This window comes from Spirulina subsalsa FACHB-351 (assembly GCF_026130165.1).
Taxonomy (GTDB): domain Bacteria; phylum Cyanobacteriota; class Cyanobacteriia; order Cyanobacteriales; family Spirulinaceae; genus Spirulina_A; species Spirulina_A subsalsa_A.
On sequence record NZ_JAIHOM010000002.1, the window covers coordinates 1 to 56,097 of the forward strand.

Below are 56,097 nucleotides of genomic sequence, written 5' to 3' on the forward strand. Positions count from 1 at the left end.
CTCCAGTCGTTTCCCGTTGGATAGGAATATCCCCAGAAGGTGTCTCTACTCTCTGAATTGTAGGTGTTTCCGATGGGGATGGAGTTGTAGAAGTATCCCCAGTCGTTTCCCGTTGGATAGGAGTTTCTCCTGAAGATGTCTCAACTTGTCTTTGAATTGTAGAAGTATCCCCAGTCGTTTCCCGTTGGATAGGAGTTTCTCCTGAAGATGTCTCAACTTGTCTTTGAATTGTCGGAGTATCCCCAGTTGTTTCCCGTTGAATAGGAGTTTCTCCCGAAGATGTATCGACTTGTCTCTGAATTGTCGGAGTCTCTCCAGTCGTTTCCCGTTGGATAGGAATATCCCCAGAAGGTGTCTCTACTCTCTGAATCGTAGGTGTTTCCGATGGGGATGGAGTTGTAGAAGTATCCCCAGTCGTTTCCCGTTGAATAGGAGTTTCTCCTGAAGATGTCTCAACTTGTCTTTGAATTGTCGGAGTATCCCCAGTTGTTTCCCGTTGAATAGGAGTTTCTCCTGAAGATGTATCGACTTGTCTCTGAATTGTCGGAGTCTCCCCAACTGTTTCCCGTTGAATAGGAGTTTCTCCTGAAGATGTATCGACTTGTCTCTGAATTGTCGGAGTCTCTCCAGTCGTTTCCCGTTGGATAGGAATATCCCCAGAAGGTGTCTCTACTCTCTGAATTGTAGGTGTTTCCGATGGGGATGGAGTTGTAGAAGTATCCCCAGTCGTTTCCCGTTGGATAGGAGTTTCCCCTGAAGGTGTCTCGACTTGTCTCTGCACAAAACCAGTATCAGAAGCAACTGATGAGGGAGTATCAACTATTGCAGGTTCAACTCCTAGAGGAGGGTCTCCTGCAATTTTTAGTTGAATGGGAGTTGTTGGAGGCAGAATTGAAGAGGGAGGATGTGCTTCTGAAGTGGTCATGGCTAAAGATGATTAAATCAGTGATATTTTCAGCTTAAAATCATGGTCATATAACAGGAGTCTATAAAGGATGTAATTGGTGGTTTTGATTTGCGGTTTATGGGGAATACAGATGACGTAATATTCTGTCGGATTTTGTAAAAACGATTTAAACAAAATCTCCCAACTCATTGCGAGTCTTGAGGAAAACGGCACTACTTACACCAGTGTTAGAAATTTCTAAGGTTTCATAAGATAGGGTGATTTCTTCTAAGGCAACTCCCTTGCCTTTTGCCTTTAAGGATGGTGCTTTCCAACCAATGGGAAACGCGGCCATTAATGTCCAGTTTTGCATAATCTCGCCCGCTTGGTTAAAGATTAAAATATTGACATTTCGGCGCATTCCGGCTGAACTGTTGGGAGTTGGTTTAACTAAGGTTTGGGAGCGCTGAGTTTGCGCCAGCCATTGTAAAAATAGTAAGTTATCGGTAACGCCTCGTTTTAGTTTAATTGGTTTGAATTTGGCGGGGGAAATCAGGGAACGCTCCCGATCATTGACTCCTCCTTCTAAAAAGTTCTTGGGTTTTGCGTCCATACTCAACCCCGAACACTCGCTAAAATAAGCGGTGATTTGTGACTCCATGACTACATAAAATCGATTCTCCTGTACATAATTTTCAACAATTCTGGTTGCATTAACCATGATTTTGTGTTATCCTTTTTTATATAATGGGGTGCTTGTGACTAAAATTGGCTACGCTCCCGTCGGGAACGGAGATCCTCCTCCATGAGTTCGTAAACGCGATCGCCCACTTTGCGAATGACACTAGGTTCATTCAAGACTTGATGGGCAATCCGTCCCAAACGGGGCAGGTTTTCAAAGTGCTTGGTTTGTAGGACGATTGGGGCAGTGTACCCGGCCGGAGTTGTGGCATCTCCAAGGGGTTCTAAGGAGGGTTGGGTTAGTCCTTCGGCAGTTTTCCAGTTGCTGTTCTGTTTAAAGGGAAATTTGGCCATAGTTCCCCCTAAGAGTAAATTGGCTTTCTTCAGTGTAAGGGAGGGGATCGGTGAAAGCCTACTAGCCAAAAGTCGAGACGTTGCTCTCTGGGATGCCAATGGGGTTCTTTTGATAACGGATTATAAATTTTGTGAGAATCTCTGCCTTACGGTGTATTCCCCAAGCTGTGCTATGGGCGACAAACAGCCATGATATACTGAGTCCTAGCATCATTGAGGGTGACACCTCTTGTAGGATGTCGTTAGAGAACACAGAAATACAATCATGGCTTATCAATTACCCCCTTTACCCTACGATTACACGGCTTTAGAACCGTACATTTCTAAAAGTACCCTTGAGTTCCACCATGACAAGCATCATGCCGCCTATGTGAACAATTACAACGCGGCTGTTCAAGGGACTGACTATGATAGCCAAAGCATTGAAGAGGTTATCAAAGCCGTTGCAGGGGATCCGGAGAAAGCGGGTCTTTTCAACAATGCCGCCCAAGCTTGGAATCATAGCTTTTACTGGAACTGCATAAAACCCAATGGAGGAGGGACTCCCACCGGGGCTTTAGCGGATAAAATCGCGGCAGATTTTGGCAGTTTTGATGCCTTTAAAGAAGCATTTGCCAAAGCGGGGGCCACTCAATTCGGGAGTGGTTGGGCTTGGTTGGTGCTGGATGGCGGTACCCTGAAGGTGACAAAAACCCTAAATGCAGAAAATCCCATGACGGCAGGTCAAACCCCTCTGTTAACGATGGATGTGTGGGAACACGCTTATTATTTGGATTACCAAAATGCCCGTCCTAAGTATATTGAGACATTCTTAAGCAGTTTGGTGAATTGGGATTTTGTGGCTCAAAACTTGGCGGCTGCCTAGGGTGTTGAGTCGGGATCTAATCGTCAAATTTAGATCAGAGTTAGATCAGAGTAGGTGAGTTGGAATAGTTCAGGTAAACTGTTCCATTGTGCCTAAAGAAACCCGGTTTCTGGCGTTTATGTTTTGGCCAAAAACCGGGTTTTTTTGTGGTGATTTTTACACTTATAGCGCTGCGCGCTGTTGTAGTTACAGTACTGAAAAACCGCAGTCTTCACTGTACGCGATCGCCATAAGTCGTTTCCTGGGATTTTTGTCAACTCACCTCATTCTAACCTGTAATCACAGTAGCGCGCAGCGCTATATCTCTCTTCTGTCACTCTAGGCAGAGGAACAAGAAAAGTCATTCCAAAGATAGACCAGAGTTTTTCCTTTTTTAGGGTCTCCCCTTTATTTTACCTCTCCCACAGTGACAGAACAAAGTTACACTCGATTCCCAAATCCCCTGCTCCCCGACTCCGGATTCCCGACTGCCGGACTTATTCAACAAGCCCTAGCTATGACTGACAATCCACTCTTGGAGGATGGGATTGACTAATTCTGGGGCTTCATCTTGGGGACAATGACCTACTCCGGGTAAGGGGATGAATTTTTCCACGGTGGGGAGGTCAGCAAATTTTTGACCCCACTCGAATTTTTCCCAAGGGTCTTCAGTTCCCCATAAGATCAGGGTAGGACAGGGCATGATGGGGTATAAGTCCTCGGGAAGTGGGCCTTGAGAGTAGGTTGTGAAGGCAATAAAGACATCGGCCGCGCCTTCATCGGCGGCGGGTTTCATTAACAGGGTGAGAAGCTCATCAGTGACGGCTTCGGGGCGGTGGTAGGCTTGCAGGAGGGCTTGACGAACGAATTGAGGACGGGCCATAAAGTGAAAAAACCGATAGCCAAACCAAGGCTGACGGAGGAGGTTCTGTAAGATGGGGGTACTCAGTTGTTGATGCCAAGGGATTTCGTGGCGTTTCCGTTCGTGTAGCATTCGTAGGGAACAGTTCAAGGTGGCGACTCCTCGCACCCAGTCGGGATAGGTGACGGCGGTTTGCATGGCGACGATACAACCGATGGAGTTCCCAATGAGAAAGACGGGGGTTTGTACGATTTCTTGGCAAAAGTCGGCGATTTGTTGCGCCCAAGTTTCAAAGGTATAGTTGAGTTGGCTGGGGTGGGGTTTGGCGGATGCTCCAAAACCGATGAGGTCGATGGCATAGACGCGCATTGTTTGACCTAAGACGGGGAGGGTTTTGCGCCAGTGGCCCCAAGATGCACCAAAGCCGTGAATGAGGATAACGGCGGGTTCTCCGGTGCCACACTGTTGATAACAGATGTTATAGCCTTGCCATTGCCAAGTTTGAGGGAGGGTGTTCATTCAGTCATCAGTAAAGCGTCATTATTAATTATTATCTAGGGCTTGCTGAATAACTCTACTCGTGGGGCTAGGGAACAGGGAACAGGGAATGGGGAATAGGTAATAGGGAATAGGGAATAATTATCAATTATCAATTGTCAATTATCAATTATCAATTCCCCTCTCCCCTGCTCCCCTGCTCCCCCGCTCTCGCTCTCCCCTGCTCCCTTATTCCCGGGATTAGAGCCTTATTCGGCAGACCCTAACTATACTGTTCTTCTTGGTCTAGATTAAACAGCATTTGTAAGGACTGAATGGCGCGGCGACGGGCTTCTATGTCCTGTTGGGCGCGCAGTTGTACCATTGGATCATGTAGGATTTTATTCACAATTCCTCGGGTGAGTGCCTCGATGACTTCTTGATGCTTCTCGGCGAACTCACTGCCTAAACGAGAGAGGGCTTTTTCCAGTTCTTGTTCCCGAATCCCTTCAATTTTGTTGCGTAAACTGCTAATGGTGGGAACGGTTTCGAGGGATTGCCACCACACCTCAAAGGCGGCTACTTCTTCTTCTATTAATCCTTCTGCTTCCTGTGCCATTTGACGGCGCTGGATGGTGTTTTGAGCGACTACGGCTTTTAAATCATCCACATTGTAGGATTGAATGTTGTTTAGGTCTTTAACGTTGCTATGGACGTTTAAGGGTACGGAGATGTCAATTAACATCAGGGGCTGGTTTTGGGTTAAACAGGTGCTGAGGTTTTGAGCATCTAAAATGGGTTCGGTGGCGGAGGTGCTGGTAAAGGTGATGTCAGATTGTGCGATCGCCTCGAACATCTCCTCTAGGGGACGCAGGGTTAAACTGGCCTCGGGGAACTGTTGGGCTAAATCCTTGGAACGCTTGAGGGAACGGTTCACAATGGTGATCTCGGCGGCCCCTTTGGCTAACAGATGTTTGACCAATAACTGGGACATTTTCCCCGCTCCGATAATCACTACCCGCGCTGTGGCGAGATCCTCGCTCTTAATTTGGGCTAACTCCACAGCTGCCGAAGAAATGGACACCGCCCCAGTCCCAATACTGGTTTCACTGCGTACCCGTTTCCCAGCCGTCATGGCTTGCTTGAACAAACGATCTAATAAGCGACCTAAACCGTTATATTTTTGGGCGTTTTTGTGGGTGGTTTTCACTTGGGCTAAAATTTGCCCCTCTCCTAACACCAAACTATCTAAACCCGCCGCTACCCGCATCAGATGGCGTAAAGCGTCTTGGTGGAGCAGGGTAAACAGGTGTCGGCGCAGTTGATAGAGGGGAATGTTGCTAATTTCCGACAAGAATTGAATAATTTCCCGCACTCCCGGCTCACTTTCACTTGTCACCACATAAATCTCTAAACGGTTACAAGTGCTGAGGATGGCTACCTCTTCAATATGGGGATAGGATTTGATATGGGCGATCGCCTCTTCTAACTTCGCTTCAGGGATGCTCAATTTTTCCCGGACAGCAACAGGTGCTGTTTTATGACTCAGCCCAACTACTGCAATATTCATAAATGATGTTTTAAAGGGTTTTATCTGTCTGTGCTAGATAATATTTTGAAGGTTTGTCTGTTTCTGTAACCTCTTCTTAAACAATCTTGACAAATCGACAAGATGTTCAAGAGCCAATACAGCCTATTTGACACTCCCATCGCTAAAAGCGAGGGATTCTTGGTTCAACGAGTTTCCTTAACTTGGCAGGACGTATCCAACCAAGCCAGAGGGAATCTCTCCCCAAGCGTGAGTTCCGGTATGCCCTACCGTACTTAGTCCCCTTTTCAAAATGTTAATAGCGGCGTTGGTATCTCTATCTTCTACATAACCACAATGGGGACAAACATGGGTTCTTGTCCATAGAGATTTAAATATCTTTTCTCCACAATTAGAACAATTCTGACTGGTATTATGGGGCGGTACTGCTACCGTAGCCTTACCATATTTAAAGCCAAAATACTCTAGCCATTGTCGAAAAGATAAAAGGTTTGTCATAGGATCTTTTATCCCCCCTAGCCCCCCTTTGAAAGGGGGGGAAACCTGTCCTAGCCCCCCTTTCAAAGGGGGGAAACCCGTTTAAGTCCCCCTTGGAAAGGGGGATTTAGGGGGATTTAGGGGGATTGGGATGAATCTCCCTAACGGAGTTGGATATGTTTGGGATTGTCGAACATATGCACGGTATCGACAAAGCGAACGGTTTTGGACTGGCTGGAGATCACCAAGCTTTGAGTCCGTGCGCCACCGTGGAAGAAGCGCACCCCATCCATTAGGGTGCCAGGAGTAATCCCAGAAGCGGCAAACAGCACCGTTTGACCACAGGCCAACTCTTCGGCGTTGTACACTTTATCGGGATCGGTGATGCCCATTTCGTTCAAGCGGGCAAGGTTCCCTTCTTTGCTTTCCCCGATTAAGCCAGTTTTCACCACTTCAGGATCATAGATTAACTGACCTTGGAAGTGACCCCCTAAACAACGCATCGCGGCGGCAGAAATTACCCCTTCCGGTGCTGCACCGATCCCCATGAGGGCGTGGATATTGCTGCCAGAGAAGGCACAACACAAGGCCGCAGAAACGTCACCATCACTAATTAAGCGCACCCGCGCTCCGGCTTGGCGAATTTCGTTGATTAACTCTTTGTGACGAGGACGATCCATTACCACGACTACTAATTCCTCAACGGAACGATTCATGCAGTCGGAGAGGATTTTTAAGTTTTCGGTGGCGGATTTGTTGATGTCCACATGACCTTTAGCAACGGGGGGAGCGGCTAATTTCTTCATGTAGAAGTCTGGCGCGGCAAACAAACCGCCTTTTTCGGAAATGGCTAACACGGCCATAGAACCATTTTGACCATAGGCCACTAAGTTTGTACCTTCACAGGGGTCTACAGCGATGTCAATTTCTACTAATTCGTCGGGGTTACAGTAAGTGTGAGCATCTTCGCGAGTACAAATGCCCACTTCTTCCCCAATGTAAAGCATGGGGGCTTCATCCCGTTCCCCTTCCCCGATCACAATGCGACCGCGCATATGGATCTGGTTCATGCGTTCGCGCATCGCTTCTACAGCCACATGGTCGGCGGTGTTTTTCTCGCCTTTCCCCATCCATTTGGCGGATGCGATCGCAGCCTTCTCAACAACTTCTATAATTTCTAATCCCAGTGTACTATCCACAGAATTTATCCTCTTTTAACAGCTTTTTTGACGGGTGTATGGTTGATCCACTCAAAAAAGCAGTCTATCAGAAGGGGGGATCAAGTACCAATTATCTGAAATGGGGTCAAGTTGTCCTGGTGCGATAGGGAACGTTAGCGACGGGATGAATGGCGATGAGTCATCAAAATGGGTTAATCTAAGTGCTACTGAGAGTCTACAAGCCGAAGCAGGGATTCTGACTGTGGACGCGCTAGTAAGACCTTGCTGGGTTAAACCTAGAGGCATCGGCGGTTGAATCGGAAAGCCTACAGGATACTAACTATCTACTGATGTCTGCGATTCTAGAAGTGGTTGATTTGTGTTTTGCTTATCCCCAACGTCCGACTACCTTGGCGGGGGTAAATTTGAGGATTCAAGCGGGGGAACGGGTGGGGGTGGTGGGGCCGAATGGGGCGGGGAAAACGACGCTTTTTTTGTGTATTTGTGGGGTGTTGGGGGCAACATCGGGGGGGATTCGGTTGCTGGAAAAACCGATTCAAAAGGGGCAGTTTCGCCCAGAAATTGGGTTTGTTTTCCAGAATCCCGATGATCAGTTATTTTGTCCTTCGGTGTGGGATGATGTGGCGTTTGGGGTGGAAAATATGGGGGTGCGGGGGGAGGAGTTAGCGCAACGGGTGACGAGGGCTTTGGCGACAACGGGGGTGTCTCATTTAGCGGATAGGGTGCCGCACCAACTGTCGGGGGGGGAAAAGTGTATGGTGGCGATCGCATCTATTTTAGCCATGCAGCCTCAACTCGTTCTCTACGATGAACCTAGTGCTAATTTAGACCTCTCAGCGCGTCGTCGTTTGATTGAGTTTTTACAATGTTCTCAGGAAACGATTCTCCTCTCGTCTCATGATTTGGAGTTGCTGCTGGAAGTGTGCGATCGCGTTATCCTCCTCAATCAAGGTCAAGTTTTGGCTGATGGAGATCCTAGGGTGATTTTAGGCGATCGCACTCTCATGACCCAAAACAGCCTAGAAGTCCCTGCTTCCCTGGCCTCTATCCAGTGATGCTCCCCTCCTCCGGCTAAAATCCTGTCCCCTTGGTTAAAATTGGGACGGGATACCCAAAGCATTGCTACCCTGTGGGAGGATTAATTCATTGATGGAGATTAGGATTCAGACGCTAACACCTCTCTGGACTGGTGGGGTAGATGTGGGCAAGTGCGATCGCCTTCACGAAACCGGAATTCTCGGTAGTCTACGCTGGTGGATGGAAGCATTGGTGCGGGGTGTAGGGGGGGAGGTGTGTGATCCGACGGCAGAAGGCGATCGCAATGGCCTAGATCCCAAAAAATATCGTGACTCTCAAGCAACCAATCAACGTGAAAAATTGCGTGATGGTGGATTGACTTGTGATGTTTCCCAAATCTTCGGAGCAACGGGCTGGAAACGGCAATTTCGACTCAGTATTACAGATATTCAGGAAACCCTGAAATGGGACAAGCCTTTACAAATAACCCCCCAAGATCGTACCCGTGGCTGGTTTCTCAATCCGGGTTGGTTAGGAGAATTCACCCTTAATTTTCATGGGGATTCAAAAACTCTAGCAAAACTCTATACTCTATTAAAAGTTTTAGAAGCCTATGGTAGTCTCGGCGCAAAACCCCAGCTAGGTTATGGAGCTTTTCGTATAGTCAATATTGACAATGCACCAACCCTTGAATCATTTTGTTTCAACTATCCAAGTGGCGATCAAACAAAAATCACAGAATTTCCTGATCTAAGAACATTTACCTTCTTTAAACTTCGCTTCACACCTAAGAATATTAATTGGTGGCATACTGTTCCCGGAATTAAGGAACTGCGAAAGAATCGTCAAAGTTGGGAAGAATTGCAGAAGTTAGCAAAAAATGGAATGATTCCTACAAGTCCCGCCCTAAAAAATCACCTCCGTTATGGGTGTAACTGGTCTAAACCCGCTTTACTTCATTGGCTTTTTGGTACAATTCGAGGTGATGGATCGGTACGCGGTAAAGTCGCTTTTAGCTGGGCTTATCATTTAAAAAATACAGATGAGTGGGAAATTAGAGGGTGGATGTATTTACCCCAAGACAAAGAGGGAAAAGTTTTTCGCCGTGATATCGTGGAAACATTTCAAAATAATTTAAGTCAACCGCAAAGTTACTTACAAGCCCTAGGTTTAAATGCTCAAGACTATAAAACTACCCAGCTTAATCTATTTCCGTTTAAAAATCCTTGGCAAATCCATTCACACGAAGAAATACAATCTTTTATATCCAGCTTAGTTTAAATCGGGAGACATTATGATTAATAATATTACGATTAAAGATTTTCGAGGTATTCAGTCTGGCTCAATTCAAAAATTCAGGAAATTTAATATTTTTGTGGGTGCAAATAATTCCGGCAAGTCTGCTGTCATGGAAGCTATTTATTTAGCAAGTACGGTTAATCAAGAAGTCGGCTTACTCCGGGAAACAGATCAGGATGTATCATCTAACACTGTTATGCTTGTTAATCAAGATTTATTAGGTAACAACCCTTTAAATTTAATAGCAGGAAAACATAGCGATTCAGCAGACTTACTCAACTTTAGCAGAGATCAGGATGCTTTTGTAATTGTAAAAGTCAAAGATTTAAAAGCGGTATTACAAGAATTTGAGCTAGACTTAGGTAAATCAAAACCATCACCTGATAGTTTATTCCTATTCGGATTTGATACAGAACAAAATCAAGAACTTACTCAATTGCTTTGGCAAAATTCAGAAAACATCAAAAGTAAAAATCGAACTATATTTTGCTGGTATCCAGATTTAACTTACTATTATAAAGGGAGTGCAGTTTGGTCAATCGCAGGTCAACCTCCGGCGGCAAAATATACCTTTTTCTGTGACACCTCAATGGTCAAAAGTTATATTCCCATTGCCTTTTATCGCTACTTCCTCAATGAAGTGCCTGGCTGGACGCAACGCATTGCCAAACACTTTGGCAATATTTTTGAAATTAAAGACCCGTTTACTGTCCAATTTGTCCCCATTACAGGTCATCCTGATCGTCTACAAGGTTGGATTGCCCGTGAAGATAAACCCGCCCTTTCTATTGACGCTTTTGGCGATGGTGCAAGGGCAGCATTTAAACTTTTAGTTCCCCTCGTTGTCATGGCAGAAATGGCAACAGAAGCAGAACCGGGACTTTTATTATGGGAAGAACCCGAAGCCTTCCAAAATCCTCAAACCTTGGGCAACCTTTTAAACGAAGTCGTCAAAATTATTCAAGATAAACCCATTCAGGTTTTTATCTCAACTCACAATCTAGAATTAGTTGCTTACATTGCTCAAATGCTACAAACTAAAGACCTTAATTCTGAACAAACAATGGTATTTCAAATGAATTTATCTCAGGGAAAATTACAAACCATTTGGATTGATCCAAAGGATTTAAAAACTTCTTTAGAATTTGGATCTGACCTGAGAAATTGGAAAGACTTTAAGCCACCTTTCCAGTTTGCATTGCAGGAGAAGTGAGTATGAAAATAGAAATCATTTCTGAAGGGCAAACCGAGGAAAAAGTTTGTTCAAAAATTGTAAAAATCCTTAATATTGAAAATTTAGTACCACTTGACCCGGATTTCAAAAAGAAACCTAATGCAGAGAGCGGAGGCAAAGATAAACTAAACGAGTTAATTCGGACTAAGCTCCGGGAAATCTTAAAAGAGCAAACTGTCAATTTTTTGATTTTGCGAGATTTGGATAGCCACGATGGAGAAACCGAGGCTAGCATTCTCCAAAGTTTAACCGGAGTGCTGCAATCTTTCTTCGCTGAACGTGAAATACAGACAACAGTCAACCTTTTACCTCACTCTATTTACCCTAATATTTATATGTTAGAAATCATTGATCTTGATTTTCGTTTGTCCTTGCATATTGCTACAAAAAAATGGAAAAAAGATTTTATAAAATCCACAATTGATGATTATGTACTCGAATTAGCACTCCGCCAAGCAACAATTAATAAGTTAGCAACAAAAATTAGTATCCCACCAAAACGAATTTCCGCTAAAATTACTCAAGAAATTCCTGATTTACTGAAAGCTAATGCTGACGGACAAAATGATTTAGTTGAAGCGAAAGATTATGTTCGACTGTATGCTGCAATTTTAAAGTTGCATACTTCTCCTGCTGTATTTGCTCAAAAAGTGATGGCTAATGCCAATGAGGAGGATATTCGGGATGTATTTGCTGCTTTAATCTCGGCTTTTGAATTTGTCAGTTCTTCTCCCCAAGCCTAGTTGAAATAAACAGAAAAAAATTGATCCAACGCTATCAAGTCCATCTGATTGTATATGAACCTGAAGAGGAGGTAATTGTACGATGGCAAAAGTAGAACAATATCGGAAAATAGTTCAGGAACTCTTGCAGGCTTATAGTAACATCAAAGCGAGTAATGAAGAAGTTGAAGCAGAAACAATTTTTGACTTAGTAAATGACCGCTACCAAGTGGTTCATGTGGGCTGGTCAAACAAACGGCGTATTTATGGCTGCATTTTACATCTCGATATTAAAAACGAAAAAATCTGGATTCAACATGATGGCACAGAGGGCGGAATTGCTACAGAATTGATAGAAAAGGGCATCCCAAAACAGGATATTGTCCTTGCTTTTCACTCGCCTTTTAAACGTCAATTTACTGAATTTGAGGTGGGATAGTTTCACTTTCAGCTTATAAAATAAGTGAGGGATAAATGATGGTTGAAGTCCAGTCAAAACGTTATACACCAGACGAATATTTAGAGTTAGAAACAAGGGCAGACTCTAAAAATGAGTATCGTAATGGGGAAATTTTACCTATGACAGTAGGTAGTGTTGATCATAATAAAATCGCTGGTAATCTTTATGTTTACTTAAAGTTGGCTTTGCGTCAGCAGCCCTATAATTTATTTATTGGTGATGTTCGGTTGTGGATTCCAGCCCCTCAAGTATTTACTTATCCTGATGTGATGCTGATTGAAGGAGAGCCTATTTTTTATGGGGAACGAACAGATACCGTTACAAATCCTCAGATGATTATAGAGGTGCTGTCGAAAAGTACCCGCAATTATGATCAAGGCGATAAATTTGATGCGTATCGGACAATTTCTCAATTTCAAGAGTATGTGTTAATTGATCAATATCAGTTTCATGTTAAGCAGTTTAGCAAAACGGTAGAGGGGTATTGGTTACTCAAGGAATACCAAGAAGTACAACAGTCTTTAGTTTTTACATCAATTGATTATTCGATTAGTTTAGTAGAAATTTATGAAGGTGTTAGGATACAAGAGGTATAGAGGTGTTTAATGCAATATGAATATTCAGCAACTAAAGATTCTTGGCTGCAAAAAGCTATGTTTGCTAAAGATAAGAAACAATATTTATCACAATGGCGAGATAAGTATGAAAAAATTGATACTGACCTAGACTTTAATCAATTTGAGTTTATTCCTAACTCTTCTGATATTCTTGTCAATTTACCAGCACTCAGCTTTATGCTGCGTGTACCATTCAAACTACAAAAACCCTATTTGAGTAAAGATGATCGCACCTTCCACATCCTTGATAACCCCGTCCGCAAAGACAAGGTGTTTCAAGTTCCAATGGTTGCTCCTAGTAGCTGGAAAGGGGCGTTACAGATGGCGATGTTTCAACAATTTGCTGAGTGGTGGTGTAGTTTAGATGAGCAGGTAAAAACACAACATCAGTACAAGAAAGAATTTGTAGCCAAACGAATTAGTATTGGGCGAATTTTTGGGACTGAAAAAGGATTTGAGATAGACCTGAAAAAATGTGAAAGTTACCTGGACAATTTGGGTGATCAAAAGCTGGCAATCTGGTATAAGCGATATGTCAGACGTTATGTATCTCCAACAGGATTTTTTTCGGGTCGTCTTTACTTTTACCCCACTTTTTTTGATAAGCTTAGTTTAGAGGTTATTAACCCACACGATCGAAAAAAAGGAACTTCTGCACGGGGACCGATTTATTTAGAATGTGTTCCCAAAGATGCCAAAGGTGAGTTTGTTGTTCTCTATGTTCCATTGGGTAAAGTGGATGAACCCCAAGTGTTTCAGGATTTAGAATTGTTGGTGCAAGGGATAAAAGCGATGCTCACAGTTTATGGTTTTGGGGCAAAAACCAGTAGTGGTTTTGGGGTTGTGGACGATCAACTTTATAGTCCAGGAAAGTTAACAATTCGCGCTGAGATACCAGAGTTGAAGAAAATACAAGTTTCACCTGAACAGAAAGAGTTTTTGAATGATGATGGAAGTTTAAAGCAAGATTTTCTGAACGATGATGGAAGTTTTAAAAGTGAGTCACAATATAAAAAGTTTCTGCAAAAGCAAAATAAACCACATAATTCTACACTTTATAAAAAAGTTAAACAATGGTATGAAGAAAATCGGCAGAGAGTTGCATCTAACTCAGACTTAATAACCTCACAAAGTTTTAATAGTTTGAGTGAATTGGGCGATCGCGCTCAACAAATAATCAAAAACTTAACTGAAAATCAGTAAACTAAGTTTATATAAATAGTTCACGGGTATGATGATTAAAACACCAAAAAATACAGTTAAAAAATTAGCAATATTGCTACCAATGGACGCTATAGAAATCTTTTGTCAACGCTGGCAAATTGCTCAATTATCAGTGTTTGGATCTATTTTACGTGATGATTTTAATAATGATAGTGATGTAGATTTTGTATATGTTCTTAAACCTAATATTCAATGGAGATTAGTTGATTTAATGGGTGCTGAAGAGGAACTAGAGAAATTGCTGTGTCGCAAGGTTGATTTAGTCAATAAGTCTACTGTTGAGCAAAATCACAATTGGCTAAGAAAACAAAATATTCTTTCATCATCTCAGGTTATTTATGACAGCAAATAGAGATTTAGAACCTTTGTTACCGAAGCAGGATGAATCATTATGAGCGATCGCACCCAATGCCTACTTCAAACATTTAACTCAATCAGGGGGTAAGTATGCTTACTATAGAGACTAAAAATGATCGTCAGCAATTGCTTTTAACGGAACTTAATCGCTATTTAGAACTATTGCAGAATTTTTATCAACCCAAATTAATTTTACTATTTGGCTCAATGGCTACAGAGCAAGTTCATGAATGGTCAGATATTGATTTAGTGATTATCAAAGAAACAAGTCAGCGTTTTTTAGATCGGACTAAAGAAGTAATAAAATTACTTCAGCCACGGGTGGGGTTAGATGTTTTGGTTTATACTCCCAGTGAGTTTGAGCAGTTGTGTCAAAATCGGGCTTTTGTCCGACATGAGATTGTAGGTAAAGGCAAGGTATTGTATGAGCAAAGAATATGATCACTGGTTAGCTTTTGCTCATGAAGATTGGCAAGGTTTATGGAATTGGAAGCACCAATTAGCAAAGCATCTACATAGTGGAGGTCAAGCATGAACCAACTTGATATACTTGTAAATAATCGCGATGCAATTTTGTTGGCTGAAGCAATTGGTTGGTTGCATGACTATCGTAAATGTTCTGATGAGCAACTCAAGGTACAGGCAGCTAATTTAAGCGGACAAAATGGATTGAGTTGGGATCAACTCAGTAATCATTTTCCTACTTTAAACAGTATCAATATTAATTTAATAGGCGATAGCTGTCAATTTATAAGATTAATTCATAAAAAATCAGATACAAGCTGCAATTATTTACCTAATTATTTATCTCGTTGCCACAATACAGCCCACTTTGACAAGCAAGAGCCTCATGGTGGTGAACAAAACTATCCAGGCGTAACAATTAGTTCCCCATTTGGTTTTGAGCAAGATATCCCTAATGATCTAACTAATCAGCTTTGGAGTTTACCCTGGATAAAATTAGCAAGTTATTCTCAAAGTGAGCGACAAAATTTTATCAAAAAAGTTAGTGAATTATTTATCCAAGTTGGTGCAGATACACGCCGTCCTATTAATGAAATCAGTTTATGGGACTGGGGAACACTTGTAGGCGCACTGTATAAAGCGGCTATTGCCGGTGCGTTATTATCAGGTAATACTGCACAAGCTCAAAATCTACGCTGGCGGTTATTAACTATTCAAGTAAACGGACTTGACTTTATTACAAAAGTGTCAAGACTTCCCGACTTATTAAGCCGAAAAGAACTGTTGAAAAATTCTTTTAACAATGTGCGTAATTTACTGGAGATAGAATATTCACTAGGGAATGAAGTTTATCGAGATGAAAGCAGAAGTATTTTTGTGGTATATGATTTACCGGATCTTTTAAATTCAACTAATCAAAGGAATGAAAAAATTCGAGATTTAATTCTGCAAGAATTTAAACAAGGTACATTAAAAAATGATCCAAGCTTAAAACTAGGTGGAGAACTAAAACCAATCATAGAGCTAGATCATAACTCTTGGTGGGGGCAAGATCCTGATTATCAATCAAAGCAACAAGCAGGACAACTACCTCAAGATGAAATTCCTCCCATTGGTCAAATTCTTAAAAAATCTATTGTTTCACCACTATTACCTGAAGAAATTAAACAATTCTGGCCTCAAAATGGAATAGATCAATACAAGGCTGCTGATGTTTGCACAGTTTGCGGAATGCGACCACAAGGAAATTCTCAGAAACTTGTATCGCGTAAAGTTTGTGATATTTGTGAAAGGCGACGACTTGATCGATCTCAACTTTGGGCTACTCAACAAGCTGAAGATACAATCTGGATTGATGAAGTTGCTGATACAAATGCAAGATTAGCATTAATTATTGGTCAGTTTAATTTGGAAGATTGGCTAAGTGGTCAATTAGTTGAATCACTCATTTTGAACCCTCCGAGTTCCGGTGTAACAACTTCAGTAAAAAATCCATCTTTTAGTCGCATCCGTCGTATTTGGGAAACAACTCGCCGATTTTGGATAGAAATTAGAAAAGATTTTAATCAACTACTATCTGATAGTCGTCGTCGCCTAATTTTCTATCTTGATAAAATGCCAACAAATTTAGGTCTTTTTCATGTCTATGAACTTGACTTAGGTAACGTAAAATTGAGTGTAGCTTGGTATCCACCGCAGCCAGATAGAACAGGTGGATACTTAATTTCAACTGACAATTTAAGCTATACTGCCCGTCAACTCCAGGCTAAACGAGAAATATTTGCAGATCCAGCCACCGGAGCAATTTTTGTAGAAGATTATATTCAGTCTCAATTTGTTAACGGTAATCGTTCAATTGTATTACGTGACTCTGATGCTAACCAACGAAACCAAAACTTATTAGTAGATCGACGAATTATTAAAACTGAACATCAAGATATTGCTTACTCTACTGCTATTCCTATATTGACAGAACCAAGCAACTTTATGGCTCTTGTGCCAGCCGAAAAATCTCTTGATGTGGTTAAGGCAATAAAAACAAAATATGAAATTGAAATGGGAAAAGTTCGCAACCGTCTCCCCCTACATCTCGGTGTTGTGTATTTTAATCGCCGTACCCCTCTGCGGTCTGCCTTAGATGCAGGACGGCAAATGTTGAGCTATAAATCTGACAGTCAAAAAACTTGGAAAGTGCATTCAATATCTAAAGGACAATTACCCTCTGAAAAACAGGAATTAGCCAACGGAACACAACAATTTACAGAAACAATTACTCTGGAGTTAACCCAAGATAACTATAAAATCACTTGGCACGTCCCGAACAAAATGGGAGATGGAACAACACCTGATAATTGGTATCCCTATGTTTTTCTAAAAACAAGCGATGATAGTGAAGTAGATGGAAGAATACGCAAAATCAAAAGCCAACGACCTGGTACAACTGAACCCTGCTGGTTAGTTCATGCTGGTGATTTACAGCAAGATGATAAAATTTATTTCACCTCCTCGACCTTTGACTTTGAATACCTCGACAGCACCGCCCGCCGCTTTGAAATTCACTACGATAAAAAAACAGGTCGTCGTCCCCGTCCCACACGCCCCTTCTACCTCGAAGACCTAGACCGTTTACAAACCCTTTGGGATATGCTTAAAAAGCTCCAAACTTCCCAACGTCATCAAGTGATTCACACCATCGAAGCCACCCGCGAAAAGTGGCATGGCGACAAGTTAGAACCATCATGGACAGATGATACATTTAAGCAGTTTGTGAAGGATACTCTTGCCAATGCAGCATGGCCTAAAGATCAGCCTTGGGTTAGTTTCTCAGAGTCAGAACGTCAGCAACTCATTGACGCGGGAGTGCGGGGCGAACTGGCAGATATAGCAGACTTGTATATGGAAATCCTCAAGGAGCGATAAAACCACCTATGGCAACCTACAAACGACAACGTTATCTATTTATGACCCTCGACCCCGTACATATCGGCACAGGGGGCTATCGCTTGGGGCGAGTGGATAATAGCATTGTCCGCGAACCCGGTACAAAAATCCCCAAAATTCCTGGTACAAGTTTACATGGTGCAGCCCGCTCCTATGCAGCACAGTTATATGAAACCCCCGAAGCGGCTGGTCAAAGCCATAATAATGTTACAGGTGATATTGCGGAAAATCCTGTTTGTTATACCTTTGGCTATATCAAAGGTCAAGATATTTGTTCTGGAGTTGTCAATATTTTTGATGCTCATATTTTACTGTTTCCTGTTCATTCAATGGTTGGCCCGGTTTGGGTGAGTACGTTAGAGCGTTTAGAAGAATCAGGTTTTACAGTTACATCACCCACTACATCACCCACGCAATGCCAAACAGAACAAGTTTTGCTTAATTGGAAACGTAGCGATCCTTTAAATTTAGGTTGGTTAATGCTTAATGTTGCTGAGACAAAAGCAGAAATAGAAGCACCTCCTCAATGGCAAAATGAAACCCGCTACAAAGCCATTAGCAAAAAAATTGTTATTGTCAAAGATGCTCTGTTTAGCCAAATTGTGAATAGCAATTTAGAAGTCCGCACCTCTGTAGCCATTGACCCAGAAACAGGTGCAGCCGATGAAGGCAAATTATTCACCTACGAAGCCATCCCCCGCGCTACATTCCTCACCGCAGAAGTAGTTTTAGATGATTACCGTCAAGCATTTCCTAATCCAAAGCCTGATAAAACAGGAAAAAATAATCCTTTGCCGGGAGAACCTTGGAATTGTCCTTTATGCGTAGTAAAAGCAGGATTTAAGATGATTGAATGGTTAGGAGTTGGGGGCATGGGAACGCGGGGGTTTGGAAGGATGGCAATGATTGGTGATTCAGTGACTGTAGGGATTGATGAGTTATTACCTAAACAACAAGCTTCAAATGCTGGAGGTGAAGCATGACCACGAACCTTGATCGCCTCGCGGCAAAACACGCACAATCAATTATTACGAATACCCAAAGTCAAAAAGCGAGTGACATAGAAAATACAGTCACTAAAACCTTGGGTGTTTTACAAGAAAATGGGGTTTATGCTTGTTTCCTTTATCTCCTTGCCAAAGAAAAAGAGAATGGTAAAGTTGTTGTTTCAGAAATACTAAATCTGTTACAAGACCTGAATTTTGGATGGAATAAACCTCATGATTTGAGTCCTGATGCTGTCTTAAAACATATTACCAATAATGTTACTCAAAATTTAGAACGCCTATTACTCACCAAAGAAACCCTAGAGCAAATGCTAATCTATGCCCGCTATGGGGCAAAAGCTCGACAGGTTGCAGAAAAATCAACCAATTCTCAGCAACAGGAGGAAACTCCGTGACTTGGATTGCCTATCGCGTTGTCTTTAAGCTAAAATCACCTCTGCATATTGGTTGTGGCAAAGTGGGGAATGTGCAACGAACTCGTCCCTACATCACCGGACGCAACCTTTGGGGTGCGCTGACCATGCGTTTAACTCGTGATGCAACAGATGGCCCAGCGACAAATTCAAAACAGTATAAATGTTGTAGCGACAAAGTTGATCAAGAGTTAGCTTTCACTTATTTTTATCCTGCCCTTAAACCAGAAAATCAAGATTATCAAATACAGTGGCCGTGGGACAATGAAAGCTTGTTTCGTCGCCGCTTTCTGAGTAGTTATGCCAGCACCGCTCTAGTTTATCACCAACAAGCAGCAGAAGAAGGATTATTGCATGAAGTGGAGTTTAAAGGATTATTGCATGAAGTGGAGTTTATTTCTCCGCGCACCTTAGATGGTGGGCAACAGGTTTATTTGGTGGGTTATCTGTTTCAAAAAGAAGGGTCTGATCTACCGTGGCAATTAGCTTGTCAGCGTCTACAAATGGGTGGCGAACGGGGTTATGGTTGGGGAGATATGCGGCTAATTGAAATCAAAAAGATTACCGATGAACATGATGGCTATAATCATCGTTTGTTTGATTCAGAAAACTATACTTGGCAAGTAGAAAATAACTCTATTGTGATTCAAGTTTCAGAAAATAGCTCCCTGTTAGCCCACACAAAAACCGAGAATGTATCAGCCCAAGGGGAGATTGAACCGTTGGTGGGACGGGAGTGGCAAGAAGCCAAAAAAGCAGGGGAGTCTGTGGCTTTTTCGGGGATGTGTTGGACTCCGGGGACGGTGGTTAATGGCTCTATGTCTTTTAAAATTAAGCGTTTAGGGGTTTGGATTGGGCATTAGATTTAGTCTGCTTCACTGGACTGTTCAGCAAACTTATTCAATTGCTGTCAATTGGGACTGGCTGCGGTCTTTAAATGCTGCACTAAGGCGTGTAAACCTAAACGATAACTCTCGGCCCCAAAGCCGCTAATTTGACCAATGGCGACGGGTGCAATGTAGGAGTGATGGCGGAATTCTTCGCGACGGTAAATGTTGCTTAAATGGACTTCTACGGTGGGTAGTTGAACGGCTAACAAGGCATCTCGTAGGGCGACGCTGGTATGGGTATAAGCCCCCGGGTTGATGAGAATGCCGGAATATTGGCCGAGGGCGGATTGAATGGCATCGACTAAGGAGCCTTCGTGATTGGATTGATAAGGGGTAAGGGTGACACCTAATGCCTCGGCTTCTTGCTGCAATAACTCGTTGATTTTGGCTAGGGTCAGTTGACCGTAAATGCCCGGTTCTCGTTGACCCAATAGGTTTAAGTTCGGCCCGTGCAGAGTTAAAATGCTTAACGGGGATTCTGTCATCATCAGAAGGGGTGATTTGGCACGGAAAAGAAACGGCTCACTCAAAATGACCCAAGCAAAACTATAGCCGTTCTGTTTGAGTCAGTCAGCCAGTAGATTGGAACTCTCTTGATTTCCAAGACAAATACAATCGGAGTCCACAAGTTAAAAGAAGGTGCAAGGCAGAAAAAAATCTACCAGAAAAAATCTAACCTCTTGCTTCACTTGGGTTGCAATTGACTTGCACTAGCGAGGATCACCGAGAAATTTAACCCAGAATAGGGGGTTATGGGTGCTGGGTTGGGGTTATCTGTGCCGAGGTCGCCGAGGCTCGTTAACAGGAATCGGAATTAACTCAGGTTCTGGTTCTGCTTCAGGGCCTAATAAAGATTCGATGAGGCGGCGCGCCCACTCTCTAATCTTTTCTAAAACCTTTTCTACATAGTCCATTGAAAAGAATGCTCCTGTAAGACTAACTTATCATTAGCTACTCCCACCAGCTAGATGGGCGGGATTCTCAAAAGAATCGGCACAACTACCACAGAAAGTAATTGTATAGATTCCTTACCGAGCTTAGTCTGCTTACTTTCTAGCATAGCACAGCTAAAAAAAAATCGAACCCAATGACTAGGAGATTAGACTTAGGAGGGGGAATCTAGTAATTTTCGGCGGAGACGGTCAAGGGCGTTACAGGCGCTCATGTAGCGAATGGTGGCGCGATCGCGTTCCTGACCAAAACGATACTCAAAGATATCCACCGTTTGGTTGGGGGCCGCCAACCCAATATAAACTAACCCCACTGGTTTATGATCACTTCCCCCCCCGGGGCCGGCAATGCCTGTAATGCTTAAACTCCAGTCGCTGCCCAGTTGTTTCTGCACGCCGAGGGCCATTTGTTTAGCGACGGGTTCACTGACGGCCCCGAGTTGGTTCAAGAGTTCAGGACTCACCCCTAAAAGCTGGGTTTTAACGGTGTTGGCGTAGCTAATCACGCCCCCCTGAAAGTAGTCAGAACTGCCCGCGACTTGGGTTAACATTTCTCCTAGACCGCCTCCGGTGCAAGATTCAGCGACTGAGAGAGTTTGCTGGCGATCGCGCAATAATTCTCCCACCACCGTGGCTAAGGTTTGCTCATCATGGCCAAAATAATCCGCTCCCGCAATGGCTTGAATTTGGGCGGCAATAGGTTCAATCAATCGAATGGCTTCCCCTTCCGAGGGAGCCTTAGCGGATACCCGTAAGCGCACTTCTCCGGCCGACGCATAGGGGGCGACGGTGGGATTAGGGGAGTCAAAGAAATCCGCCACTTTCGTCGCTAAAGTAGACTCACCAATGCCCCAAAACCTCAATAAACGACTATGAATAATCTGTTTACCCCAACCTTGGGCTTGTAAAAAGGGAACCGCCGTTTCCTGCCACATACGGCGCATTTCCGACGGCACCCCCGGAAAGGTGAGGAGAGTTAAATCCGGTTTAGGTTGCCAAATCATACCTGGTGCGGTGCCACTGGGATTAGGTAACACGGCCGCCCCTTGGGGGAGGAGGGCTTGCTTGCGATTGTTGGGGGTCATTTCCCGCCGTCGCATGGCAAATTTTTCCGTAATATCTTGTAAGACTTCGGGATGTTCGATTAAAGGGGTGTGGAAAAACTCGGCAATGGTTTCCGTGGTCAAATCATCGGGGGTGGGGCCCAGGCCTCCGGTGAAGATCAAAATCGAGGAACGGGCGATCGCCATTTCCAAAACCTGATGAATGCGCCCCGGATTATCCCCCACCACGCTTTGATAGTAGTGAGGAATGCCCAAACGCGCCAACTCCTTGGCTAAATACTGGGCATTACTGTTGAGAATATCCCCCAGCAATAATTCGGTTCCCACACAAATAATTTCTGCACTCATACCCTTTCTCACCCTTTAAGACCGACTTGCCCGAGTATTGCGCCAAACCTGCCACCCCACATAGGCTAATAATGCTGTTGCGCCCATCGCATAGGCTTCCCCACTGGGAATCCCAGAGAAGGCGAGGGCTAAACTGCCCACCCACAGAGTCAGACAGTAAATAAACAAAACCGTTAAACGTTGGGAAATCCCGGCATTGAGCAAACGATGGTGCAGATGTCGATTATCGGACAAAAAGGGCGATTTTCCCTGACTAATGCGGGAGATAATCACCGCCGACATATCCAAAATCGGCACCGCTAAAATCAAATAGGGCAGCACTACCGCCGTCACGGCCGTGGTTTTGACCAAACCAATCACCCCCACCCCAGCCAGGACAAAGCCCATAAAATAGGCCCCCCCATCGCCCATAAAAATCTGAGCGGGGTTGAAGTTATAGCGCAGAAAGCCTAAAGCTCCCCCCGCTAGGGCAGCCGCAATCAATGCCGCCGCCGACTGCTGCATAAACAGGGATACCACCAACATCACCACCGCCGCAATCCCGGAGACTCCGGCGGCTAACCCATCTAGGCCATCAATCCAGTTAATGGCATTGGCCATTCCCACTAACCAAATCACCGTCACGGGTAAACTGAGCCAACCAATCTGGACTAACCCATCAAAGGGAATGGAGAGAAAATCAATTTGAACTCCCAACACCCAGGCTACAGTTGCCACTACCACCTGCATCAGTAAGCGAGGCCCGGGACCGAGACTGAATAAATCATCCGTCAGTCCAATTAAGAAAAAACCAACACCCCCGACAATCAGGCCGATGATATCTCCTTTGTCTTGGGGGAGAACTTCAAACCCCCCTAAAAGCCAAACCAAACATAGGGCTACCGCCGTCCCCGTAAAAATGGCAATGCCCCCTAAGCGAACCATTGGCCGCTCATGGACTTTCCGTTCTTCGTTGGGGTGGTCAACGTGACCGCGTTTTAGCCCAATGGTTTTGACGACTGGTGTACTCCATAGGACAACAATCGCAGAAACAAGGAAGGCAATCAAATGATACAGATGGAGAGGCATCTGGATTGTACACCTAATGGGATCAGGCAAAGTCTACAATAAATTCCCCTCCTTAGCCTAGAGTAATCCGGTAAATTTGTTACTTTTTTGGGATAGCTTGGAGGGTTAAGGAGGGGCAAAGTCAGGAGTTTAGGGGAGTTTAAGCTAAAGCAGGTACGGGAATCCGTAAATGATCATAGAGGGGGAAGCGATCGCACAGCGCCCCCACCCGACGGCGACAATCTTCGGCCACCGTCTCATCGTCAGGATTCAACAGCCGATCGGCGATAATATTGGCAATCTCGGTAAATTCCGCCTCAGCCATCCCCCGGGTGGTCATAGCCGGAGAACCTAAGCGTAACCCACTGGTGACAAAAGGAGATTCGGGGTCAAAGGGAACGGTGTTTTTATTGGCCGTGATGCGCACCCCACTGACTAACTGATCCGCCCGTTTCCCGGTCATGCCAATGGAACGCAGGTCTACTAACATCAAATGGTTATCGGTGCCCCCGGAGACGATTTTAAAGCCCCGTTGGACTAACCCGGCCGCGAGGGCTTGGGCATTGGCAATCACCTGACCGGAATAGGTCTTAAATTCGGGTTTGAGGGCTTCTCCAAAAGCAACCGCTTTGGCGGCGATAACGTGTTCTAGTGGGCCGCCTTGGGTGCCGGGGAATACGGCTTTATTTAGTTTTTTGCCTAACTCTTCATCTCCGGTGAGGATTAAGCCTCCCCGTGGGCCTCGGAGGGTTTTGTGGGTGGTGGTGGTGACGACATGACAATGGGGGATGGGGTTGGGGTGGTGTCCGGTGGCGACTAACCCCGCAATGTGGGCAATATCGGCCATTAAATAGGCCCCAACTTCATCAGCAATTTCCCGGAACTTGGCAAAGTCAATGATCCGGGGATAGGCGGAATAACCGCAGATGATTAACTTGGGTTGTTCTTTTTTGGCGATCGCCCGAATACTCTCATAATCTAACTGTTCGGTTTCAGGACTCACCCCATACTGCACCACCCGGAACCATTTCCCCGACACATTCACCGGGGACCCGTGGGTTAAATGCCCCCCGTGGGACAAGTCCATCCCCATAATGGTGTCACCGGGGTTTAACAGGGTCAGGAACACCGCAAAATTAGCTTGAGCGCCGGAGTGGGGCTGAACATTAGCACTGGCAGCCCCAAATAGTTCTTTAGCCCGGTCAATGGCTAACTGTTCCACTTGGTCAATAAATTCACAGCCGCCATAGTAGCGTTTCCCGGGTAGACCTTCGGCATACTTGTTGGTTAAGACGGAACCTTGTGCTGCGAGGACAGCCGCCGAAGTAAAGTTTTCACTGGCAATTAATTCTAGGTGATCCCGTTGGCGTTGGAGTTCTAGATTCAGAATTTCAGCTACCCGAGGATCACTTTCAGCTAAGAAATCTAAATTGGTTCTGCTCATAGTTGCTTTTGACTTAAGGTTTATTGAGAGCGCCGACATGACGACTCGCCCCCAAGGGACTATAGTGGGAACTTTTCATCATAACGCTCTTAGGGGTCTATCTGGGATTTGCTTAGAGTATTTTTAGGGCTTGCTGAGATGGTCTGCTTGTAGGAGAGTCAGGGAGCAGGGGAGCAGGGGAGCAGGGGAGCAGGGGAGCAGGGGAGCGGGGGAGCAGGGGAATTGATAATTATTACCTATCACCTATTCCCTATTCCCTATTACCCATTCCCTAGCCCCACGAGTAGAGTTATTCAGCCAGCCCACGTAAGCTTAAATTGTCAAAATTGGAGCGGGTCTAACGCTTAGGCAATAATAGAGTGCCTATTATAAATCCAAAGCCTAAGCCTAAAGCATGGGCGAGAAAACTCACCTCGGGGATATAAAGATCAAAGGAAGTTTGTAGGGCAATAATAACTAAAAACCAACAGAGGCGCTTGGCGGCGATGTGGCTTTTTTCTCGCAGCCAACCTTGCAGGAGAATGGCAACAATGGCCCCTAAAATGCCCATAATAGCCGCCGAAGCTCCCACGAGGCGCTGTTCTGGGTTGCCGAAGATCAGGGCGATCGCACTAAAGGCCGTCATAGCCCCAATTCCCGCGCCAAAGTAGGTGATACAGTACCGCTCAAACCCTAAACGCAATTCCGCAAAGGGGCCGAGAATATATAACCCAATCAGATTGGTCAATAAGTGCAGAACGCCGTAGTGGAGGAAATTGGCCGCCACCAAACGCCATACCTCCCCCGCCCAGACTTGACTGGGGATTAACGCCCCCATGCGGTCTAGGGTGAGGGGGTTGGTACTGCCCCCGAGGCGGATTTCGAGGGCAAAAACTAGACAATTGAGGGCGATTAAAATATAAGTCCCGTGGGCTTTACGAGGAGTAATCAAGAGGGGTTGACCATAACGGACTTCTTGGCGCACTTCGGTTTTAATGCGCCATAACATTTCCCAAGAGGCCCCCGTCAGGACTTCTCGGGGATTGGCCAGGGGGTGACGGGTGCGCCAGGCGATCGCATGATTTAACACCGTATTCGGGCAATCATCCCGCAATTGCCCCAGTTGATTCGGGACGGGGTGATTGGGTTTTGTCGCCATTTGAGCGGTTAAGCGCCAAAAGGTCTTGACTTTCGGCGAGAGAGTCGCCAAGGAACTCCCCAGAAGACAGGCCACATCTTCCGTTTGCCCACAAAAAGCCAAGGCAAAGAGCCAAGCCAAATATAAGGGAATCGGTTGCCCCTGTTTGCGCAAATGGCGTTCATAGCGTTCTATAGTCCAGAGCAAACCATTCAGATCCCCCATTTCCCCCAAAGCGCGTAAATAGTAGGTGACCAAATAAGGATCTTGAATCAGTAAACTTTCAGGAATGGTGTGTTGAATCCACTGGAGTAGCTCCTGCCAGCGCGCTCTCATCAAGAATAACAACGCGGTAGCATTGCGCCCGATCGGAGTTTCTACCTTCTCGTAGGGGTGCAAATTCTTGAGAGCTTGGGTCATTTTGCCCTGTTGCCCCATTTCCAAGGCTTCTAAGATAATTGGCTGTTCTAACCAACCATCGGCGGGATGCAGCCAGCGTAAATAGGCCGCCAAGCGCCGCGCATCCCGGTATCGTTCTTGATAAATCAGTTTATTGACTTTGGCAAAACCCACCAGAGGCACGAGGAGAAAGACCGCCCACAGACTCCCGCCAATAATCCCCGCTAGATTAGGCGCAAGGTAGAATAGGCCACTGGTGACACCCAAAATTGAACCCGAGACGAAACTCCACCCTCTATGTTGATTGGAATAGATGGTGCGAATCATCAGGGAAAAACAGGAAAGAAAAACTGTCCAGAGCAGGATTTGATTGAGAGTCATAGCCCAAGGCAAGGGATGGCGTGGCTAATCAAAAAGCAGGATCTTAAAGGAGTTTTGGTAGAGTCCCTAAACTGTTATAAACCGTTAAAATTCCAAGGCGCTCAATTTGACGCGAATTTCTTCCACTCGTTGGCGATTTACTCCTAAATCAGATTCTCCCAAACGGGAGGCCGAGCGCACATCTACCCATTTTTGCTCCGGATTGAGGACAAATTCTACATCATCCACAAATCCCATCCACCGACTACTAAATTGGGCGTAAAGATAACGATCGGTGCGGGTAATAATACGGGTTCGGTCTATTTGCTTGACAACTTGCTCAATTTGTGGTACGGCTTGCTCAGGATTGCCCGAAACCGTGAGGGGGGGAATGGCTTGACTGGGGAGGGTGCTTTGACTGTTGACACAGTTGGGAGTGGGGGGGCAAGGGGCTAATTGTCCCGCTTCTACCCCCAAGTTAGCCGGGCGGCTGCCTGCGAAGAGGGTAGGGCGTTCTGGGGCAAGGAGACGCATTCCCACCCAGCCCAGAATGAACACAAGGGCGGCAATTAAGAAAATACGACTGGGGGAGACTTTGCGGGTGGTTTGAGTGTTGGTCATAGTCAGGAGTAAAGGAGAAATTCTGCTACAATGGGCGCGGGAGTGATACCCTTTCCTTAGAATACCCTAATTGTCTCAGTGGTGGTTGCTAGGGGCAGGGGGAAGGCAAAGCCATCTGGATTATAGCTTGAGGGGTTTGGAGAGTCGGGGAACAAAGAATCCCACGCGCTTTAGCCGTGGGAGTTTCAATGATTGTGTTTCTAATTGTGCTAACTTGCGATGGATTTATTGCGATCGCTTCCCATTGGACTATATCTCGAACAACCTTTTACCTGGTTACACCAACTGGATCCTAGAGTCAAACTCGCTTGGCTGATGAGTTTTTTACTCACCCCGGTTTTAGCTAGTTCGGAATGGCGTTTGAGTCTAGTGGTCATCTTGGTTTTATTCACCCTATCAGCCCGCATTCCCCTACGAGCATGGCGACAACAAATGGGCTGGTTATTATTAGTCGGAACTATGGCCTTTGCCATCACCTGTGTGATGAATGATGGACTAGCCATTACCTATCAAGCCCGTTTACCTTCAGTAGACCTTGAGAACATTCCCGACACTCCCTATCAATACATTTTGTTAGAAGTGGGAAATCTACGAGTCACTCGCCGTTCCTTTGATTTAGCCCTGCGTCTGAGTACAATTATTTTTACCTTGGTCTATAGTACGACCTTATATTTGCTCACTACCGCCCCCGAAGAAATCACCGCCGGATTAGAGGATATTATGCAGCCTCTGGCACGGTTTAAACTCCCTGTAACAGAAGTAGCCCTCACCCTCACCCTCTCCCTCCGGTTTATTCCCTTAGTATTAGAAGAAGTGCAGAATTTAGCCCGTTCTATTCGCACCCGTGCCATTAATTGGAAAAAGTTAGGCCTGCGCCAAAGTTTTAAAATCTGGTTGATTGTAGCCGAACGGTTGTTAGAAAATCTCTTACGTCGGGCTGAACAAATTGCCATCGCCATGGATGTACGCGGATTCACCCGCCCCAATGAACATCGCGTTCAATGGCATCAACTGCGCTTAAAAAAAGCCGATGGCATCGCAATGGGTGTTCTAGTCTTGTTTTGGTGGGCTCGTTTTACTTGGGGCTGGATGGTTTGAAATATCTGGGGTTGACCAGATTCTAGCTTAAAAATCGTCAGTTCTTTGATCGGATCTCCACTCCCTTGAAATTGCATCCTCCCGGTAACTCCCTCATATTCGAGGTGACTTAAGCCCTGACGAATAGCCTCGGCATCGGTTTGTTTTTGTTCACCTAGGGCGGCAAAAAGTAACCCCATTGCATCATAGGCTAAAGCCGCGTGGACTTTAGGCGGCTTTTGGTATCTTTCCTCGTAGGCCCTAAAAAACTGTCGCCCTTGTTCGGTGCGAGGCTGAGGAGTCCAATCTAAACTATAGAATCCCCCCTCTAACTGTTGCTGGGTCATGGGGGACAAACTGCCCCAAGTATCCCCCCCAATTAAGGTGGCCGAGAGTTCTAAGGCTTGGATTTGGGGTGCTTGTTGGGCGAGGTCTACACTATAGTTGGGCAGAAAGAGAACATCGGGATTGCTCTCCCGAATGGTCTTGAGTTGGGCGGTAAAATCTTGATTGGTGTCGGTGGTATAGGTTTCTGAGGTCACAACTTGCCCCCCCAACTCTTGGAATTCGGCGGTGAAGAACTCCGCCAGACCCTTATTATATTCACTGGCCACATCGTAGAGAATGGCGGCTGTGCGGGCTTGGAGTTGGGTATAGGCAAATTGTGCGATCGCCCGCCCCTGAAAACGATCCGTCACCGTCGCCCGAAAACTATAGCGTTTCCCCTCTGTGGTTTTTGGATGGGTAGACCAAGAAGTAATCACAGGTAGGGGAATAGTTTCCGCAAATTCCGCCACTGGAATCGCAATCCGACTCAAGGGCATCCCCACAATAGCCACCACCTGTTCTTGAAAAGCCAATTTTCGCACCGCCGACAGTGCTATATCAGGACGATCTTGATCATCTTCTACCACCAATTCCACCAGACGCTTTTTGCCCTCAATTTCTAATCCTCCCGCTTCATTAATTTGCTCTACGGCTAATTGAGCGCCCTTTAAGCCATCCTGCCCCGTATTCTCGGCAAATTCCCCTGTCAAGGGCAAAATTACCCCCACTCGAATTTCTCTGGGTGTCTGTCGTGACCAGTTATTCCCCTGACAGGCCACAGGCAGGAGAGCTAACACCAAACCCAATACCAGTAAAATCAGACGGGAGATTGTTTTCATCAGTTTATAATCAATTATTGATTAGGGCTTGTACGCTTTGGATTTTAGGGAAAACTGGCACGAGTGCCTATTCCCGACTCCCAACTTCCCCCTCCCTCCTCTCTTCTCTGAGAAGTGAGAAGTGAGAATTATTACCGACTCCCCACTCCCAGACTTATTGCCCAAAGCCCTATTCACGATGACTATAGGCCAAGAAAGCGAAATGAATCCGAGGGTGTAGCTTCTCAGACACAGGTTGCCCTCCCTTGAGGTGTTGTTCCACAATCTGAGGAATATCCTCGGGCTGTAAGCGACAATACCATGTCTCCTCGGGGACAAGGCGCAGATTCGGTCCGAGGTTACACTGTCCTAAACACCCACTGGGGACAAGTTCCACATCTTCGGGTAAGTCGGCCTGTTGCAAAGCGGCTAAAACCTCTGCCCCTCCCCGTTCCAGACAAGTGGTATATTGACATACCAGGATTTGACGTTGGTTGGTGGTCATAAATCTATTCCCCCTAGATTAGCATTCAAAAAACCTGATTATCCCAAAGCAATTTATCGAGCAGAAAGTTATCTAAATCTTCAAAACTGGACGCATAGGTAATGGTGGGGATTTCATAGCCTTTGAGGTGGACGGTGTACTGTTTAAAGCGTTGTTGGGCGGTAGGGATGCTGTCTAAATAACCATAGGTGGTTTCTCCTAGGGCAACATCCCGTTGAATTTGTTTGGTACAGGATTCTAGACGGAAGGCGGTGTTTACGGTGTCGCCGATGGCGGTATAGTCTGGGCGATCGCCACTTCCGGTATTTCCCACCATGGCATAACCAGTATTGATACCTGCACCAATGCGCAGGGGAAAGGGAAGGGGATAATGAGAAGTTAAATCGGTGGTCATTTTATTGAGGTCACTAATGGCCTGGAAAATCTGCACAACTTCTTCTTTGGCGATCGCACTTTCCCCATGAAACCAAATGGCCATCACCGCATCCCCAATGTATTTATCCACCCAACTCCCGGAATACCGGAGAATATCCCCCGCTTGTCTAAACCAATCTCCAATTAAGTTGGACAGGGTTTTATCATCCAGTTGACGGGCTAACACTGTAAAATCGCGAATATCCACGACTAAAACCGACATTAAACGGCGAACATGGAGGATTGAAGTGGGACTGTCTTGATTCTCATGATTAGGATTCCTGCCGGGGATGCTCTCTTGTTGGGCGAGATTATGAAAAACCATTTCCGTCTGACCGAAGGCGATATGATCCTTGTGTTGCAGCGTTACCGGAACATTCACCCGACGACCATTGACAAAGGTTCCGTTGCGACTGCCAAGGTCAATCAAATAAAACTCCCCATTATCCGTCCGTTGTACCATAGCATGATGACGCGATATCCAAGGGTCAGGAATCACGAAATGGCTATCAGCATTACGGCCTACTGTCCAATTGTTTTTACCTACTAACGGGAGATAACGATTCCCACTAGAGGTTTGTAGCAGTAGGTAGGGGGTAGATCCCGAACTCATAGCGGGAAGGAGGGGTGAAGATGGATGTTAACAAGAGAGAAATACACTAGGTCAATTCTAACCAATGTGGGTTATTAATCCCCGCTCAGAGCTTTCTGTGTAGTTAATCGAGATGCCCCTAGGCACAGTAAGCCACAAGCCAAAATAACCCATCTACAACAATGGTACTTAAAACAGCCCCGCCGAATGCCCACCCGGCTAAATTTTGTTTCTGTAAACCCCACACCCCAATACTGAATAAGGCTAGAATTAACCACATTCCACAGAGGATTCCCCAAGGATGATTAATCTGGGCGATCGCACGGTGTAAAATCTCTCCCACTTCATCGGGTGAAACCTTCATCACTTGCCGCCAGTAGGGGATTAAACCCGTCAGGTAAAAGTAAACATCGGTGATGGCGGTACCAAAGAGAGAGCCCAAATAGAACCAATTGCCAATTCTACCCCAACCTTGTCGCAAACACCACAAGGCCCAAGGCAATGCGATCGCCTCAATGGGCAAATGAATCAAGGGGTTTTCCCGAAACCATCCCCAGTAAATCGATCCCGCCAACCAACTCCAACTAAACCCCAGAATTAAATCCCCCCAAATGCCTGTTTTCTGCCCCCTCCCCAGGCCCCAGGCTAAAACCCACCATACCCCCGTTAAACCCAGACTCAGCCACGGAAAAACCCGCACCAACGGCGCTTGAAAAAACACCGGCACCGACACTAAAAACGCCGCCGCCCCTAACATTAAAATCCTAAGACGTTTGGGCTGATCCGGAGGCGGTAGCACCCCCTCTAAAGGGACCGAAGACGGCTGATAGTCTGCCACCCAGGCTGAAGAGTCCAGAGAATACCAAAGATTGTTCAACAAAGTAATTTTAATTTTTGTAACTTATCTTAACTTAACTCAAAAATATAGCGCCTCACGGTTGAAAGGGGGAAGGCTCTAGACCACTGACCATTCTTCCTAACACTCACCAAGCAGAGGGCGGCTTGCGGTTTAAGCTTAGGGTTTCCCCCGTTCATGGTAGCAAAAAAAAATATCCCCCGGGGGGGGAACGAGTCAAAAAGCCGCCAAACCTTGAGAAGTGAGGAAAAAAGGCTTAACGGGTCAGCCTTGGATTCGACCCTTGAGCAACACCGCCACCCATACCTTGTGCAGTCAGCCCGTGACGATGTAGAATGGAAGGTTGCTGACTATAAAAAAAAGAGGCACTATGGCAGTTCCTAAGAAACGAACATCTAAAGGGAAAAAGAATCAACGGAAAGCGACTTGGAAGCGGAAAGCCGCCCTAGCAGCGCAAAAAGCCTTATCTCAAGGAAAGTCCATCTTATCCGGTCAATCCAACAGTTATGTTTATAAAACAAAAGACGACGACGACGAAGAATAACTAGATTGAGCGTGGGCGAAAAAAAAGGGTACGTCGCAAGACGTACCCCTACGCTTCATTCACACAAAAATAAAACACTACACACCGACCACTGGGGGGATCGGTTGATACCCAGATAGCTCCATTGCAAACGTCGCCATGCCCTGCGACAAAGAACGCAGGTCTGTAGAGTAACCAAACATCTCCACTAACGGCACGTCTGCCCGGACTACGGTATAGTCTTCTATCACCTCTGATCCTAATAATACACCGCGACGTGCCATTAAGTCACCTTGAATCCGCCCCAAAAACTGACTAGGCGTTTCAATTTCTACCCCCATGATTGGTTCTAGAACTTGGGGATTAGCCGCCCGAAATGCTTCCTCAAATCCCTGTCTGGCGGCAAAGCGAAAGGCATTTTCACTAGAGTCTACCGGATGGATTGATCCCCCTTGTAAAATGACCTTAACTCCGGTCACAGGATAGCCTTGAATAAATCCGGTACTCATGGCATCTTTAAACCCTTTTTCACAGGCCAAGATAAACGGTTTAGGAATTTCTCCCCCCTGCACCTGATTTTCAAATTGGAAGATTTCCGAACAAGGTTCTAAACGACCGATCACCTGGGCATATTGACCCGATCCTCCCGTTTGTTTTTTCAAGGTGTAATCAAAACTAGACGCTTGGGTAATAGTTTCTCGGTAAGCAACGGCTGGTTTTCCGATGTAGACCTTAGCATTATATTCTTGTTCCATCCGTTCCAGATAAATGTTGAGATGGAGTTCTCCCATCCCGGAAATCAAGATTTTGCCCGACTCAGGATCTTGATTCACCTTAAAGGTAGGATCTTCATGACTAAAGCGCCGGAGGGCTTTTTCTAAGCGCACGGCATCGTCTTGGGAGTGGGGGGTAATGGACAGGGTAATCACGGGATCGGGGATATACATTCCTTCGAGAGATACATTAATCCCCTCCCCACATAATGTGTCCCCAGAGGCGCAATTTATGCCCAATAAAGCCACGATATCCCCCGCGCTGGCCGATTCAACATCTTGGCGTTCGTCAGCGTGGATGCGCACAATACGGCTCACTCGGACATGGTGCTGGGTGCGGCTGTTGAGGTAGCCTTTGCCTTTGTGGATGGTGCCGGAGTAGAGACGGATATAGGTGAGTTGTCCATATTCGTCATCGGTGAGTTTGAAGACATGGGCGACAAGGGGGGCCTCTGGATTCGGGGGAATCTCAAGGCTTTGTTCGGTTTCTACGTCGGTGGCAGTGATGGAGGTGCGATCGCAAGGTGAAGGGAGATAGCGATTCACAGCCTCTAATAAATTCTGCACCCCTTTATTTTTATAGGCCGATCCACACAAAACCGGAACAATTTCCCGCCTTAAGGTAGCCTGACGCAAAGTGTCCCAAATTAACTCACAAGGAATGGGTTGTTCATTTAATAAATACTCCGTCATCGTTTCCGAATAAAACGAAAGACGATCTAATAAGTTTTCCCGTGCGGCTTGGGCGAGTTCTTGTAAAGGGTCAGGAATTGGCTCTTTTTGCCAGTCTTCCCCATGCTCTCCCCCATAATAATGGGCTTGCATTTCAATTAAATCAATGACCCCCTGAAAGTCTCCTTCAGAACCGATGGGATATTGCAATAAAAAAGCATTCAAATGTAGCTTATCAATCAGAGCTTGTACCACGCGAAAAACATTTGCACCCACCCGATCCATTTTATTAATAAAGGCAATTCGAGGGACGTTATAACGTTTCATTTGCCGATCCACCGTAATGGATTGTGATTGCACCCCAGCCACCCCACAAAGTACCATAATCCCCCCATCGAGAACCCGCAAAGCTCGTTCAACTTCAATGGTAAAATCCACATGACCGGGAGTATCAATTAAGTTAATTTGATGGTCTTGCCAGAGACAACTGGTGGCGGCTGAAGTAATGGTAATGCCCTTGCTAATTTCGAGGGGCATATAGTCCATGGTGGCGGTGGTGTCGCCATGTCCTTTCACCTCCCCCATTTTATGAATTTTGCCAGTGTAGAAGAGAATCCGCTCACTAATGGTGGTTTTTCCTGAGTCAATATGAGCAGAAATCCCAATATTGCGAATTTTATTAAGAGGAAACATGATGGGTAATCGTTCAGAATTAATACATCATCATTCGCCGCGACGTAATCCTTTGAGGATTTACATGGGTAATGAGTTCATCTAAGGTGGAGGTACGGAGGCGTTTCTGCCGGGTATTGACTTGATAAACTTTACGCTGGGTCATATCGACGGCCGTTAACCACCCACTTTGACGATGGTAAGCGCCCGTATCAATATCTAACCAGCCTTCTCCTTGGGCTAAACGACCGGGCATGACCCCCGGAATAGTAAAGGTGATAGTATGGCCGCTAATGATTAATTTATCGGGAAAATAGGGTTGAACCATGCTGTGAAACTCTTCGCGAATCCAGCAAAATTGTTCGGAGGTGTGTTTTTCAAGGGGGAGTTTCGGGTCAACTCCTGCATGGACTAACCAAATATCTCCGAGATCCAAATGGGTGGGGAGGGTTTGCATCCACTCTAAATGAGTCCAAGGGATGCCATTATTGCCGTAACTTTGGATGGTGGAATGTCCTCCACTGTATAACCACGCTTGGCGGAAATGTTCAGGCGCTCGACTATTGGTGACGGCTTCGAGTAACATCAGTTCATGGTTGCCTAAGATGGACTGATGGGGGCTATTCATCACAAAGTCAACCACTTGAGCGCTTTTGGGGCCGCGATCTACTAAGTCACCCACAAAATAGACTTGATCACTGTCTCCGGGTGCGATCGCCTCAAACAACATCATCAACGCATCGAAATGACCATGAACATCCCCGATAAAAATTCGACGTGGCATAATTAATTTTCTGTATAACTTTGTGCAATTGGATAACGACTAGACTCTGATCCGAGTCGATGTCGATAACGATCTGCGCCCCCACAGTTAAGTTGACTCCGTTTAGTTGACTCCCTTTGAATTGAATCCCTTAACTCTGGAGTGACTCGATTCAGGCCGCGAGATCGGGTAAACTCGAAGAAGTCAAAGCGGGATAACTGAGAAGCACTCTCCAGTGAGGCATATTAGTTTTAACAACAAACCCACTCCGTAATTTTCCGGTTGTGTTTTGGGTTAATTTTAACTGTATTTCTCTAATCTAACTTGTTTTTGGGTTCTGGGAGTCCGGAATTTTTGGGAGAATAGGAATAATAGGTATCGGTCGCGGATGACCAGTCCAGCCCTTTGTCTTGCTGTTAGTACCGTTGTTTAGGGTCTGCCCAACGCTAGACTCAACAAGGGAATAGGCAATAATTCTTAATTCCCCAACTCCCGACAATCCCCGGATTCCAGACTTCCGAAGTTATCTGCAAATATGTATGTTAGAAACAACTGTTCCGAAAATGAAGATCCTGCAACAGCCGACCCAAGAGGCATGGATTGAACAGGCGATCGCGAATTTAGATATCATTCTCCTCGATCACTCCCACTGTGAGCGAAAAGCCGCCTCTGCGGCCTTAAATTTAATGTTCCGCTATCCCTCCTATGCGAGGTTAGTTCGTCAACTGACGGCGATCGCCCAAGAAGAACTAGAACACTTTGAACTGGTCAATCAATGGTTAGATCGTCGAGGCATCCCCCTAGCTCCCCTCAATGCTCCCCCCTACGGAGCCGCCCTCAAAGCCCTCGCCCGGCATAACGAACCCCAACGTTGTTTAGACCTACTCCTGCTCTCTAGCCTGATTGAAGCCCGTTCCCACGAGCGTTTAGGACTCCTCGCCCAACATTGTCCCGAGCCTGAACTAGCCCGTTTTTATCAAGGCCTTATGGCTTCAGAAGCCCGTCATTACGGCATTTATTGGGTCTTAGCCGATCATTACTTTGAACGCCCCGTGGTGATGGCTCGTTTAGAAGAGTTAGCCGCCGCAGAAAGCCAAATTCTAGCCACCCTACACCCAGAACCGAGAATTCACAGTTAGGGCTTGCTGAATAACTTAGGGAGTTGGGGAGCGGGGGAGCGGGGGAGCGGGGGAGCAGGGGAGCAGGGGAGGTCAGGAGTCGGGTGTAATGTCATTGACTAACTTTAGCCAGAAACCGGGTTGCGTTCATTGTCTAGTTTTCTCGATACACCCTAGCAAAAACCCGGTTTCTAATATCAATTATCAATTCCCTATTCCCGATTCCCAACACCCTAACCACTCTTGCCTTAACCTCACGTCGTTAAATCCTGTTGCAGCAACACCACAAGGGATAACAGCCAAAAAAAACCAACCCAAACCAACACCCCAAAGCCCGCAATATTGGGATCTAGTGCCATCACTGGGATAATACTCTCATCCGGGGCAATCATGACACCTTCACCCCCTTGACCTAACAGCGCATTAGTTAACTGAAAGGGTAAATAGGGAGTAATTTCTCCTAACCTCTGACCAAAAAAATCCCCCATACTCTTAAGGACAGGTTCTGCGATAAACACATAGAGCAAGGAGAAGATAATAGTAACAGCCATAGAACGAGTCAGAACCCCCAACATAAACGCAAAGGTACTAAACGGCACTAGATAAAGAACGGTGCGGGCAACATTCACCCAGAAACTCCCCCACTGAATCGCCGCTAGATCAAAAGATCCGCCCAAAAGGGGCGTTAAAATCAGCGTAGAGACAACCGCCAACAGCAAAGGAGCAAGAACAAACAACAGCGCCGGGACAATTAAGGCTAAAATGCGGACGCTCACCAACATCACGCGACTAATTCCCTGACTGAGATAAAGGTGTAAGGTGCGCCATTGATATTCTGAATTCGCCACATCGGCCGCTAAGATGAGGAGGAATAAGCCCCCTAAGTTGCTGGACAGGGCAATACCAAGGGATAAGCCACCCGGAAAGGTTAAACTGGCTTTGAGCATCTGGGGATTTCCCAGGACATTGAATAATAACGCCCCACCGAAAAAGAGCAGCAATTCTAGCCCCAACATTAAACCCAATAAAATCAGGAAGAGGCGACGTTTCAGGAGTTTCTGTACTTCAATCCAGAACAGAGCAAGGGACATAGGGCGGTTGGGTTAAAGGTTGCGCATCCCATTTTATCCCACGAGGGGGTTTGGGGGAGTTATCAGTCCCCCCGCCAAAAACCATTGATCCGGTTGGGACAAATCGTTGATAATTAATTACCGGACAGGTGTGGGTCAACTGCGCTACTCAATTTTGAGCGGAAATCCAATGCAAAAATGGGAATATCTGGTCATTCAAGAAACGATCTTTCCCTTGACTCCTTTGCGAATCACAGTCGAAGCAGAGGATCAGGAGTTAGTGAAGGTTTTACAGGGGAAATCTGTCGTCGGCACTTTAAACTATCTGGGAGAACAGGGTTGGGAGTTAGTCTCTGTCTCAACGGGGTTGGAGAAAAACTCACAGGTGTTTTATTTTAAGCGGCCTCAACAGTTTTAACACAATATTGGAATGACGCGACCTACTCTTTATATTGCAATCACCAATCACGGTTTTGGCCATGCGGTGCGTGCCGCTTCTGTTGCCGGGGCGATTCAACGGCTGAATCCCGAGATTTTGCTGGTTTTGGTGACGACGGCTCCCCATTGGCTTCTCTATTCTTACATCCACGGGGATTTTATCCAGCGTGTTCGGGGTTTGGATGTGGGGGTGATTCAGGTGGATAGTTTGACGATGGACCGGGAGGCGACGCTAGCGAAATTGCGGGAAATTCAGGACTCCCAACACCGGATTATTGCCGGGGAGGTGGATTTTATCCGCACCAATGGGGTGGGGTTGGTGTTGGCGGATGTTCCTCCGTTGGCGGCTCCTATTGCTAAGATGGCGGGGGTGCCTTGTTGGATGATGAGTAATTTTGGCTGGGATTATATTTATCGGGATTGGGGGGGGGAGTTTAATCGGATTGCGGATTGGATGCGGGATTGTTACAGTCAGTGCGATCGCCTTTTTCGTCTCCCGTTCCATGAAACTATGTCCGCCTTTAGTCAGATTACCGATGTAGGACTCACCGGAGGGACAACCCGGTACACCCCCGAAACCATTCGCCAGATTTTCCACCTTGTTCAACCTCGCGATCGCACTATTCTACTCTCTTTTGGGGGGTTAGGCCTGCAAACCATTCCCTACCCCAAGTTACAAGACTTCCCCGACTGGCAATTTATCACCTTTGATGCTAATGCCCCCGATTGGGACAATATTGTTAAGGTGACAGATAATCAATACCGTCCTGTAGATTTTATGCCTCTTTGTGGGCGAGTAGTATCTAAACCCGGTTATAGTACCTTTTCCGAGGCCTTATGTGTGGGAACACCCATTGCTACTATTACCCGCACTGGATTTGCGGAGTCTCAGTTATTAATGGAAGGCTTGCAACAATACGCTTTTCATCAAATTATTGATTCTGATGCCTTTTTCCAAGGAACTTGGGAATTTCTCCGCCAACCCTTAATTCCCCCCAAAAGTTCAACCCCTTTACCCACCAACGGCACGGAAACGATTGCTCAGAACGTGGTGGACTATTTGGGGTGAATATTGATCCTCTAGCGTTTCCACAATGAGCAAAGTTGAAACAGTTCAAGGCCACACCCTACCCTCCAAAACCTTACTTAAAATTGGTCAAGTCGCCCAAACAAGTGGCTTGTCGGTGAAAACGATTCGCTACTATGAAGACCACGGTCTTTTAACTCCGGTCGTCCAACGGTCTAAAAATGGCTATCGTTTATTTGATCCCACCATTTTTAATCGCCTCGCCTTTATTCGACGAGCCAAGTCCTTGGGGTTAAGCTTAAGCTCGATTCAGGAAATTCTGGAGGTTCATGATCAAGGAAAATTACCCTGTGGTGTCGTTAAGGATCGTTTGTTGGCTAAACTAGACACCATTAATCAGCAAATAGCCGCCCTGGAATTGCTGAAAACGGAACTTCAGGGGATTCTCTCAGGTTGGCAAGACCAACCGCCTCCCAGTCAACTTGAACAAACGATTTGCCCTAATCTGCAAGACCCATGAGATTTGCTGTTGCTTTGATTCCCCTCACCCTATTGTTCTTAAATCTGGGTGGTCATGTTCCCAAGATTTCGGCACAAACTCCCTCCGTCGTCCGGGAAAGTAATGCTCGCTCTGATGGGTCTTTGGCGGTTGTTCAATGGCGAAATGCGGAAGTCACAAGGGTTTTAAGGGGTCACAATGCGCCTGTTTCCTCCCTGACCTTTAATCTGGATGGTCAGATGTTGATTAGTGGGGGGAGTTTAAATGATTCCCATATTCGGGTGTGGTGGCTACCGAGGGAACGACAAGTGGATGATGTGCGCGCCCAACGAATGCGGGTTTTAAGTTTGGTTTTTAGTCCCAATGGTCAGTATTTAATTAGTGGGGGGGATGATTCGGGGATTAATTTCTGGCAGTGGGATGAGCGACGGGGGGACTATGAGCGGATTGTGTTAGAGCATAGGACTAATGTCCTAAGTTTGGCGGTGACTCCCGATAGTCGGGTGTTGGTGAGTGGGGGACTCGATGGAATTCGGGTCTGGGATTTGATGACGAAACGCCCGCTTTATACGTTGGTGCGCTTTCAGCCTGCCTTTGCACTACAAGTCCATCCCAATGGTTATGTTTTGGCTAGTGGAGGGGGACAGGGGGAGGTGCGGTTCTGGAATTTACGCACGGGGGAACAGATGGGGATGTTTCCGGCTCATACGGCACAGGTGACGAGTTTGGGGTTTACTGCCGATGGGTCAAAGTTGGTGACGGGGGGACAGGATCAAATGGTGCGGGTGTGGGATGTGACGACGGGGAATTTGCTGTATAGTTTGTCGGGTCATCAGGGGGCTGTTTCTGCGATCGCCCTTCACCCCTCCGGAACTTTGGCCGCGAGTTCTAGTATCGATGGGGTGAGACTTTGGGACTTGGAGACGGGGGAGTTAGTCAATCATTTAGTGGGTCATCAGGATTGGGTGGGGACTCTTGCTTTTAGTCGAGATGGGAGTCAGTTGGCTACGGGGGGCTATGATAAATTGATTAAGGTCTGGACGGTGGCGCTTCCGCCTGAAGCTCCCCCCACTCGTCCCCCCGTTAGGACTCCTCTGCTACTGCCCGATGAGGATGAGGCTCTACCCACTCAGGATGAACTCCAGAATGTGATCCCCCCGAAACCATGACTCAAGGTCTTGATCAACAACATCCCCAAGAACATCGCGATCGCGCCATTTTAGAAACCATCACCCAAGAAGGACGCAGCGACTACAATCTAGTTGAACTAGCGCGTCTCTACATTCGTTATGACAACTTCCCCGGCGCTCGACAAATTCAACAGGATTTACAAGCCATTCTCGCTCAATGGAATCTGACCGTTGAGGAATTATTTACTCTCACCCGTGCCATTCACCAACAGGGTCAAATTTACCGCAGAACCAAGAGTGGGGAAGATATACAGGATTGGAGTTAGTGGGTTAATGGGGCCTTCATTCGCGCCTGATCGCCTACATTAGAAGAAGGAGAACTTAGGTGGGAATGAGGGATGAATAGGGGAGGTCAGCCGGGAATTTGCTTTGGAACCGACGGATGGCGGGGAATTATTGCGGATGATTTTACCTTTGTTCGGGTTTGTCAGGTGACACGGGCGATCGCAACCTATTTAGCCACTGTCTACCCTCTCGATCGTCCCGTGTTGATTGGCTATGATACCCGTTTCTTGGCGGCTGAGTTTGCCCAAACGGCGGCCGAGGTGTTAAGTGAGGAAGGCCGCAGGGTTTGGCAAGTGGATCGGGATTGTCCCACGCCTGTTTTAGCCTATCATGCCCGTTCTCAACCCTCGGCTGGCGCTTTGATGTTCACCGCTAGTCATAATCCCGCTATGTATTGCGGCCTCAAGTATATCCCCCACTGGGGCGCACCAGCCCCCATCCATATTACTGATGCGATTTCCCAAGCTTTATCTCGGGTGTCTGATGCCTTACCCCAAGGGACTAGAGGGGATCGGATTACCTTGTTTAATCCTCGACCAGCCTATTTAGCTCGGTTAAAGGAATTGCTGGATCTGCCGCGTCTCCGTCAAGCGGGATTACGGGTCAAGTTTGATGCACTCTATTCTGTCACCCGGGGTTATTTAGATCAGGCGTTGAGGGATTATGGTTGTGAGGTGGAAACTCTCCATGCTCAACGAGATGTTCTGTTTGGGGGGCGCTCTCCTCAACCTTGTTCGGAACAGTTGGAGAGTCTGCGGGAGGCGGTATTACGGGATGGAGCGGATTTGGGGGTGGCGACGGATGGAGATGGCGATCGCTTTGGGATTCTCGATGAACAGGGAAACTATTGTACCCCCGATGAAATCCTCCTGTTGCTCACTCGTCATCTCTACCAAAAAGGGGAACGGGGGGCGATTGTCCGCACCCTAGACACGACCCACGCTTTAGATCAACTGGCTCAACGCTATGGTCTAGACTGTTATGAAACTCCGGTAGGGTTTAAGTATATTGGGGAAATTATGGGCAGGGTTCCGGTTTTAATTGGGGGGGAGTCCTCGGGAGGGTTAAGTATTGGTCGCCATTTGCCTGAGAAGGACGGGATTTTAGCCAATTTGTTGGTGGTGGAGGCGATCGCTTTGGCCCAAAAACCTCTCTCGGTTTTGATTCAGGAGGCGATCGCAGAAGCGGGAGGAAAACGCTACAATCAACGTCTAGACTTCCCCCTGCCGATGGTTCAAATTCGTCCCTTTCTCGACAATTTGCGCCAAACGCCCCCCAAGGAACTCGCAGGGATTCCCCTAGACAAAATCAACAGCCAAGATGGTCTGAAATTCTACTTACAAGATAGCAGTTGGGTATTGCTCCGTCCTTCCGGCACAGAACCCCTCCTGCGGGCTTCTCTGGAAACTGATAGTCCCCAAAAGCAACGGGAACTTGCCCAAGCGTTACAAAGCCTGCTCGCTCCTTTTCAGAATTCCATCAAGTTTGGTGTGGAAAATTGGGATAGGGAATAGGGAATAATTCTTAATTCCCAAACTCCCCCATTCCCAACTTATTCAGCAGACCCTAATTATCATACTGCGAGGTCTTATGAGAACTTTTAGCAATCTCCTGATTTCCCTATTAATTACCGCTTGGTTGGTCACTATTGCGGTGATTTCTATTCAAAATATCACCCCCATTTCTTTGAACTTTTTAACCTTTAGTTCCGTTGAAATTCCCTTTGGAGTTCTCCTGACCTTTGGGGTCGGTTTAGGTTTACTGATTGGGGCGATGTTACCCGTTTTAACTCGCCGTTAAAAATTGATAATTGATAGTTCATTTTCGGTCTAACAAACCCGAGAACGGGCAATGCGATAACTGAGGAATAACACCGGGAGTAAACCCACTAAAATAATAGCTAGGGCAGGGGCGGCCGCTTCCGTTAGGCGCTCATCGGAAGCGTATTGATAGACCCGGATGGCGAGGGTGTCAAAGTTAAAGGGACGAATCACTAAAGTGGCCGGAAGTTCCTTCATGACATCTACAAAAATGAGCATCACGGCGGTGAGTAATCCCCCTCCCATTAAGGGCGCATGAATTTTAATGAGGGTATTGGTGGGGGTTTGTCCTAAACTGCGGGAGGCTTCATCTAAACTGGGTTTGATTTTGCCTAGGCTGGATTCGACGGTGTGGAAGGATACGGCCAGAAACCGGACTAAATAGGCAAAAATTAGGGCGGTAATGGTGCCGCTTAATAACAATCCTGTGGAAATGTTGAAGGTGGAACGCATCCATTGGTCTACGGTGTTGTCAAAGTTGCCCATCGGAATCAAAACCCCTACGGCAATGACGGAACCGGGTACCGCATAGCCCATTGAGGCAATGCGCACGGCTGCCCCCATTGCCCAGTTATTTTGTAACCGTTGCCCGTAGGCCATAATCAGGGCAATGACTACGCCTAAGCCGGCTGTAATACTGGAGAGAATGAAACTGTGATTGGCTAGTTGCCAGAAACTGCTAGTAAAGGAACGGTTGAGATGGGTTAAGGTCATGTCCAACAGGAAACCACAGGGAATGAGGAAGCCTAGTAATACAGGAATACTGCAAGTGGTGATGGCTAAACCAGCGCGCCAGCCTTTTAATTGATAGGGTTGGAGGGGTTTGGAATCTCCTGTGCCTTGGTAGTAACGGGCTTGGCGACGGGAAACCCGTTCTAGGATAATGAGGGTGAGGACAAAGAGTAGTAAGACGGCGGCGAGTTGGGCGGCGGCGTTGCGTTCCCTCATGCCTAACCAAGTGCGATAGATGCCTGTGGTAAAGGTGGGTACGCCGAAATATTCGACGGTGCCGAGATCGTTGAGGGTTTCCATGAGGGCGAGGGCTAATCCGGCGGTGAGGGAGGGGCGGGCGAGGGGGAGGGCTACTTTAAAGAAGCTTTGCCAGGGGGTACAACCAAGGGAACGACTGGCTTCTAGGGTACAGGTACATTGTTCTAAGAAGGCGACGCGGGCGAGGAGGTAGACGTAGGGATAGAGGACAATCACTAACATGGCGATCGCACCGGGGAGGGAGCGCACTGAGGGAAACCAATAATCTTGAATACTGGTCCAGCCGAAGAGATGGCGCAGAAAGCGCTGAACGGGACCGAAATAATCTAAAATGTCTGTATAAACATAGGCTAATAAATAGGCAGGAGCGGCGAGGGGCAACAGCAGCAACCACTCAAACCAAGAACTCCCCGAAAAACGGCAAACGGTGACGAGCCAAGCGGTGCTAGTGCCAATGACCAACGCCCCAATCCCTACCCCCAACATCAACCAGAGGGAATTGACGACATAATCTTTAAGGACGGTGGCAGCTAAATGACTCCAAATCTCAGTGGAATCCACGAATAAATGGCTGAGGACGAAGAGAACCGGACAGGCAATTAAGAAGGCGATCGCACTTACTCCCAAGGTCCAACCATTGAAGGGTAGGGCTTTAAAGGATAGGCGTTGTTTGACTGGAAAGGAAAAAGTAGACAATTTAACGGCAACTCCGAAAGACTACATCTACAAATTAATGAGAATTACTTGCAAAAACTACTTTACAATAAAATTCGGTCTATCTTTGAGAAGTTTTAGATTTTTCTTACCGTCGGTCTGTGTTTAACCTGCCCATGATTGCTCAATCGCCCATTATTCTTACCCTGGAAAACGTTAGTAAAACCTATGCCCCCGGAACGCTTCCGGCGGTTAATCAAGTGAGTCTTCAGCTACAAGAAGGGGATTTACTCGGTTTACTCGGCCCCTCGGGCTGTGGGAAAACTACCCTCCTCCGTCTCATTGCGGGGTTTGAAGAACCGGATCAGGGCTGGGTGGAGATTGGGGGAACAGTGGTGGCCGGACAAGGGGAATGGCTGCCCCCGGAAAAGCGGGGGGTGGGGATGGTGTTTCAAGACTATGCTCTGTTTCCCCATCTCACCGTGGCGGATAACATTGCCTTTGGGCTGCGACAGGGCAAGCAAATGAGCCGTAGCGTGGGCCGGCGTGTCGGGGAAGTCCTCCATTTAGTGGGTTTGGAGGGATTAGCCCAACGCTACCCCTATCAACTGTCTGGGGGGCAACAACAGCGCGTTGCTTTGGCTCGGGCGTTGGCTCCTCGTCCGGCGTTGGTGTTGCTAGATGAACCGTTGAGCAACTTAGATGTTCAAGTGCGGTTGCGCTTGCGGCAAGAGTTGCGGATGATTCTCAAGGCGGCTCATACGGCTGCCGTGTTTGTGACCCATGACCAAGAGGAGGCCCTATCGATCTCGGATTGGGTGGGGGTGATGCAGCAAGGCCATTTAGAACAGTTAGGTACGCCAGAGGGGGTGTATTTAGAACCGTCTTCCCGTTTTGTGGCGGAATTTGTCACCCAAGCAAACTTTCTACCCGCTCAACGGGGACCCGGGGGGTGGGAAACGGAGTTAGGGGTGTTTGAGTTGCCTGAGACTCGGGAGGAGTCGGGGGAAATTATGGTGCGTCAGGAGGATCTGATTTTGCAGCCCGATGAGGGGGGAAATGGGGTGATTTGCGATCGCCAATTTTTAGGCCGCGAACATTGTTACAGCCTCAAAACCACCACAGGCCAGCAATTAATGGCACGGGCTACCCAGCAAAAACCCTTAGACATTGGGACAAAAGTGCAAATCTCCGTCATCCCCCAGAGTCTGCGGTTATTCCCCCAGGATCTCCCCAATCGTGCCGCGTCCTAGCGTTTGGAGTCTAGCGTTTCTGATGAACGAGGACTGAACAAGGGGCATGGTGAATGACATAATTGCTCACACTGCCGAGGAAAAACTCCGTCAGCGTAGAATGACCTTGACGACCGATCACAATCAGATCCGCTTGCCAAGTTTGAGCTACCGTCCGAATCCAAAACCCCGCATCCCCCTGTTTAATCTCCCATTCTGTGGGAATCTCTCGGTCTATTGCTTCTTGGGCATAGTCTGAGAGCCATTTTTCGTCCCGTTGCGTATCCCGCACAATTTGATTTTGTAAAGCCTTCGTGCGGTGTAAAAACTCCTCACTGTAGGCCTCGCGGAAATAATCAATCCGGTCTTCTAAGGGCTGACAATGGAGCAACATCACCCGCGCATTTTCCTGTTTGGCGACCTGTAGCCCTAGATCCAAGATTTTGTCAGTATATTTGGACTGGTCGAGGGGGATCAAAATGCGTTGGTGGGTGACTTGTTCGGTATTTTCCGGCAGGCCTTGCACCACGAACACGGAACACTGGCTATGATGCACCACATAATTACTCACACTGCCCATAAACATTTCGAGGAGGCCATTGATTCCCCGACGGCCTAAAACAATCAGGTCAGCCTGCCAAGTTTTAGCATATTCTTGAATCTTGCGACCGGGATCTCCCACGCGCCAATCCCAATCCGCTTGGACTCCTGCTTGTGTAGCGCGATCGCAATAGGCCGAGAGCCATTCCCGCACCTGCTCCCCTTCCGCCTCCAGTTTTTCCTGCATGGTGCGCGCAAAATAGCTCAAATTCTGACCATAGATGTCACTATAAGACCCCGCATTCAGGTCTGTATCGAAGGGTAAAGCATGGAAAATCAATAATTTAGCTTGATGGTATTGAGCCATGCGAATAGCCTGTTCTACCACAAATTCCGCTTGTGTGGAGCAGTCCACCCCAACTAATACCCGTTGATACTTAATGGATTCTAGTGTTTCTGTCATAATGCGTTCTCCCTCCCCATTGGATGGCGACCCTACCTCTATCATCCCACTGGATGCGCTACAAGGGAGATTTCCCAAAATTATTAAGAATAGTTCTCTCTTAATCTTTTAAATTTGTTGAGAATCTAAATCACTAAAGTTTAGCAAAATTCCCCCGTTGCCCCCCCGCTCTACAGATTCACCCAGACCACCTATCCCTCCCTCATACCCCGACAATTCCCCCGTTCCAACATCAAGGCAAGGCTTTTGACCCCCTTTGCCTGAACTTCACAAAACTTAACACTATTTTATTGAGAATTATTCTAAACTAATTTCCGAAAGCTTGTTGAAAGTAATCGTCAATAAGTAACCAGCAAAATCCTCTGTAATTGACCCAATATGCAAACTTACGAAAATCCCAAAGTCCAGTACGACTGGTGGGCGGGGAACGCTCGCTTTGCCAATCTTTCCGGTTTATTTATTGCCGCTCATGTTGCCCAGGCGGCTCTGATTACCTTTTGGGCAGGTTCCTTCACCCTCTACGAAATCTCATGGTTTGACCCCCTGCGTCCCATGGGAGAACAGGGGCTGATTCTACTGCCTCATCTCGCTACCTTGGGTTTCGGTGTCGGTCAAGGGGGCGAAGTGGTGGACACTTACCCCTACTTTGTGGTGGGAGTGGTTCACCTGATTGCCTCAGCCGTCCTCGGTGCGGGAGCCCTTTTCCATACCTTTAAAGCCCCAGAAGACCTCAAAACCGCATCCGGTCGGGCGAAAAAGTTCCATTTCCAATGGGATGATTCCAAACAGTTGGGCTTGATTTTAGGCCATCATCTGCTCTTTCTCGGCATGGGAGCGCTTTTACTGGTGGGGAAAGCCATGTACTGGGGTGGATTGTATGACGCGGCCAGCCAAACCGTGCGCGTGGTGACGGAACCGACCCTTAATCCTGCCATTATCTACGGCTATCAGACCCATTTTGCCACCTTGGACAATTTAGAGGACTTGGTTGGCGGTCATATTTATGTAGGAATAATGCTCATTTTAGGCGGTGTTTGGCACATCTTAGTTCCCCCCCTTCCTTGGGCGAAAAAAGTGCTGATTTTTTCTGGGGAGGCGATTCTTTCCTACTCTTTGGGTGGAATTGCTCTAGCTGGATTTGTGGCGGCCTATTTCTGCGCGGTGAATCCTTTAGCCTATCCCGTTGAATTTTATGGCGCGCCTCTAGAAATTAAACTGGGCATTGCTCCTTATTTTGCGGATACGGCTTCTTTACCCTTTGGGACTCATACGGCTCGTTGTTGGTTAGCCAATGCCCATTTCTTCCTAGCGTTTTTCTTCTTACAAGGGCATTTATGGCACGCACTCCGCGCTCTAGGGTTCGATTTTCGGCGCATTGAACGGGCATTTAATTCCTTAGAATCCTAAGCCTATTGGCAGCAGGGGAGGTGTTTTCTCCCTCATTCAAAAAATCACTTTCTCCCGGCTTTAAATTATGGATTGTCCTTGTTGTTCTAACAAACTTTTACGACACATCAATCACCATGGTTTGTATTGGTATTGTCCCAGTTGTCGTCAAGTTTTACCACTTTTGGAAGCACGAGAAACTTCTGAGCATGAGTCCTGTTCTAGTTCAGGGGTGCATCAATCCAGAGTGTCAGGATGGCTGGCTTAAAGAACAGGTTTTTAGTTGACTAATTTTCATGGAGTGAAAAATCATGGCAAAAATTGGCTTATTTTACGGCACACAAACGGGAAACACCGAAACGATTGCTGAGTTAATTCAGCAAGAATTTGGCGGAGAAACTATAGTTAAAATTCAGGATATTTCTGAAACAGACGCGGGAGATTTTGAGCAATATGATTGTTTAATCATAGGCTGTCCAACTTGGAATGTGGGGGAATTACAAAGTGATTGGGAAGGCTTTTATGATGAGTTGGACGAGATTAATTTTTCTGGGAAGAAGGTCGCTTATTTTGGAGCGGGTGATCAGATTGGTTATGCTGATAATTTTCAAGATGCAATGGGTATTTTAGAGGAAAAGATTAGCCAAAATGGAGGAAAGACGGTGGGATATTGGCCGAAGGATGGCTATGATTTTAATGAGTCAAAAGCGGTGAAGAATAATCGTTTTGTGGGGTTGGCACTGGATGAAGATAACCAAAGTGATTTAACGGCAAGTCGGGTTAAATCGTGGGTCGCACAGGTTAAACAAGAATTTGGGGTATAGTCTGGTGAAACTTGTAGAACATTCTCGCAGTAAAACGCCCGATGTGGTTTGGTTGAATGGGAGTCCAGCGTTGCAAAAATTGGATAGACCCTTATTGAAATATCTGGTTCGATATTGTACCGTGGCTCACTGGGAATATTGTCCGAATTTAGATCAGCCTCTAGGTTTGGAGGATGTGGTGATTCTGCTGCATCATTATTTAAAAACTTTGCCGTATCCTGTCCATTTGGTGGGTCATGGAATTAGTGGCTTGTTAGGCTTACTCTATGGGGAGTGCTATCCTGAAAAAGTGCGATCGCTGACGTTGTTATCCGTTGGGGTTGATGGGGGGATGGATTGGCAAGCTTACTATTACCGCAGAATGTCCCAATTCCCCTGTTTAAGACAACCTCTGTTGTTGCAAATGGTGAATCATCTCTTTGGGTATCAATCCGGTTTTATGAGTCACCAATTAGTGAGACTGTTGGAGGAGGATCTACAAACCTCTATCTCTCCTCATACTTTGGCGAAACAGTTCCAATTTCACCCCCGGATGGTAGATGTTCCTCTGTTGGTTTGTGGCAGTGAGGATGATGAGGTGGTGGATAACGAGAGGTTTCAGGAATGGCGCTGTTGGCTGAAAAAATGCGATCGCCTTTGGCAATATCCCCAAGGACGCTATTTTTTCCACTACTTCTATCCCCAAGAGGTGGGACAACAAATCCTTAACTTTTGGCGGGCTAAAGTCTATCGGGATCAATTGGCACAGGAAAGCGCTTTACCTTGACTGCGATCGCGATTCGGCTTTGTTGTCAAAAGTCTTAGTCCTTGCTCATTTTTCGGCTTCAGAAGGCTACCCAGTAATCAAAAATCTGGGTTAGCTTTCTACAGGAAAACTATACTGTTGCCAACAAAATAGCTTCAACATTTTGGGGTAACTCAACGGGATAAAAGCGTTGTGTTGAAAAAGCATAGTCTTCTCCACTTTCGTCAATAATACGGATGAGTCCATTCCCTTGGGCTTGCTCATCGTCGATGATCTGGTATAACTTTCCTACCTCTAATGATGCTTCATATCCTTGATTATTGAGGCAGATTGCAAAATGGATTGATGGCTTGTGCTTCATGGCTAATCCAGAAATGGCAACTTTAACTTGAACTCTTTTTTTCCAATACCATGAGCCTCATACCAGTGTATTTCAGCTAGTCTTATCATATTGTTTGGGAGGCGCACTTGTGCAACCCCTTTTAACTTCCTCCATTTACCTTTTCCATAATATTTTTGTAGACGTGAACGATCCCGAATACCGTTTCCCACAGCAATGATTTCAATGTCTGATATCTCGCTGATAATTTCAAAATCCACTTTTTCAGAGAAATTCCCGAGTTTTAGGCAACACTGTCGGCATAGAACTCATCTGTGGCGACAAGTTCTAACGTCCATTAGGATCAATTGGCACAGGAAAGTGCTTTACCTTGACTGCGATCGCCAATAAACCCCACCACAATCCTACATTGCTGTCGGGCAAGGGCAAAATTCCACTCATACCGTATTAACTCTTGCCGACGGTTCGGTTGTCCCAACTGTTGAACAATCTGTTCATACTGCATCCCCGTTTCTATGCGCTCAAAAGTAGAGGGAGGTTCTCGCGGGGTGCAGTTTTCCCCATTCTCCCGACAGTTCACGCCTCCCAAAGCAATAATACTCACCCGGGTTAAGGCTTGATTATTAAATTCTCCCCTTAAAGTCCTCCCATCCGAGCTTTCCCAATCGTAAACATAACCCCGTTCTAATTCGTTACCCGGCCGCCCTAACAGGACAGAAACCTGTTGATAGGTCATATTTGAGGAAATTTGGTCGTAACGGGTCTTAATCGCGCTATATAGCTCCTCTGCGCGCTCTCCAGAAAGGGGGGTGGAGGCGGGGGGCTGGCAGTTCTCTTGCCAGTTGGGGACTTTGACCCCGCGCTCTCGTAAGCTGGCTAAATTTTGGCGATAGGTGCGGAGACGATCGGCCTGATTGGGGGAACGCTGCATCATTCGATCTACAATGGCGATCGCTTCTGTCCAATTTTGTTGACAAACAGCTTGACGTAATTGGCCATTCAAGTCTTGTGCATAACTCGGCAGACTACCCAGTAAAAGTAAGGCTGTTACTCCCGTCAAAATCCATCGTTCTTTCATGAAGTTGTACCAGCACAATACTTTCCATCTTAAGCGATGGATTTTAGCATTGGACTGGGCGCTTTGTCGGAAAAGCTAATTCGGAAAAGTTAATGCTGCTCCCTATTCCCCTGAATATCACGTGATTAAGGTGTCTTTAGAACGATCTTCTCCCAAAGGCGGTAAGGGACGTTTAGAGGAAGAGGACTTGGTATCATCCCCGTCTTGTTGTTCAATGCGAATCTGAATCTGGGGCCCTGAACTGGCTAAACGAATGACCATCCCATTCACAACCTCGGTGCGGGTGATGCGCTTGCCATCAATATAAGTTCCATTAGCGCCTAAGTTGACAATTTCCCAGTCTGTGGTGGCACCTGGGCGGATCTCAACATGATGACGGGATACAACTGCACTATATAAAACAACTTCATTATCGGTAGATCGCCCAATACGAATGACGGAATTGGGTTCAAAAGTCCAGCTTTGTACTGGAACCGCTTGGAGAGGATGCAGCAGAGTTAGAGTGATCACTGATGCTTGGTTGGGGTTTAATGGATTGACGTTTGCTGTTTTTGATTCCAGCACTCTAGTATGGATCAGAGTCAAGGTAAGACGGAATATCCGAGAAAAGATATCCTGTTTTGCTGTTAGACCAGCGTGACTCTAGACCGGGGGGGGTCATTTGAATGAGGGAGTGGGAATAGAACCAGGCGATCGCGCTCAGTTACTGGAACTTGGAATAATGGAATTTGGGATTGGGTGACTGGGTACTTTGTCATTTTAGGGCTTAACTCTTTCATCTGACAACTCACTGGGGGGAACTACTCCATCAGGCCAAAGGCAAAGATGAAGTTTCCTGATTCAAGGACAAGGGCAATCCTATTGATTATTTTCCCAGCCATCGGACTAAGATCCGGGTAATTGAGATCACGCTCAAAATAACCCTTACTCTAACCTGATATCCTAATGGATGCCTCGACTAAAATTCATCTGGGATTTGTAGATCACTCCCCGGCTAAAACAGCCGCAAGAAAACAGGGAGAGCCGCTTGTGGCTTGTTCTGGCTCTCCCTGTGCTGTGTGAAGCTGAATCTAGTTACTATTCGCGAACTCCCCCACGCCACTTACAGTCAGGGGAATTTCGGGCAATCTGATTAAAGAACTCCCGCGTTGGTTAGGCCTAAAATAACCCCTGCTCCTAAAATATGACCAAAACTTCCGGTGGCTAGGAGTTCAGTGACCCCAAAACCTTCCCATAGTGCGGGTTTAGAAATGGGGAGGTCAGGGCCTTGGCCGGGGTTTTTGATGGCAAAACGACCGAGGGCGATCGCCACTAAATTACAGACAATCATCACAATCCCAATAGATAAATTCCATTCGGAGGTGCTGGCGGTGGTGGCTAATAGGGTTGTCGTCATCATGGGGGGTTTACTCCTCGTTTTTGCTAAAATGCTTAAAAAATTCCCCCAAATTATAAAAATTTCCACTCTCTTCCTTAGATGTTTGTTGAAATACTTCACACTTTAATTCATAAATCAAGATAAATCTTTATAATTAGTTACTATCTGTAATAATGCGTATCAAAATTTGTGGAATTACCCAACCGGAACAGGGACAGGCGATCGCCGCACTGGGAATCACCACCTTGGGTTTCATTTGTGTTGAGCGTTCCCCCCGTTTTATTGCCCCTCCCCACCTCAAAGACCTACTCGCCACTTTACCCCGTGATCTACATAAAATTGGAGTATTTGTCAACGCAACTTTAGCGGAAATTCAGGAAATCGTGACCCTGACAGACCTAACGGGGGTCCAACTGCATGGGGATGAGTCCCCCAGTTTTTGTCAGGTCTTGGGGCAGGAGATGCCCGGTGTAGAATTGTGGAAAGCCCTGCGCCTCAAAACCTCTGAATCTCTCAAGGTGGTGCAGGACTACACCCCCTTTGTGGATGCCATCCTATTAGATGCCTACCACCCCCAACAGTATGGGGGAACCGGACAGGTTTTGAACTGGGCTGACTTAGCGGATTTTGCGCCTCCGGTGCCTTGGTTTTTAGCCGGGGGACTCACACCGGGGAATATTGGGGAAGCCTTGAAACAAGTCCAGCCTAGTGGGATCGACCTTTCCAGTGGTGTGGAGCGATCGCCCGGCGATAAAGATTTACAGAAAGTTGCTCAATTATTACAGGTGATGAAAAACCTTTAAGGAAATAGCAATCAAAGATTGATTTTCTCTGACCAGAAGACTCCCGACTTGTGAAGGGGTGAATAGCGGGATCATGCTACAGTTGGGAAACCACAAGCCCACACCATACCCTATGGGTTTAGTGTGGGTAGTGCAATCTAAATCGATCAGTAATGTCATGTTACGATTCCTTCAACAAAAGATTCAAGCTTGGTTTACCCAACCTCCCAGCACGGAATCTGAAGATGAATTGCTCGATATTCCCAAACACCTGAACACGGCACTGGTGAAACGACTGGAGGATTCCCCTACTCCCCCACTTTATCAACAGAACATTCAGGATGCGATCGCAACAGCCGTTGAAACTTGGCAAAACAACATCGAAGCACCCAACCACCTCGTCTTTTTAGCCAGTGCCGTTGAACCCACCGCCAAAATCATCAACGAGAGTGTTCAACAATGGGAATCTCCCTCCCTAGAAGTAATTACACCCTTGAAGGATTTACAACGCCCCCTCAACCCCCGATACATTAAAAAGCAAATTTGTCAAGCTCTTGCTGACCATTCACCCATCAAAACCAGCGATTTTGAGACAATAATTCAAACCTTGCCAGAAGACGCGAAACAAAAGCGGAAAACTTTAATTATTATTCCTGCACTCGAACAGTGTTTTTTGCGGTGTATTGGAGGCTGGGAAAGTATTGAATATTTAAGGGAAGTGATTGTCCAGAATCGAGATTGTTTTTGGGTGATTGGATGCAGTGCCTGGGCTTGGAATTTTTTGGATTTTGTTTGTCAAATCAGTGCCTACTTTGACCCCATTCATAACTTGCCAGAACTTGCTGGAGAGAACCTAGAAAAATGGTTAACATCTAGGGCAGAAAACCTCGTAAACTTAGATCAGCCTGAATCATCCAATAATGATCCTCGTCCAGCTTATTGGGAATTCATTGCCAATCAATCTTGTGGGGTAAGTTCTATTGCTCAATATCTTTGGTTACAGAGTTTACGTCTCAAACAAGCTGAAGTGGAAAATCTGGATTTAGATGCAATAAATTTTAGTCCTTCCCCCAAAACAGACCAGCGTTTAAATGTTTATTCAGTTAAACCTTCTTTACCTAGTTTACCCACACTGACCAACTTTGATCGCTATATTCTTCATGCTATCTTGATTCATGGCATTATTCACCGCCATCATTTATCCCATACATTAGGAGAATCAGAAAGTCAAATTCAGACCCGAATTCAGTGGTTATTAAAACAAGAAATATTAATCATTAAAGGGGTTAACTTATCTGTTCATCCTTTATTTTATTTAGCCATTAAATCTGACTTAGAAAACAATAACTTTTTTATAGGATGAGATTTAAGATGATACTAGCTTTGGCTCAACAAATTTCCATCAAAGGGTTAATTATCCCCCATCAAAATTATGTGTTTGCTATCGACGATCCTCAAGATTTTTCAGAACAAGTTTTGACGGATATTACGCCCCTCAAAATTTTATATGGTATTATCGCGCTCTTGATAGCCTATATGAGTATTTATGTAGTGCAGTGGTTTTGCAATTGGCTTTCTGAAAAAGTTCCCCGTCGCTTTAGATTAATCATTAAACAATCTATTCCCTTCTGGAAAGGATTAATTTTGTTGATCACTGTTTCCTATATTTTGAGTTCATTTATTCAACTTTCTGAATCAAATTTAATTGCAGTTACGGGTACAATTGCCGTTGCTTTAGGGTTTGCATTTAAAGATTATGTAAGCTCAATTATCGCCGGAGTAATTTCATTATTTGAAGCCCCTTATCGGGTAGGAGATCGGGTGAATATTGAGGGATATTATGGAGAAGTGGTAGGTTATGGGTTACGGGGAATTCAAATTCAAACCCCAGACGATGATCTCATTACAATTCCCCATAACAAAACCTGGACAGAACCTATTTCTAATTCCAACAGTGGTGAACTTGAAGCACAAGTAGCAACAGATTTTTACTTTGACCATCATGTGGATGTGGAAAAGGTGATGCAGATTTTATATCAAGCGGCTTATAGTAGTAAGTATACTCAGCTTAAACTGCCTATTGTTGTGGTAATTACGGAGCATTTTTGGGGAACTCAGTTTAAGTTACGTTCTTATCCCATTGATGCGCGGGATGAGTTTGTCTATAAAACTGATTTAATCCGACGGGCTAAAGCGGCGTTTGCCTATGAAAAAATATCCTATCCCCAAAGAATTCCTCTGGGAAAAACCGAAAATTTACCCGATTTGTAGTCGGTTTAGCTAATAATCAATTATTGATTCCCGATCATTGAGAATGAACTGAAATGTCAACCCGTACCTAAAAAAGCCGTCCTCCGCTATTAATCTAGGACAGTCTTGAAATGACCTATAATGCCTATGAGGTATTGAAACTTCAAATCCCGTGACTCTTGCCAATGACCCAATGACGACGGAAAAAACGGACAAGGGAAGACTCATCTAAAGCCAGAAAAATGGGACGACCATGAGGACAAGTGCGAGGATGGCGAGTGACTTTCCACTGGTCAATGAGCGCCTGCATCTCCGAAAGACTTAAAGGGGTGCCGTTACGGATAGCACTGCGGCAAGCGGTGGCTACTTGGGCCGTTTCCAAATCTCCCCCCCAACTCAACTCTAACAACGCCTCCCGACAGTCCGCCCGAGGCAATAAGGGAGCCGGGACAGTCCGCACAGCCCACATTTGTTCCCCAAAAGCCTCCACCTCCAAACCAATGCGCTCTAACTGTTCCACTTGCTTGGCTTGGAGATTGTTTAAAATGACGGGACTTTCAGCACTCATCAACTCCCAAGCATCTTGTAACTGCTCATATAAAACCCGCTCATGGGCGATATGTTGTTCAATCAACCACACCCCATGAGGATGTTCCGCCACAATATAGGTCTGATTCACTTGTGCCACGG

At 46.2% G+C, this 56,097-nt stretch carries 58 protein-coding genes and 2 pseudogenes (1 of these 60 only partly in view); 31 read left to right on the plus strand and 29 right to left on the minus strand.

What is annotated here, in order from left to right; all coding sequences use genetic code 11:
- From K4A83_RS00450 to K4A83_RS00460, 3 genes and pseudogenes are all read right to left on the minus strand, one after another.
- A pseudogene (locus tag K4A83_RS00450) lies at positions 1-781 on the minus strand (hypothetical protein); the annotation flags it as partial.
- 292 nt (positions 782-1,073) lie between these two features.
- Positions 1,074-1,607 carry a phage tail protein gene (locus K4A83_RS00455; protein WP_265262402.1) on the minus strand — a complete coding sequence of 178 codons (534 nt, stop codon included), beginning with the start codon at positions 1,605-1,607 and terminating at the stop codon, positions 1,074-1,076.
- A 41-nt stretch (positions 1,608-1,648) separates the two neighbouring features.
- A complete protein-coding gene (locus K4A83_RS00460) occupies positions 1,649-1,921 on the minus strand; it encodes a hypothetical protein (protein WP_265262403.1) in 273 nt (90 codons plus the stop codon).
- Positions 1,922-2,186: 265 nt separating this feature from the next.
- On the opposite strand from K4A83_RS00460, the gene K4A83_RS00465 reads away from it, so the two are divergent.
- On the plus strand, positions 2,187-2,786 hold the full coding sequence (locus K4A83_RS00465; RefSeq protein WP_265262404.1) for a superoxide dismutase: 600 nt from the start codon (positions 2,187-2,189) through the stop codon (positions 2,784-2,786).
- Positions 2,787-3,276: 490 nt separating this feature from the next.
- Here the strand turns inward: K4A83_RS00465 and K4A83_RS00470 are convergent, their stop codons facing one another.
- From K4A83_RS00470 to glpX, 4 genes and pseudogenes are all read right to left on the minus strand, one after another.
- Positions 3,277-4,146 carry an alpha/beta fold hydrolase gene (locus tag K4A83_RS00470; RefSeq protein ID WP_265262405.1) on the minus strand — a complete coding sequence of 290 codons (870 nt, stop codon included), beginning with the start codon at positions 4,144-4,146 and terminating at the stop codon, positions 3,277-3,279.
- 241 nt (positions 4,147-4,387) lie between these two features.
- Complete coding sequence (locus K4A83_RS00475) at positions 4,388-5,674, minus strand: glutamyl-tRNA reductase (protein WP_265262406.1); 1,287 nt, start codon at positions 5,672-5,674, stop codon at positions 4,388-4,390.
- Positions 5,675-5,851: 177 nt separating this feature from the next.
- A pseudogene (locus K4A83_RS00480) lies at positions 5,852-6,136 on the minus strand (RNA-guided endonuclease InsQ/TnpB family protein); the annotation flags it as partial.
- Between the two features lie 155 nt (positions 6,137-6,291).
- Entirely contained in the window at positions 6,292-7,329 is a 1,038-nt protein-coding gene (gene glpX, locus K4A83_RS00485) for a class II fructose-bisphosphatase (protein WP_265262408.1), read from the minus strand.
- Between the two features lie 311 nt (positions 7,330-7,640).
- Here glpX and K4A83_RS00490 point away from each other — a divergent pair, with 311 nt between their 5' ends.
- The 13 genes from K4A83_RS00490 (at position 7,641) to K4A83_RS00550 (ending at position 19,929) form a co-directional block, all read left to right on the plus strand.
- Positions 7,641-8,366 carry an energy-coupling factor ABC transporter ATP-binding protein gene (locus tag K4A83_RS00490; protein WP_265262409.1) on the plus strand — a complete coding sequence of 242 codons (726 nt, stop codon included), beginning with the start codon at positions 7,641-7,643 and terminating at the stop codon, positions 8,364-8,366.
- Between the two features lie 94 nt (positions 8,367-8,460).
- On the plus strand, positions 8,461-9,609 hold the full coding sequence (gene cmr1, locus K4A83_RS00495; RefSeq protein WP_265262410.1) for a type III-B CRISPR module RAMP protein Cmr1: 1,149 nt from the start codon (positions 8,461-8,463) through the stop codon (positions 9,607-9,609).
- 13 nt (positions 9,610-9,622) lie between these two features.
- Complete coding sequence (locus tag K4A83_RS00500; protein WP_265262411.1) at positions 9,623-10,840, plus strand: ATP-binding protein; 1,218 nt, start codon at positions 9,623-9,625, stop codon at positions 10,838-10,840.
- Between the two features lie 2 nt (positions 10,841-10,842).
- Complete coding sequence (locus K4A83_RS00505) at positions 10,843-11,604, plus strand: hypothetical protein (protein ID WP_265262412.1); 762 nt, start codon at positions 10,843-10,845, stop codon at positions 11,602-11,604.
- 82 nt (positions 11,605-11,686) lie between these two features.
- Positions 11,687-12,022 carry a XisI protein gene (locus tag K4A83_RS00510; protein ID WP_265262413.1) on the plus strand — a complete coding sequence of 112 codons (336 nt, stop codon included), beginning with the start codon at positions 11,687-11,689 and terminating at the stop codon, positions 12,020-12,022.
- Between the two features lie 35 nt (positions 12,023-12,057).
- Positions 12,058-12,639 carry a Uma2 family endonuclease gene (locus K4A83_RS00515; protein WP_265262414.1) on the plus strand — a complete coding sequence of 194 codons (582 nt, stop codon included), beginning with the start codon at positions 12,058-12,060 and terminating at the stop codon, positions 12,637-12,639.
- A gap of 9 nt (positions 12,640-12,648) precedes the next feature.
- Complete coding sequence (locus tag K4A83_RS00520) at positions 12,649-13,863, plus strand: RAMP superfamily CRISPR-associated protein (RefSeq protein ID WP_265262415.1); 1,215 nt, start codon at positions 12,649-12,651, stop codon at positions 13,861-13,863.
- 28 nt (positions 13,864-13,891) lie between these two features.
- Entirely contained in the window at positions 13,892-14,236 is a 345-nt protein-coding gene (locus tag K4A83_RS00525; RefSeq protein WP_265262416.1) for a nucleotidyltransferase family protein, read from the plus strand.
- Between the two features lie 95 nt (positions 14,237-14,331).
- A complete protein-coding gene (locus tag K4A83_RS00530; protein WP_265262417.1) occupies positions 14,332-14,682 on the plus strand; it encodes a nucleotidyltransferase domain-containing protein in 351 nt (116 codons plus the stop codon).
- A gap of 90 nt (positions 14,683-14,772) precedes the next feature.
- Entirely contained in the window at positions 14,773-17,625 is a 2,853-nt protein-coding gene (locus K4A83_RS00535) for a CRISPR-associated protein Csx11 (RefSeq protein ID WP_265262418.1), read from the plus strand.
- A gap of 8 nt (positions 17,626-17,633) precedes the next feature.
- Complete coding sequence (cmr4, locus tag K4A83_RS00540; protein ID WP_265262419.1) at positions 17,634-18,629, plus strand: type III-B CRISPR module RAMP protein Cmr4; 996 nt, start codon at positions 17,634-17,636, stop codon at positions 18,627-18,629.
- Complete coding sequence (locus tag K4A83_RS00545) at positions 18,626-19,048, plus strand: hypothetical protein (protein WP_265262420.1); 423 nt, start codon at positions 18,626-18,628, stop codon at positions 19,046-19,048. Before cmr4 ends, K4A83_RS00545 begins: the two co-directional genes overlap by 4 nt.
- Positions 19,045-19,929: a hypothetical protein gene (locus K4A83_RS00550; protein ID WP_265262421.1), complete on the plus strand. Its 885-nt coding sequence runs from the start codon at positions 19,045-19,047 to the stop codon at positions 19,927-19,929. Before K4A83_RS00545 ends, K4A83_RS00550 begins: the two co-directional genes overlap by 4 nt.
- Positions 19,930-19,976: 47 nt before the next feature.
- Here K4A83_RS00550 and aroQ read toward each other — a convergent pair whose 3' ends face one another.
- The 7 genes from aroQ to K4A83_RS00585 all read right to left on the minus strand — a co-directional run bounded on the left by aroQ (position 19,977) and on the right by K4A83_RS00585 (position 27,306).
- Entirely contained in the window at positions 19,977-20,441 is a 465-nt protein-coding gene (gene aroQ, locus K4A83_RS00555; RefSeq protein WP_407809767.1) for a type II 3-dehydroquinate dehydratase, read from the minus strand.
- Positions 20,442-20,726: 285 nt separating this feature from the next.
- Complete coding sequence (locus K4A83_RS00560; RefSeq protein WP_265262423.1) at positions 20,727-20,870, minus strand: hypothetical protein; 144 nt, start codon at positions 20,868-20,870, stop codon at positions 20,727-20,729.
- Between the two features lie 191 nt (positions 20,871-21,061).
- Positions 21,062-22,318 (minus strand): competence/damage-inducible protein A, encoded by a 1,257-nt coding sequence (locus K4A83_RS00565; RefSeq protein ID WP_265262424.1) that lies wholly within the window; start codon positions 22,316-22,318, stop codon positions 21,062-21,064.
- Positions 22,319-22,333: 15 nt separating this feature from the next.
- Complete coding sequence (locus tag K4A83_RS00570; RefSeq protein WP_265262425.1) at positions 22,334-23,386, minus strand: glycosyltransferase family 4 protein; 1,053 nt, start codon at positions 23,384-23,386, stop codon at positions 22,334-22,336.
- A gap of 139 nt (positions 23,387-23,525) precedes the next feature.
- Complete coding sequence (gene glyA / locus K4A83_RS00575; protein ID WP_265262426.1) at positions 23,526-24,809, minus strand: serine hydroxymethyltransferase; 1,284 nt, start codon at positions 24,807-24,809, stop codon at positions 23,526-23,528.
- A gap of 337 nt (positions 24,810-25,146) precedes the next feature.
- Positions 25,147-26,706 (minus strand): rhomboid family intramembrane serine protease, encoded by a 1,560-nt coding sequence (locus K4A83_RS00580; protein WP_265262427.1) that lies wholly within the window; start codon positions 26,704-26,706, stop codon positions 25,147-25,149.
- An 84-nt stretch (positions 26,707-26,790) separates the two neighbouring features.
- Positions 26,791-27,306 carry a DUF1499 domain-containing protein gene (locus K4A83_RS00585; protein WP_265262428.1) on the minus strand — a complete coding sequence of 172 codons (516 nt, stop codon included), beginning with the start codon at positions 27,304-27,306 and terminating at the stop codon, positions 26,791-26,793.
- Positions 27,307-27,525: 219 nt separating this feature from the next.
- Here K4A83_RS00585 and K4A83_RS00590 point away from each other — a divergent pair, with 219 nt between their 5' ends.
- Entirely contained in the window at positions 27,526-28,404 is an 879-nt protein-coding gene (locus K4A83_RS00590; RefSeq protein WP_265262429.1) for an energy-coupling factor transporter transmembrane component T family protein, read from the plus strand.
- Here K4A83_RS00590 and K4A83_RS00595 read toward each other — a convergent pair.
- The 4 genes from K4A83_RS00595 to K4A83_RS00610 all read right to left on the minus strand — a co-directional run bounded on the left by K4A83_RS00595 (position 28,314) and on the right by K4A83_RS00610 (position 31,796).
- Positions 28,314-29,549, minus strand: a complete 1,236-nt coding sequence (locus K4A83_RS00595; RefSeq protein ID WP_265262430.1) for an ABC transporter substrate-binding protein — start codon at positions 29,547-29,549, stop codon at positions 28,314-28,316. The two genes, K4A83_RS00590 and K4A83_RS00595, sit on opposite strands and share 91 nt — an antisense overlap.
- A 169-nt stretch (positions 29,550-29,718) precedes the next feature.
- Positions 29,719-30,033 carry a (2Fe-2S) ferredoxin domain-containing protein gene (locus tag K4A83_RS00600; protein WP_265262431.1) on the minus strand — a complete coding sequence of 105 codons (315 nt, stop codon included), beginning with the start codon at positions 30,031-30,033 and terminating at the stop codon, positions 29,719-29,721.
- A 25-nt stretch (positions 30,034-30,058) separates the two neighbouring features.
- Positions 30,059-31,060 carry an adenylate/guanylate cyclase domain-containing protein gene (locus K4A83_RS00605; protein ID WP_265262432.1) on the minus strand — a complete coding sequence of 334 codons (1,002 nt, stop codon included), beginning with the start codon at positions 31,058-31,060 and terminating at the stop codon, positions 30,059-30,061.
- Positions 31,061-31,178: 118 nt separating this feature from the next.
- Complete coding sequence (locus K4A83_RS00610; protein ID WP_407809768.1) at positions 31,179-31,796, minus strand: DUF3120 domain-containing protein; 618 nt, start codon at positions 31,794-31,796, stop codon at positions 31,179-31,181.
- A gap of 469 nt (positions 31,797-32,265) precedes the next feature.
- Here K4A83_RS00610 and K4A83_RS00615 point away from each other — a divergent pair, with 469 nt between their 5' ends.
- Positions 32,266-32,439 carry a 50S ribosomal protein L32 gene (locus tag K4A83_RS00615; RefSeq protein ID WP_265262434.1) on the plus strand — a complete coding sequence of 58 codons (174 nt, stop codon included), beginning with the start codon at positions 32,266-32,268 and terminating at the stop codon, positions 32,437-32,439.
- Positions 32,440-32,516: 77 nt separating this feature from the next.
- On the opposite strand, the gene fusA is transcribed toward K4A83_RS00615, so the two are convergent.
- On the minus strand, positions 32,517-34,556 hold the full coding sequence (gene fusA / locus K4A83_RS00620) for an elongation factor G (RefSeq protein ID WP_265262435.1): 2,040 nt from the start codon (positions 34,554-34,556) through the stop codon (positions 32,517-32,519).
- A gap of 19 nt (positions 34,557-34,575) precedes the next feature.
- Positions 34,576-35,319: a metallophosphoesterase family protein gene (locus tag K4A83_RS00625; protein WP_265262436.1), complete on the minus strand. Its 744-nt coding sequence runs from the start codon at positions 35,317-35,319 to the stop codon at positions 34,576-34,578.
- A gap of 518 nt (positions 35,320-35,837) precedes the next feature.
- Here K4A83_RS00625 and miaE point away from each other — a divergent pair.
- Positions 35,838-36,437 carry a tRNA-(ms[2]io[6]A)-hydroxylase gene (gene miaE / locus K4A83_RS00630; RefSeq protein ID WP_265262437.1) on the plus strand — a complete coding sequence of 200 codons (600 nt, stop codon included), beginning with the start codon at positions 35,838-35,840 and terminating at the stop codon, positions 36,435-36,437.
- A 233-nt stretch (positions 36,438-36,670) separates the two neighbouring features.
- On the opposite strand, the gene K4A83_RS00635 is transcribed toward miaE, so the two are convergent.
- Entirely contained in the window at positions 36,671-37,507 is an 837-nt protein-coding gene (locus K4A83_RS00635; protein WP_265262438.1) for an ABC transporter permease subunit, read from the minus strand.
- A 169-nt stretch (positions 37,508-37,676) separates the two neighbouring features.
- Between K4A83_RS00635 and K4A83_RS00640 the strand changes: the two genes are divergently transcribed.
- From K4A83_RS00640 to K4A83_RS00670, 7 genes are all read left to right on the plus strand, one after another.
- Positions 37,677-37,904 (plus strand): hypothetical protein, encoded by a 228-nt coding sequence (locus K4A83_RS00640; protein ID WP_265262439.1) that lies wholly within the window; start codon positions 37,677-37,679, stop codon positions 37,902-37,904.
- 12 nt (positions 37,905-37,916) lie between these two features.
- Complete coding sequence (locus K4A83_RS00645; RefSeq protein WP_265262440.1) at positions 37,917-38,993, plus strand: glycosyl transferase; 1,077 nt, start codon at positions 37,917-37,919, stop codon at positions 38,991-38,993.
- A gap of 25 nt (positions 38,994-39,018) precedes the next feature.
- Entirely contained in the window at positions 39,019-39,471 is a 453-nt protein-coding gene (locus tag K4A83_RS00650; RefSeq protein WP_265262441.1) for a heavy metal-responsive transcriptional regulator, read from the plus strand.
- Complete coding sequence (locus K4A83_RS00655) at positions 39,468-40,619, plus strand: WD40 repeat domain-containing protein (protein ID WP_265262442.1); 1,152 nt, start codon at positions 39,468-39,470, stop codon at positions 40,617-40,619. Before K4A83_RS00650 ends, K4A83_RS00655 begins: the two co-directional genes overlap by 4 nt.
- Positions 40,616-40,906 (plus strand): DUF3288 family protein, encoded by a 291-nt coding sequence (locus tag K4A83_RS00660; RefSeq protein ID WP_265262443.1) that lies wholly within the window; start codon positions 40,616-40,618, stop codon positions 40,904-40,906. Before K4A83_RS00655 ends, K4A83_RS00660 begins: the two co-directional genes overlap by 4 nt.
- Before the next feature lie 72 nt (positions 40,907-40,978).
- Positions 40,979-42,439, plus strand: a complete 1,461-nt coding sequence (locus tag K4A83_RS00665; RefSeq protein WP_265262444.1) for a phosphoglucomutase/phosphomannomutase family protein — start codon at positions 40,979-40,981, stop codon at positions 42,437-42,439.
- 76 nt (positions 42,440-42,515) lie between these two features.
- Complete coding sequence (locus tag K4A83_RS00670) at positions 42,516-42,725, plus strand: DUF1049 domain-containing protein (RefSeq protein ID WP_265262445.1); 210 nt, start codon at positions 42,516-42,518, stop codon at positions 42,723-42,725.
- Between the two features lie 29 nt (positions 42,726-42,754).
- Here the strand turns inward: K4A83_RS00670 and K4A83_RS00675 are convergent, their stop codons facing one another.
- Complete coding sequence (locus K4A83_RS00675; protein ID WP_265262446.1) at positions 42,755-44,431, minus strand: ABC transporter permease; 1,677 nt, start codon at positions 44,429-44,431, stop codon at positions 42,755-42,757.
- 134 nt (positions 44,432-44,565) lie between these two features.
- Here K4A83_RS00675 and K4A83_RS00680 point away from each other — a divergent pair, with 134 nt between their 5' ends.
- A complete protein-coding gene (locus K4A83_RS00680) occupies positions 44,566-45,642 on the plus strand; it encodes an ABC transporter ATP-binding protein (RefSeq protein WP_265262447.1) in 1,077 nt (358 codons plus the stop codon).
- Positions 45,643-45,652: 10 nt separating this feature from the next.
- Here the strand turns inward: K4A83_RS00680 and K4A83_RS00685 are convergent, their stop codons facing one another.
- Positions 45,653-46,624 (minus strand): universal stress protein, encoded by a 972-nt coding sequence (locus tag K4A83_RS00685; protein ID WP_265262448.1) that lies wholly within the window; start codon positions 46,622-46,624, stop codon positions 45,653-45,655.
- Positions 46,625-47,002: 378 nt separating this feature from the next.
- Between K4A83_RS00685 and K4A83_RS00690 the strand changes: the two genes are divergently transcribed.
- The 3 genes from K4A83_RS00690 to K4A83_RS00700 all read left to right on the plus strand — a co-directional run bounded on the left by K4A83_RS00690 (position 47,003) and on the right by K4A83_RS00700 (position 49,600).
- Entirely contained in the window at positions 47,003-48,031 is a 1,029-nt protein-coding gene (locus tag K4A83_RS00690; RefSeq protein ID WP_265262449.1) for a chlorophyll a/b binding light-harvesting protein, read from the plus strand.
- 290 nt (positions 48,032-48,321) lie between these two features.
- Complete coding sequence (gene fldA, locus K4A83_RS00695; protein ID WP_265262450.1) at positions 48,322-48,834, plus strand: flavodoxin FldA; 513 nt, start codon at positions 48,322-48,324, stop codon at positions 48,832-48,834.
- A gap of 4 nt (positions 48,835-48,838) precedes the next feature.
- Positions 48,839-49,600 carry an alpha/beta fold hydrolase gene (locus tag K4A83_RS00700; RefSeq protein WP_265262451.1) on the plus strand — a complete coding sequence of 254 codons (762 nt, stop codon included), beginning with the start codon at positions 48,839-48,841 and terminating at the stop codon, positions 49,598-49,600.
- Between the two features lie 109 nt (positions 49,601-49,709).
- On the opposite strand, the gene K4A83_RS00705 is transcribed toward K4A83_RS00700, so the two are convergent.
- The 5 genes from K4A83_RS00705 to psaK form a co-directional block, all read right to left on the minus strand.
- Positions 49,710-49,940, minus strand: coding sequence for a hypothetical protein (locus K4A83_RS00705; protein ID WP_265262452.1), 231 nt, complete (start codon positions 49,938-49,940; stop codon positions 49,710-49,712).
- 2 nt (positions 49,941-49,942) lie between these two features.
- The gene (locus tag K4A83_RS00710; protein ID WP_265262453.1) at positions 49,943-50,179 is read right to left on the minus strand and encodes a hypothetical protein; all 237 of its coding nucleotides are present in this window, start codon (positions 50,177-50,179) and stop codon (positions 49,943-49,945) included.
- Between the two features lie 83 nt (positions 50,180-50,262).
- A complete protein-coding gene (locus tag K4A83_RS00715) occupies positions 50,263-50,997 on the minus strand; it encodes a hypothetical protein (RefSeq protein WP_265262454.1) in 735 nt (244 codons plus the stop codon).
- A 117-nt stretch (positions 50,998-51,114) separates the two neighbouring features.
- On the minus strand, positions 51,115-51,507 hold the full coding sequence (locus tag K4A83_RS00720; protein WP_265262455.1) for an FHA domain-containing protein: 393 nt from the start codon (positions 51,505-51,507) through the stop codon (positions 51,115-51,117).
- A gap of 622 nt (positions 51,508-52,129) precedes the next feature.
- Positions 52,130-52,393, minus strand: coding sequence for a photosystem I reaction center subunit PsaK (psaK, locus tag K4A83_RS00725; protein WP_407809769.1), 264 nt, complete (start codon positions 52,391-52,393; stop codon positions 52,130-52,132).
- A 155-nt stretch (positions 52,394-52,548) separates the two neighbouring features.
- Between psaK and K4A83_RS00730 the strand changes: the two genes are divergently transcribed.
- The 3 genes from K4A83_RS00730 to K4A83_RS00740 all read left to right on the plus strand — a co-directional run bounded on the left by K4A83_RS00730 (position 52,549) and on the right by K4A83_RS00740 (position 55,428).
- Positions 52,549-53,178, plus strand: a complete 630-nt coding sequence (locus K4A83_RS00730; RefSeq protein ID WP_265262457.1) for a phosphoribosylanthranilate isomerase — start codon at positions 52,549-52,551, stop codon at positions 53,176-53,178.
- 157 nt (positions 53,179-53,335) lie between these two features.
- Positions 53,336-54,520 (plus strand): hypothetical protein, encoded by a 1,185-nt coding sequence (locus K4A83_RS00735; protein WP_265262458.1) that lies wholly within the window; start codon positions 53,336-53,338, stop codon positions 54,518-54,520.
- A gap of 8 nt (positions 54,521-54,528) precedes the next feature.
- Positions 54,529-55,428 (plus strand): mechanosensitive ion channel family protein, encoded by a 900-nt coding sequence (locus K4A83_RS00740; protein ID WP_265262459.1) that lies wholly within the window; start codon positions 54,529-54,531, stop codon positions 55,426-55,428.
- A gap of 142 nt (positions 55,429-55,570) precedes the next feature.
- Here K4A83_RS00740 and mutL read toward each other — a convergent pair whose 3' ends face one another.
- A protein-coding gene (gene mutL, locus K4A83_RS00745; RefSeq protein WP_265262460.1) for a DNA mismatch repair endonuclease MutL crosses the window boundary here: on the minus strand, positions 55,571-56,097 show its end. The gene runs 1,159 nt beyond the window's last position; the window shows 527 of its 1,686 coding nt (coding positions 1,160-1,686); its start codon lies beyond the right edge, outside the window — the gene reads right to left on this strand; its stop codon occupies positions 55,571-55,573.

What these genes read in the sequence shown, in the direction of transcription:
- K4A83_RS00585 (WP_265262428.1), bottom strand. Translation starts at nt 27,306, where the DNA reads ATGACCAACACTCAAACCACCCGCAAAGTCTCCCCCAGTCGTATTTTC.
- glyA (WP_265262426.1), bottom strand. Translation starts at nt 24,809, where the DNA reads ATGAGCAGAACCAATTTAGATTTCTTAGCTGAAAGTGATCCTCGGGTA.
- K4A83_RS00470 (WP_265262405.1), bottom strand. Translation starts at nt 4,146, where the DNA reads ATGAACACCCTCCCTCAAACTTGGCAATGGCAAGGCTATAACATCTGT.
- aroQ (WP_407809767.1), bottom strand. Translation starts at nt 20,441, where the DNA reads ATGACAGAATCCCCGTTAAGCATTTTAACTCTGCACGGGCCGAACTTA.
- K4A83_RS00465 (WP_265262404.1), top strand. Translation starts at nt 2,187, where the DNA reads ATGGCTTATCAATTACCCCCTTTACCCTACGATTACACGGCTTTAGAA.
- K4A83_RS00645 (WP_265262440.1), top strand. Translation starts at nt 37,917, where the DNA reads ATGACGCGACCTACTCTTTATATTGCAATCACCAATCACGGTTTTGGC.
- K4A83_RS00455 (WP_265262402.1), bottom strand. Translation starts at nt 1,607, where the DNA reads ATGGTTAATGCAACCAGAATTGTTGAAAATTATGTACAGGAGAATCGA.
- K4A83_RS00680 (WP_265262447.1), top strand. Translation starts at nt 44,566, where the DNA reads ATGATTGCTCAATCGCCCATTATTCTTACCCTGGAAAACGTTAGTAAA.
- K4A83_RS00635 (WP_265262438.1), bottom strand. Translation starts at nt 37,507, where the DNA reads ATGTCCCTTGCTCTGTTCTGGATTGAAGTACAGAAACTCCTGAAACGT.
- K4A83_RS00740 (WP_265262459.1), top strand. Translation starts at nt 54,529, where the DNA reads ATGATACTAGCTTTGGCTCAACAAATTTCCATCAAAGGGTTAATTATC.
- K4A83_RS00660 (WP_265262443.1), top strand. Translation starts at nt 40,616, where the DNA reads ATGACTCAAGGTCTTGATCAACAACATCCCCAAGAACATCGCGATCGC.
- K4A83_RS00730 (WP_265262457.1), top strand. Translation starts at nt 52,549, where the DNA reads ATGCGTATCAAAATTTGTGGAATTACCCAACCGGAACAGGGACAGGCG.
- K4A83_RS00500 (WP_265262411.1), top strand. Translation starts at nt 9,623, where the DNA reads ATGATTAATAATATTACGATTAAAGATTTTCGAGGTATTCAGTCTGGC.
- K4A83_RS00530 (WP_265262417.1), top strand. Translation starts at nt 14,332, where the DNA reads ATGCTTACTATAGAGACTAAAAATGATCGTCAGCAATTGCTTTTAACG.
- K4A83_RS00490 (WP_265262409.1), top strand. Translation starts at nt 7,641, where the DNA reads ATGTCTGCGATTCTAGAAGTGGTTGATTTGTGTTTTGCTTATCCCCAA.
- cmr4 (WP_265262419.1), top strand. Translation starts at nt 17,634, where the DNA reads ATGGCAACCTACAAACGACAACGTTATCTATTTATGACCCTCGACCCC.
- miaE (WP_265262437.1), top strand. Translation starts at nt 35,838, where the DNA reads ATGTTAGAAACAACTGTTCCGAAAATGAAGATCCTGCAACAGCCGACC.
- K4A83_RS00705 (WP_265262452.1), bottom strand. Translation starts at nt 49,940, where the DNA reads ATGAAGCACAAGCCATCAATCCATTTTGCAATCTGCCTCAATAATCAA.
- K4A83_RS00640 (WP_265262439.1), top strand. Translation starts at nt 37,677, where the DNA reads ATGCAAAAATGGGAATATCTGGTCATTCAAGAAACGATCTTTCCCTTG.
- K4A83_RS00715 (WP_265262454.1), bottom strand. Translation starts at nt 50,997, where the DNA reads ATGAAAGAACGATGGATTTTGACGGGAGTAACAGCCTTACTTTTACTG.
- K4A83_RS00650 (WP_265262441.1), top strand. Translation starts at nt 39,019, where the DNA reads ATGAGCAAAGTTGAAACAGTTCAAGGCCACACCCTACCCTCCAAAACC.
- K4A83_RS00605 (WP_265262432.1), bottom strand. Translation starts at nt 31,060, where the DNA reads ATGAGTTCGGGATCTACCCCCTACCTACTGCTACAAACCTCTAGTGGG.
- K4A83_RS00460 (WP_265262403.1), bottom strand. Translation starts at nt 1,921, where the DNA reads ATGGCCAAATTTCCCTTTAAACAGAACAGCAACTGGAAAACTGCCGAA.
- K4A83_RS00475 (WP_265262406.1), bottom strand. Translation starts at nt 5,674, where the DNA reads ATGAATATTGCAGTAGTTGGGCTGAGTCATAAAACAGCACCTGTTGCT.
- K4A83_RS00525 (WP_265262416.1), top strand. Translation starts at nt 13,892, where the DNA reads ATGATGATTAAAACACCAAAAAATACAGTTAAAAAATTAGCAATATTG.
- K4A83_RS00595 (WP_265262430.1), bottom strand. Translation starts at nt 29,549, where the DNA reads ATGAAAACAATCTCCCGTCTGATTTTACTGGTATTGGGTTTGGTGTTA.
- K4A83_RS00560 (WP_265262423.1), bottom strand. Translation starts at nt 20,870, where the DNA reads ATGGACTATGTAGAAAAGGTTTTAGAAAAGATTAGAGAGTGGGCGCGC.
- K4A83_RS00735 (WP_265262458.1), top strand. Translation starts at nt 53,336, where the DNA reads ATGTTACGATTCCTTCAACAAAAGATTCAAGCTTGGTTTACCCAACCT.
- K4A83_RS00565 (WP_265262424.1), bottom strand. Translation starts at nt 22,318, where the DNA reads ATGAGTGCAGAAATTATTTGTGTGGGAACCGAATTATTGCTGGGGGAT.
- K4A83_RS00580 (WP_265262427.1), bottom strand. Translation starts at nt 26,706, where the DNA reads ATGACTCTCAATCAAATCCTGCTCTGGACAGTTTTTCTTTCCTGTTTT.
- fusA (WP_265262435.1), bottom strand. Translation starts at nt 34,556, where the DNA reads ATGTTTCCTCTTAATAAAATTCGCAATATTGGGATTTCTGCTCATATT.
- K4A83_RS00535 (WP_265262418.1), top strand. Translation starts at nt 14,773, where the DNA reads ATGAACCAACTTGATATACTTGTAAATAATCGCGATGCAATTTTGTTG.
- K4A83_RS00625 (WP_265262436.1), bottom strand. Translation starts at nt 35,319, where the DNA reads ATGCCACGTCGAATTTTTATCGGGGATGTTCATGGTCATTTCGATGCG.
- K4A83_RS00520 (WP_265262415.1), top strand. Translation starts at nt 12,649, where the DNA reads ATGCAATATGAATATTCAGCAACTAAAGATTCTTGGCTGCAAAAAGCT.
- K4A83_RS00570 (WP_265262425.1), bottom strand. Translation starts at nt 23,386, where the DNA reads ATGCCTCTCCATCTGTATCATTTGATTGCCTTCCTTGTTTCTGCGATT.
- K4A83_RS00515 (WP_265262414.1), top strand. Translation starts at nt 12,058, where the DNA reads ATGATGGTTGAAGTCCAGTCAAAACGTTATACACCAGACGAATATTTA.
- K4A83_RS00610 (WP_407809768.1), bottom strand. Translation starts at nt 31,796, where the DNA reads ATGTTAGGGGCGGCGGCGTTTTTAGTGTCGGTGCCGGTGTTTTTTCAA.
- K4A83_RS00615 (WP_265262434.1), top strand. Translation starts at nt 32,266, where the DNA reads ATGGCAGTTCCTAAGAAACGAACATCTAAAGGGAAAAAGAATCAACGG.
- K4A83_RS00590 (WP_265262429.1), top strand. Translation starts at nt 27,526, where the DNA reads ATGGATTTATTGCGATCGCTTCCCATTGGACTATATCTCGAACAACCT.
- K4A83_RS00670 (WP_265262445.1), top strand. Translation starts at nt 42,516, where the DNA reads ATGAGAACTTTTAGCAATCTCCTGATTTCCCTATTAATTACCGCTTGG.
- fldA (WP_265262450.1), top strand. Translation starts at nt 48,322, where the DNA reads ATGGCAAAAATTGGCTTATTTTACGGCACACAAACGGGAAACACCGAA.
- K4A83_RS00685 (WP_265262448.1), bottom strand. Translation starts at nt 46,624, where the DNA reads ATGACAGAAACACTAGAATCCATTAAGTATCAACGGGTATTAGTTGGG.
- K4A83_RS00655 (WP_265262442.1), top strand. Translation starts at nt 39,468, where the DNA reads ATGAGATTTGCTGTTGCTTTGATTCCCCTCACCCTATTGTTCTTAAAT.
- K4A83_RS00505 (WP_265262412.1), top strand. Translation starts at nt 10,843, where the DNA reads ATGAAAATAGAAATCATTTCTGAAGGGCAAACCGAGGAAAAAGTTTGT.
- K4A83_RS00545 (WP_265262420.1), top strand. Translation starts at nt 18,626, where the DNA reads ATGACCACGAACCTTGATCGCCTCGCGGCAAAACACGCACAATCAATT.
- K4A83_RS00690 (WP_265262449.1), top strand. Translation starts at nt 47,003, where the DNA reads ATGCAAACTTACGAAAATCCCAAAGTCCAGTACGACTGGTGGGCGGGG.
- K4A83_RS00600 (WP_265262431.1), bottom strand. Translation starts at nt 30,033, where the DNA reads ATGACCACCAACCAACGTCAAATCCTGGTATGTCAATATACCACTTGT.
- K4A83_RS00510 (WP_265262413.1), top strand. Translation starts at nt 11,687, where the DNA reads ATGGCAAAAGTAGAACAATATCGGAAAATAGTTCAGGAACTCTTGCAG.
- psaK (WP_407809769.1), bottom strand. Translation starts at nt 52,393, where the DNA reads ATGACGACAACCCTATTAGCCACCACCGCCAGCACCTCCGAATGGAAT.
- K4A83_RS00665 (WP_265262444.1), top strand. Translation starts at nt 40,979, where the DNA reads ATGAATAGGGGAGGTCAGCCGGGAATTTGCTTTGGAACCGACGGATGG.
- cmr1 (WP_265262410.1), top strand. Translation starts at nt 8,461, where the DNA reads ATGGAGATTAGGATTCAGACGCTAACACCTCTCTGGACTGGTGGGGTA.